General features: G+C 50.6%; 35 protein-coding genes. 26 read left to right on the top strand and 9 right to left on the bottom strand.

Annotated elements, in window-relative coordinates; all coding sequences use genetic code 11:
- On the top strand, positions 1 to 5,961 hold a 5,961-nt coding region (locus tag ACT53C_RS10605; RefSeq protein WP_476145998.1), incomplete at its 5' end, for a type I secretion C-terminal target domain-containing protein.
- Positions 5,962 to 6,093: 132 nt separating this feature from the next.
- On the opposite strand, the gene ACT53C_RS10600 is transcribed toward ACT53C_RS10605, so the two are convergent.
- From ACT53C_RS10600 to ACT53C_RS10575, 6 genes are all read right to left on the bottom strand, one after another.
- Positions 6,094 to 7,554: a bifunctional 2-methylcitrate dehydratase/aconitate hydratase gene (locus tag ACT53C_RS10600; protein WP_275354839.1), complete on the bottom strand. Its 1,461-nt coding sequence runs from the start codon at positions 7,552 to 7,554 to the stop codon at positions 6,094 to 6,096.
- Between the two features lie 95 nt (positions 7,555 to 7,649).
- The gene (gene prpC / locus ACT53C_RS10595; RefSeq protein WP_476145995.1) at positions 7,650 to 8,819 is read right to left on the bottom strand and encodes a bifunctional 2-methylcitrate synthase/citrate synthase; all 1,170 of its coding nucleotides are present in this window, start codon (positions 8,817 to 8,819) and stop codon (positions 7,650 to 7,652) included.
- Positions 8,820 to 8,857: 38 nt separating this feature from the next.
- Positions 8,858 to 9,736 (bottom strand): methylisocitrate lyase, encoded by an 879-nt coding sequence (prpB, locus tag ACT53C_RS10590; RefSeq protein ID WP_476145993.1) that lies wholly within the window; start codon positions 9,734 to 9,736, stop codon positions 8,858 to 8,860.
- 135 nt (positions 9,737 to 9,871) lie between these two features.
- Positions 9,872 to 10,870: an HpcH/HpaI aldolase/citrate lyase family protein gene (locus ACT53C_RS10585; protein WP_313988713.1), complete on the bottom strand. Its 999-nt coding sequence runs from the start codon at positions 10,868 to 10,870 to the stop codon at positions 9,872 to 9,874.
- A gap of 2 nt (positions 10,871 to 10,872) precedes the next feature.
- Positions 10,873 to 11,931 (bottom strand): MaoC family dehydratase, encoded by a 1,059-nt coding sequence (locus ACT53C_RS10580; RefSeq protein WP_194746979.1) that lies wholly within the window; start codon positions 11,929 to 11,931, stop codon positions 10,873 to 10,875.
- Between the two features lie 9 nt (positions 11,932 to 11,940).
- Positions 11,941 to 12,822, bottom strand: a complete 882-nt coding sequence (locus ACT53C_RS10575; RefSeq protein WP_194746978.1) for an HpcH/HpaI aldolase/citrate lyase family protein — start codon at positions 12,820 to 12,822, stop codon at positions 11,941 to 11,943.
- Between the two features lie 181 nt (positions 12,823 to 13,003).
- Between ACT53C_RS10575 and ACT53C_RS10570 the strand changes: the two genes are divergently transcribed.
- The 8 genes from ACT53C_RS10570 (at position 13,004) to ACT53C_RS10535 (ending at position 19,864) form a co-directional block, all read left to right on the top strand.
- Positions 13,004 to 13,738: a GntR family transcriptional regulator gene (locus ACT53C_RS10570; protein ID WP_476145991.1), complete on the top strand. Its 735-nt coding sequence runs from the start codon at positions 13,004 to 13,006 to the stop codon at positions 13,736 to 13,738.
- 193 nt (positions 13,739 to 13,931) lie between these two features.
- On the top strand, positions 13,932 to 15,134 hold the full coding sequence (locus ACT53C_RS10565) for a malic enzyme-like NAD(P)-binding protein (RefSeq protein ID WP_476145989.1): 1,203 nt from the start codon (positions 13,932 to 13,934) through the stop codon (positions 15,132 to 15,134).
- 4 nt (positions 15,135 to 15,138) lie between these two features.
- Positions 15,139 to 15,531 carry a succinate dehydrogenase, cytochrome b556 subunit gene (sdhC, locus tag ACT53C_RS10560; protein WP_194746975.1) on the top strand — a complete coding sequence of 131 codons (393 nt, stop codon included), beginning with the start codon at positions 15,139 to 15,141 and terminating at the stop codon, positions 15,529 to 15,531.
- A gap of 6 nt (positions 15,532 to 15,537) precedes the next feature.
- Positions 15,538 to 15,891 (top strand): succinate dehydrogenase, hydrophobic membrane anchor protein, encoded by a 354-nt coding sequence (sdhD, locus tag ACT53C_RS10555; RefSeq protein WP_194746974.1) that lies wholly within the window; start codon positions 15,538 to 15,540, stop codon positions 15,889 to 15,891.
- Between the two features lie 10 nt (positions 15,892 to 15,901).
- On the top strand, positions 15,902 to 17,689 hold the full coding sequence (gene sdhA, locus ACT53C_RS10550; RefSeq protein WP_338657417.1) for a succinate dehydrogenase flavoprotein subunit: 1,788 nt from the start codon (positions 15,902 to 15,904) through the stop codon (positions 17,687 to 17,689).
- Between the two features lies 1 nt (position 17,690).
- A complete protein-coding gene (locus ACT53C_RS10545) occupies positions 17,691 to 18,437 on the top strand; it encodes a succinate dehydrogenase iron-sulfur subunit (RefSeq protein WP_228518643.1) in 747 nt (248 codons plus the stop codon).
- A 9-nt stretch (positions 18,438 to 18,446) separates the two neighbouring features.
- Positions 18,447 to 18,737 carry an FAD assembly factor SdhE gene (locus ACT53C_RS10540; RefSeq protein WP_476145986.1) on the top strand — a complete coding sequence of 97 codons (291 nt, stop codon included), beginning with the start codon at positions 18,447 to 18,449 and terminating at the stop codon, positions 18,735 to 18,737.
- Positions 18,734 to 19,864 carry an HpcH/HpaI aldolase/citrate lyase family protein gene (locus ACT53C_RS10535; protein ID WP_194746971.1) on the top strand — a complete coding sequence of 377 codons (1,131 nt, stop codon included), beginning with the start codon at positions 18,734 to 18,736 and terminating at the stop codon, positions 19,862 to 19,864. The genes ACT53C_RS10540 and ACT53C_RS10535 overlap by 4 nt, the downstream gene beginning before the upstream one ends.
- A 21-nt stretch (positions 19,865 to 19,885) precedes the next feature.
- On the opposite strand, the gene ACT53C_RS10530 is transcribed toward ACT53C_RS10535, so the two are convergent.
- Positions 19,886 to 20,092 carry a hypothetical protein gene (locus ACT53C_RS10530; protein ID WP_476145983.1) on the bottom strand — a complete coding sequence of 69 codons (207 nt, stop codon included), beginning with the start codon at positions 20,090 to 20,092 and terminating at the stop codon, positions 19,886 to 19,888.
- Here ACT53C_RS10530 and ACT53C_RS10525 point away from each other — a divergent pair.
- The 5 genes from ACT53C_RS10525 to ACT53C_RS10505 all read left to right on the top strand — a co-directional run bounded on the left by ACT53C_RS10525 (position 20,091) and on the right by ACT53C_RS10505 (position 27,692).
- A complete protein-coding gene (locus ACT53C_RS10525; protein WP_476145981.1) occupies positions 20,091 to 21,740 on the top strand; it encodes an acetate--CoA ligase in 1,650 nt (549 codons plus the stop codon). The genes ACT53C_RS10530 and ACT53C_RS10525 overlap by 2 nt on opposite strands.
- A 25-nt stretch (positions 21,741 to 21,765) precedes the next feature.
- Positions 21,766 to 23,271: a fumarate hydratase gene (locus ACT53C_RS10520; RefSeq protein WP_476145979.1), complete on the top strand. Its 1,506-nt coding sequence runs from the start codon at positions 21,766 to 21,768 to the stop codon at positions 23,269 to 23,271.
- Positions 23,272 to 23,349: 78 nt separating this feature from the next.
- On the top strand, positions 23,350 to 23,682 hold the full coding sequence (locus tag ACT53C_RS10515; RefSeq protein WP_476145978.1) for a hypothetical protein: 333 nt from the start codon (positions 23,350 to 23,352) through the stop codon (positions 23,680 to 23,682).
- Positions 23,683 to 23,887: 205 nt separating this feature from the next.
- Positions 23,888 to 26,467, top strand: a complete 2,580-nt coding sequence (acnB, locus tag ACT53C_RS10510; RefSeq protein ID WP_476145976.1) for a bifunctional aconitate hydratase 2/2-methylisocitrate dehydratase — start codon at positions 23,888 to 23,890, stop codon at positions 26,465 to 26,467.
- A 241-nt stretch (positions 26,468 to 26,708) separates the two neighbouring features.
- Positions 26,709 to 27,692, top strand: coding sequence for a crotonase/enoyl-CoA hydratase family protein (locus ACT53C_RS10505; protein WP_476145974.1), 984 nt, complete (start codon positions 26,709 to 26,711; stop codon positions 27,690 to 27,692).
- Between the two features lie 41 nt (positions 27,693 to 27,733).
- On the opposite strand, the gene ACT53C_RS10500 is transcribed toward ACT53C_RS10505, so the two are convergent.
- Positions 27,734 to 29,926: an ATP-binding protein gene (locus ACT53C_RS10500; RefSeq protein WP_476145972.1), complete on the bottom strand. Its 2,193-nt coding sequence runs from the start codon at positions 29,924 to 29,926 to the stop codon at positions 27,734 to 27,736.
- A gap of 233 nt (positions 29,927 to 30,159) precedes the next feature.
- On the opposite strand from ACT53C_RS10500, the gene ACT53C_RS10495 reads away from it, so the two are divergent.
- Positions 30,160 to 31,275: a DUF2914 domain-containing protein gene (locus ACT53C_RS10495; RefSeq protein ID WP_476145970.1), complete on the top strand. Its 1,116-nt coding sequence runs from the start codon at positions 30,160 to 30,162 to the stop codon at positions 31,273 to 31,275.
- A 60-nt stretch (positions 31,276 to 31,335) separates the two neighbouring features.
- Here the strand turns inward: ACT53C_RS10495 and ACT53C_RS10490 are convergent, their stop codons facing one another.
- A complete protein-coding gene (locus tag ACT53C_RS10490; RefSeq protein WP_476145968.1) occupies positions 31,336 to 32,172 on the bottom strand; it encodes a 23S rRNA (adenine(2030)-N(6))-methyltransferase RlmJ in 837 nt (278 codons plus the stop codon).
- Positions 32,173 to 32,278: 106 nt separating this feature from the next.
- Between ACT53C_RS10490 and ACT53C_RS10485 the strand changes: the two genes are divergently transcribed.
- The 11 genes from ACT53C_RS10485 to pgsA all read left to right on the top strand — a co-directional run bounded on the left by ACT53C_RS10485 (position 32,279) and on the right by pgsA (position 41,314).
- On the top strand, positions 32,279 to 33,070 hold the full coding sequence (locus ACT53C_RS10485) for a cation diffusion facilitator family transporter (protein WP_476145966.1): 792 nt from the start codon (positions 32,279 to 32,281) through the stop codon (positions 33,068 to 33,070).
- 39 nt (positions 33,071 to 33,109) lie between these two features.
- Positions 33,110 to 33,289 (top strand): tautomerase family protein, encoded by a 180-nt coding sequence (locus ACT53C_RS10480; protein WP_018985002.1) that lies wholly within the window; start codon positions 33,110 to 33,112, stop codon positions 33,287 to 33,289.
- Between the two features lie 1,162 nt (positions 33,290 to 34,451).
- Positions 34,452 to 34,850: a DUF2750 domain-containing protein gene (locus ACT53C_RS10475; RefSeq protein WP_476145964.1), complete on the top strand. Its 399-nt coding sequence runs from the start codon at positions 34,452 to 34,454 to the stop codon at positions 34,848 to 34,850.
- A 20-nt stretch (positions 34,851 to 34,870) separates the two neighbouring features.
- Positions 34,871 to 35,125, top strand: a complete 255-nt coding sequence (locus ACT53C_RS10470) for a hypothetical protein (protein ID WP_476145962.1) — start codon at positions 34,871 to 34,873, stop codon at positions 35,123 to 35,125.
- 136 nt (positions 35,126 to 35,261) lie between these two features.
- Positions 35,262 to 35,882 (top strand): hypothetical protein, encoded by a 621-nt coding sequence (locus ACT53C_RS10465; RefSeq protein ID WP_476145960.1) that lies wholly within the window; start codon positions 35,262 to 35,264, stop codon positions 35,880 to 35,882.
- A 110-nt stretch (positions 35,883 to 35,992) separates the two neighbouring features.
- Entirely contained in the window at positions 35,993 to 36,598 is a 606-nt protein-coding gene (locus tag ACT53C_RS10460; RefSeq protein ID WP_476145958.1) for an immunity protein Imm33 domain-containing protein, read from the top strand.
- Between the two features lie 71 nt (positions 36,599 to 36,669).
- Positions 36,670 to 37,176, top strand: coding sequence for a T6SS immunity protein Tdi1 domain-containing protein (locus ACT53C_RS10455; protein WP_476145956.1), 507 nt, complete (start codon positions 36,670 to 36,672; stop codon positions 37,174 to 37,176).
- 129 nt (positions 37,177 to 37,305) lie between these two features.
- Positions 37,306 to 37,665, top strand: coding sequence for a hypothetical protein (locus ACT53C_RS10450; RefSeq protein ID WP_379076822.1), 360 nt, complete (start codon positions 37,306 to 37,308; stop codon positions 37,663 to 37,665).
- Positions 37,666 to 37,695: 30 nt separating this feature from the next.
- Positions 37,696 to 38,820 carry an SEL1-like repeat protein gene (locus tag ACT53C_RS10445; protein ID WP_379076819.1) on the top strand — a complete coding sequence of 375 codons (1,125 nt, stop codon included), beginning with the start codon at positions 37,696 to 37,698 and terminating at the stop codon, positions 38,818 to 38,820.
- 82 nt (positions 38,821 to 38,902) lie between these two features.
- On the top strand, positions 38,903 to 40,702 hold the full coding sequence (gene uvrC, locus ACT53C_RS10440; protein ID WP_476145953.1) for an excinuclease ABC subunit UvrC: 1,800 nt from the start codon (positions 38,903 to 38,905) through the stop codon (positions 40,700 to 40,702).
- Between the two features lie 30 nt (positions 40,703 to 40,732).
- Positions 40,733 to 41,314, top strand: coding sequence for a CDP-diacylglycerol--glycerol-3-phosphate 3-phosphatidyltransferase (gene pgsA, locus ACT53C_RS10435; protein WP_275354884.1), 582 nt, complete (start codon positions 40,733 to 40,735; stop codon positions 41,312 to 41,314).
- Positions 41,315 to 41,423 lie beyond the last annotated feature (109 nt).

Raw genomic sequence — 41,423 nt, 5'->3', positions numbered from 1 at the left:
GGTCCTGTACAAGATGAGGCCAAGCTGCAACTGGTAGCCCCTGGTGCACCGATTGTGACGATTGATACCGATGCGAACAACGATGGTTACATCAACAAAGCGGAATTAGGCAGCGACACGACAGCAAAAGTATCGATTACTTTGCCAGCGACAGCGATGCCAAATGACCAACTGCTGGTCAGTGTCAACGGAGGTGCGCCGATCGCGATCACCCTGACGCAGGCGGATGTGACCAAAGGCAGCATCAGCGTGCCAGGCATTGCAGTGCCGGCCAGTGGCCAGACCTTGACGGTGACTGCGCAAGTAAAAGACGTTGCGGGCAACCTGGGAGATACAGGCTCAGACTCTGCCAAGATTGATACAGCGATCCCTAACGACGGCGTTGCGCCGACGGTAGAGATCACGACGGATGCGAACAACGACGGCTTTATCAACCGAGCAGAGCAAGGTAACTCAGCGACCGATGACGTCAAGATCTCATTTAACGCGGCCAAAGTAGAGATTGGTGACGTGATCACGGTGACAGACGGCACGGTGACGAAGAACATCACGATAGACGCGACAGCCAAAGCGAATGGTTATGTGACCACCACGTTTGCCAAGCCAGTAGAAGGTGGCTTCCTGAAGGTAGACGCCTACATCAGCGATACAGCGGGTAACAAGAGTGATACCGGCACGGATTCGGCGAAACTGGACACCAGTGCGCTGACTGGTCTGACCATCACATTGACGACAGACGCGAACAACGACAACTACATCAACAAAGCGGAATTGACCGCTGCAGGTAATACGGTATCAGCCGAAATCAAGTTGCCACTGGATGCAGCAGCAGGAGACTCGCTGGTAGTGACCGGTACAGGGAATGCCCCGCAGAGCATCACGTTGACCCAAGCGCAGATTGACGCAGGCAAGGTGGTTGTGACCTTCAGCCCACCTGCCAACGGTGTAGATCTGCAAGTGACCGCACAAGTGACCGACCCTGCGGGTAACAAATCCAACGTTGCCACAGACAACGCAGTGATTGTGACAGACGGCCCAGGCGCGCCGACAGTGACGCTGACCACAGACGTCAACAACGATGGATACATCAACCAGAGTGAATTGAATGGCAGCAGCACAGTAGGTGTATCGATTGGCCTGCCATCGACCGCCAAGGCAGGTGATACCCTGACCATCAATGATGGGATTAATCCGCCACAAACACACGTGCTGACAGCCACTGACATCACAGCTGGCAGCTACACGACTACGGTTCCGGCGCCAGCGTCTGGCACGAAACTGATTGTGACTGCAGTGGTGACCGATGTTGCGGGTAACCCAAGCAACCCAGGCAGCGACTCAGCGACAATTGATACCACCGTATACAAAGGTCTGGCGATTCAGATTACTACAGATGCCAACGACGATGGCTACATCAACAAGTCAGAGCTGACCAACAACAGCATTGATGTACGAGTGACAGTGCCACAAGGTGCTGCGATTGGCGATACCTTAACAGTGACTGGTTCTGGCAATGTGCCACAAACCATCATTCTGACTGCAGCCCAGATTCAAGCAGGCTATGTCAACGTTTCGTTCAATCCGACGCTGAATGGTACAGACTTTGTATCGACAGCCTCGATCAAGGATGCCGCGGGTAATGCAGCCGGTCCTGTACAAGATGAGGCCAAGCTGCAACTGGTAGCCCCTGGTGCACCGATTGTGACGATTGATACCGATGCGAACAACGATGGTTACATCAACAAAGCGGAACTGGGCAGTGACACGACAGCTAAAGTGTCGATCACCTTGCCGGCGACAGCGATGCCAGATGACCAGTTGTTAGTGAGTGTCAACGGAGGTACGCCGATTGCCATCACCTTGACGCAAGCGGACGTGACTAAAGGTAGTATCAGCGTGCCAGGCATTGCGGTGCCAGCACATGGCCAGACCTTGACAGTGACTGCGCAAGTGAAAGACGTTGCGGGTAACCTGGGTGATACAGGCTCTGACTCTGCAGTGATTGATAGCACACCTGTAGCTGTTGCAGATACGGCGACTATTGATGTCCCTGTACCAGCCTCAAACTTTTACTATTGTGACAGTAAAGGAAATATTGGATTCCTTGATGTTAAAACTGGCTTCAATACTATTCTCACCAAAACTGCACAAGTCTTTACTGATATTGCAGTAAATGCTTCTGGTAGCTTGGTTGGCATTACGGGTACTGGAGATCTTTACTCCGTCAATCCAAGTAGTGGTGCTACTACTTTGATTGGAAATGCACATGCGAATAACTGGTTTACTTCATTGGTTTATGGGCCCAATGGTGATCTATACGCCGCTGGCCAGGATGGTAAGCTTTATTCGATAGCGGCTAATGGTTCTGGTACAGTCATCGGTGACTTTGGTGCATCTGCTGCAGGAGACTTACTGTTCGTGAATAATGCGGTATACGCCACCACAACAGATGGTCGTTTAATGAAATATGACCTGGTGACTCATCAGACTTCAGTTGCTATCGGAACGATGCCAAATGATATCTATACCTTAGGCTTCGATGGTAATGGTAATCTCTACGCAGTAGAAGCAGATGGTAAAGTTTGGAATCTGAGTGTCGAGAATGGGACTGCAACCTTTAATGGGGTCACCGTTTCAATTACAGGTGCCCAGTTCAATGGTGGGGCTTCAACCTTAATTGATGGGGTGACTGCTACGATTGCCGGTGATGTAACTCCTGGTACGCCTGGTCAAGATTATGATCCGGATGGCGATAGCTTTACAGTGACAGGTGTTGCAAGCGGTACAGTGACTACCACCAATGGTAGCCTGGATCAGGTTGTACATGGCATCTATGGTGATTTGATCATGCATGCAGATGGCACTTATACCTATAAGGTGGATGGCACACTAGCAAGCACTAAAGATTTAGTTAGCAAGCAGCAATCAGCAACAGATGTGTTCTCCTATACTATCAGTGATAGTTATGGTGCAACGAGTACCACAACGCTGACTATTAACGTGAATGGTAATACTTTAAATATCCTGAGTCCGGATGCAGGTAAAGCGCTTGTTTCTGAAGAAGGCTTGGCTGGCGGTATTCCAGATAGCGTAGGCAATCCAAGCGATTCCACGAATGCAACGACTTTCACTAATAGTTTAAATGTGGTCGGCGCGACAACTGTAGCACTTACGGCACCAACAGCGACTTATACCTCCGATGGGGTTAAGTTGTCGTGGTCTGGCAGCGGTACAAGTGAGTTAATTGCGACGGCGAATGGTAAAGAAATTCTCCGTGTGACCATGAACGATTTGACGGGTAAATACACTGTTAAACTTTCTGGGCCATTGGATCATCCAGGACAGGGCGAAGATATTCTGTCTATTCCTGTCGGGGTTAAGGTATCAAATGCGGTGATCTCTAAAGATGCGACTATTCTGGTCAGCATAGAGGATGATGCGCCCGTGGCAACTAGCCAGGTGATGAACGCTTCTGTTTCTGCAGGTACCAATATTATGTTTACGATTGATGTGTCTGGCAGTATGGGGACACTCGATGGTGTAAATGGTACCTCGCGCCTGGCTAGTGAAGTGAAGTCTATTAATACCTTGCTGGATCAATATGGTGCCCTTGGCAATGATGTACGTGTCATGATTGTGACCTTCTCTGATGGTTATTATCAGAAAACACCGACTTGGGTAACGATTGCTGAAGCTAAACAAGTCCTGGCATCATTACAAGTAATTTCTGGTACCAATTACGATGCAGCACTGGATGGCACTAAAGCGGCATTCAACTCAGCTGGCAAAATTGCAGGTGGCCAGAATGTGGGTTATTTCTTCTCAGATGGTGAACCTAACACGGGTCGCGAAGTTGGCGATACCGATAGACAAGCATGGGAAGCATTCCTGAAAGCCAACAATATCAATGAATATGCAATTGGTGTGGGTAGCAGCGTGTCTGCCACTCAAGTGGCTAATAGCATGAACCAGGTCGCTTATAACGGTTTAACAGCAACAGATACTAATGCTGTTCAGGTGTCCAATTTCGCTCAACTAGATGGTGTATTGAGCCAGACTGTACCAACGGCTGTTTCAGGTTCATTGACGACAGGTGGCGGTTTCGGGGCCGACGGTGGTTACGTTAAATCAGTCGCAATTGAAGGAACCACTTATACCTTTGATGTTAAAACAGGTGCAATCGCAGTTAATGGCACTAATAACAGCTCATACAACGGCACGACACATGAGTTGACTGTGAATACGGCTGCAGGTCGCTTTGTGGTGGATATGGATGATGGTAAATACACCTTTACACCTGGCCAAACAAAAGTGACGCTGATTAATACTACTTTTGATGCAAACGGTAGTAGTCAGCAAACGCCAGTACCTTTGGGTTGGTTTACTGATAACAAGAGCGGTACGATTGAAATCATGCCTGCTACAGTTTATGGCTTGTCTGCAAGCTATGGTAATGTCCTTGAAGTCGAGAACTATGCTGGCGATGGAAACTTGTATACTTACATCAATCCTGCAAAGAATGCCATTGTTACCTTGAGTTTCGACTATGCAGCACGTGCTGGTCACACCTCAGGCACGGACTCTGCGATTCAAGTGATCGTTGATGGTAAAGTGATTGATACGGTCAATACCGGTAGCCTGAACATGAGTACATTCTCATATAGCTTGACGGGTACTGGTAACCAGATGCGCGTTGAGTTTAAATCTGTGGATACTAATAGCACCGGTGGTTTGCTCGATAACATCAAAATTACGTCCTCTACAACAACTCAGCCGGCTGACAGTACCAAAGTCACTTACACATTAAGTGATAATGATGGTGATACCAGCACTGCTGATTTGACTTTGAATGTTGTGAAAGCCTGGGCTCCAGTGCCACAGACCGCCCCTGATGTTTCAGTGGCTACGACCGCTGAGGGGTTGATCACCTTGCCTGGATTATTGAATGTCGATTTGTTTGACTTCTCCAGTCGTCAAAGCTTCTCTGCCAGTGATGTGAATAACAACATCACGAATGTGACAGTGGCTTATAGCACTGGCTTAGGCGTGACATTAGGCTCTAACCTGATGACATTCTCCCAAGCGGCAGCAGACGAGCTAGGGTTGAAAGTCAGCTATACTCAAGATAATGGAGTGTTAGGTCTTATTGGTGGTAAGGGATCAATGGTGATTACCTCTGCGGATGGTAGCACTATTGATAATCTGGCCTTGAACGAGTTTTTATCTACCGTGAAGGTCAATGACCAAGTTCTCTCATTGAACCTGTTGGATAAATTCACCATCACTGCCACCGACAGTACAAACCTGCAAGACACTGCTTCTATTACTAACTTGGTCAATATTGATTTGTTGAGTAGTAGCAAAGCAACACCAATTATCGGTGGTGATGCAGGCGACAACGTGATTAACGGTACCTCCGGCAATGACATTATCTACGGCTATGCTGGCAACGATACCTTGAATGGTGGCGATGGTAATGACATTCTGCGTGGAGGTGCTGGTAATGACACCTTGAACGGCGGTAATGGCAATGACATCCTGATCGGTGGTAAAGGTAACGATACCTTGACCGGCGGCGCGGGTGTGGATGTGTTCAAGTGGGATCAAGGCGATGATGGTGCTGCTGGATCCCCTGCACGTGACACAATCACAGACTTTAATAAAGCCGCGGTCAACCAAGGCGGCGATGTATTGGATATCCGTGATTTGTTGCAAGGTGAAAATCCAAACAACTTGGTCAACTACATGCACTTCGAGAAATCAGGCAGCGATACCATTATTCATATCAGTTCGAATGGTGGCTTTGCTAATGATGCACACAATGTTTCAGGTGCATTCAATAGTGGTCAAGAAACGCAGACCATTGTGGTGGCTGGTGTCGATTTAACCAACGGCCAAACCAGCGATGCAGCCGTGATCGCAAACTTGCTGACACAGCAAAATATTGTTGTGGATCACTAATCGCAGCAGTATTGCTAATAGCAGTTCAAGAGCGACCCTTGTGGTCGCTCTTTTTTTATTCAGCGTTTGTTTGATACAGGCAATAAAAAGAGCGCTGTTTGAGCGCTCTTTTTAGAGACTGAGTTTGCGTTGTTAGAGCGCCAGCATATCCACAAACGCATTCACAGCAGTGGCTTCCAGCTTGGCCTGATCCTGACATAAGGCCAAAATGTCGGCTTGTCTGGTTGTGTCAAAGCGACGTGCCAGATTGGTTTTGAATTTCTTCACCAGTTCCGGGATGCCTTCGCCACGGCGGCGGCGATGGCCAATCGGGTATTCCACCGCAATATTGCTGGATTGCGTGCCATCCTTAAAGAAAATCTGAATGGCATTGGCAATGGAACGTTTTTCCGGATCCAGATAGTCACGCGTATATTCTGCTTTTTCGACGCAAGTCATCTTGTCGCGCAGTGCATCTATGCGCGGATCAGCGGCTGCGGCATCTTCGTAATCCTGTGCAGTTAAACTTCCTTTGAGCAAACCAACGGCTGCCATATATTGAATACAATGGTCGCGGTCAGCAGGGTTATCCAACGGGCCGGTTTTATCGATGATGCGAATGGCGGACTCGTGTGTGGTGATAATAATCTTGTCGATGTTGGCAATGTCTTCCAGGGTTTGCAGACGGCTGCCCACTTCCTTGTTGAGCTGGAAAGCACACTCCACCGCTGTTTGCGCGTGAAATTCGGCCGGGAACGAGATTTTGAACAATACCTGTTCCATCACATAGCTGCCGTAAGGGCGCTGGAACTTGAAGGCATTGCCCTTAAACAAGACATCATAAAAGCCCCAGGTTTTCGCCGTGAGTGCACTTGGGTAGCCCATTTCGCCTTGCAAGGTCATCCAGGCCAGGCGCACCGCCCGCGAGGTGGCATCACCTGCTGCCCAGGATTTACGTGAACCGGTGTTTGGACTATGACGGTAGGTACGCAAGCTTTGACCATCAACAAAGGCGTTAGACACAGCATTGATAATATCCTGCTTGTTGCCCCCCAGTAATTTGGTCACGACAGCGGTAGAGGCAATTTTAACCAGAATGACGTGGTCCAGACCCACTCTGTTAAAGCTGTTTTCCAGCGCCAGTACGCCCTGAATTTCATGTGCCTTGATCATGGCGGTAAGTACGTCTTTCATGGTCAATGGCGCTTTGCCTTCGGCCACATTTTTGCGCGACATGTAATCCGCTGAAGCCAGAATCCCGCCCAGGTTGTCAGATGGATGTCCCCATTCTGCGGCCAGCCAGGTGTCATTAAAATCCAGCCAGCGGATCATGGCGCCAATATTAAAAGCGGCCAGGATAGGGTCCAGCTGATAAGGGGTGCCGGGAACTTTGGCGCCATTCGGCACAACCGTACCGGCAATCACGGGGCCTAGTAATTTGGTACAGGCGGGATAATCCAGTGCCTCGAAACCACAGCCCAGCGTATCCATCAGGCAGTTGCGGGCGGTATCGTAAGCTTCATGAGAGTTGATTTCAAAATCTGCCACGTAGTTGGCGATATCTACAATGACTTGATCGGGATCGGGACGTACATTAGAAATATGGGCGGACATAAGAGATTCTTTCAAGTAAAAATTTACGCAACAGAGGCTACAGCAGAGTTTTCTCTGTGCTCTCTGAGTCCTCTGTGGCTAAAAAATGGGTAAGACTAACGTTTGTCTAAAGGCACAAACGCTCTGTTATCTGGGCCGTTATACTCTGCATTCGGCCGAATAATCTTGTTATCGATACGCTGCTCAATCGCATGCGCGACCCAGCCGGTGGTGCGCGAAATCACAAAAATTGGCGTGAACATGCCAGTTGGAATCCCCATCATGTGGTAGCTGGATGCGCTATACCAGTCCAGGTTGGGGAACATCTTTTTCTCGTTCCACATGATTTCTTCAATGCGGGCCGAGATATCAAACAATTTCATATTGCCTGCATCTTCACAAAGGGATTTGCTTACGCGCTTGATGGATTCATTACGTGGATCGGCAATGGTATACACGGGATGGCCAAAGCCAATAATGATTTCTTTGCGCGCCATACGAGCCTTGATATCTGCTTCAGCTTCATCTGGTGTTTGGTAACGCTCAATAATCTCCATGGCGGCTTCATTGGCGCCGCCATGTTTGGGCCCCCGTAGTGCGCCAATCGCACCGGTGACGCAAGAATACAAGTCGGAGAGGGTGCCAGCGATCACGCGTGAAGTGAAGGTTGAGGCATTGAACTCATGTTCGGCATAGAGCACCAGTGAGGTGTTCATGGCTTTGATATGCAGCTCGGACGGTTTTTTGCCATGCAGGAGATGCAGGAAGTGCGCCGCGATAGAGTCGTCATCAGTTTCTACCTCAATACGTACACCGCGATGGCTAAAGTGGTACCAGTAAATGAGGATAGAGCCGAAACAGGCAATCAAGCGGTCCCCCAGAGCTTGTGCGCCAGCAGTATTGCGGTCGGTAGCTTCTGGTTCCAGTGTCCCCAGCATCGAGCAGCCTGTGCGCATCACATCCATTGGATGCGCATTGGCTGGAATCTGTTCCAGTACGGCTTTAAGTGCACTGGGCAGGCCGCGTAGCTTTTTGAGCTTTTGATGATAAGCGGTGAGTTGTGGTTGGGTGGGCAGCTCACCGTGAATCAGCAAATAAGCGACTTCTTCAAACGTGGCATGTTTAGCCAGTTCGATGATATCGTAACCGCGGTAATGCAGGTCATTACCGCTATGGCCCACGGTACAAATGGCCGTAGTGCCAGCAGCCACGCCAGCCAGCGCTACGCCTTTTTTGCGTTTGGGGGCGTCGGTGGCAGGCGTTGTGGGATCAGTGGTGGTGTTCATAAAAACCTCCTTAAATAACTCAATCTTGTCATACGAATCTATTTTTTATACAGCGCGTCTAGTTTCTGTTCAAAAGCGTGATAGCCCAGGTGCTCATATAAATCAGCACGCGTTTGCATCAGGTCCAGCACATTTTTCTGTGTGCCATCTTTACGTACACCTTGATAGACCTTGAGCGCTGCCTGGTTCATGGCACGGAAAGCGGACAGTGGATACAACACCATGCCCACGCCAGCGGTGGCCAGTTCGTCTACCGTAAAAAGCGGTGTGGAGCCGAACTCGGTAATATTCGCCAGAACAGGGACTTTGACCGCATCAACAAACTGGCGGTACATGCCCAGCTCTGTCATCGCTTCAGGGAAAATCATATCGGCGCCGGCTTCAACGCAAGCACAGGCGCGGTCAATGGCGGACTGCAACCCCTCTACGGCCAGCGCGTCGGTACGTGCCATGACGACAAAATCATCGTAAGGTTTGGCATCCACGGCGGCTTTGACGCGGTCTACCATTTCATCCAAACTCACAATTGCCTTGTTAGGCCGGTGGCCGCAGCGTTTGGCAATGACCTGGTCTTCAATATGCACGGCGGCTGCGCCTGCCTTGGCGACACTTTTAATCGTGCGCGCAATGTTGAAAGCGCCGCCAAACCCGGTATCAATATCAACCAGTAATGGCGTATCCACGGCATCGGTAATGCGGCGGACATCTACTAGCACGTCTTCCAGTCCAGAAATGCCGAGATCGGGCAGGCCTAAAGAACCCGCCGCCACGCCGCCACCAGACAGGTAGATGGCTTTAAACCCGGATTGGGTGGCCAGCATGGCGTGGTAGGCATTAATCGCACCGATAATTTGTAATGGTTTTTCGGCTGCCAGTGTGGCGCGGAAGCGTCCGCCAGGGGTATTGGATTGCTGCATGATGAACCTTTGTAAAATTAAACTCTATTTAACCGCCGATAAACGCAGATGCACGCCGATAAGCTTTAAAAGTGAATTGGCTAACAATCTTTAGTATCGGCGTTAATCTGCGTTTATCGGCGGTCGTCAAACATCTCAAAAGAATGCGTGCTCTGCATCTTCCGGCATGGCCACCCCGGTTTGCTTGGCTTTTTGCAACACTTCCCAGAAATAACGGTAGGTGGCGCGGTCATGCAATTCACCTGCGTATTGAATCGGCCCCCAGTCAGCGGCCTGTGCTGCCAGCAAAATGTTGGCTGCATCCGTCACTTCGTCATAATTCGGTTTCATGGCATCAACGATGGCCTGAATTTGTGTCGGGTAGATACTCCACATGCGCATAAAGCCAAACTCATTGCGCGCGCGTGCGGCGTCGCTAAAGGTCACTTCCACATTCTTGAGATCCAGCGTTACGTTATGGGCAGGCACGACACCATTTGCCAGTGCTGCGGAGACCACTTCCGTTTTGGCACGCGCCAGCAGGCGGTGATCAAACTGGCCAGGGCTGCGCATCGCGGTTGCAGGGATGGCGCCATGGTGGGCGCTGACAAAGTCCATCAGGCCAAAGTCCAGCACTTGCAACCAAGGCAGTTGTGCAATCTCGTGCACTTGGCGCAGGGCGCCATGGGTTTCAATCAGGATATGCACCGGGATTTCGCGGCGTATGCCATGTTGTTTGGCAACTTCTTGAATATAGCCGATCATTTCACGGGCTTGCGCGATGTCGGTACATTTAGGGATCGTCAGGTAACTCAAGACTTCACCCGCCCCCCCCACCAAAATATCGATATCTTTTTTCCAGTGCGGATGCGTATAGTCGTGAATGCGTGCCCCTGCCATCTTGTATTGGTTGGCAGCAGAATTCAGCACGCGCACGATCATTTCCGCATGCGCCTGCTCCTGGCCGCTGGCAGCGCCGTCTTCACAGTCGCAGGTGATGTCAAACACAGGACCGACCGCATTGGGATTGGCCGAGTCTTGCAAGGACAAGGCTTTCAAAATCAGCTTTTCGCTGCCTGCAAAATGCTCACAAGCCGGGATCACCGGAAAGGGTTTTTCGCCACCAAAGAGCGCCTGGTTAGGATGAACGGCCATGGTTAGTTTCCTTTTCGTGGAATTAAAACGGTGTAATCAAGGTCGAGTACCACATTGGGGTGGTAGCCCTGTGAGGTCTTGATGTTCTCAACATGATCTGGCGGAATATTCTTGAGGCCGATCATGCGCAGTCTGAGGGCGCCGAGCTGCGGGTGGGGCAGGGTCCATTGATCCAGCACTTCCGTCATGCAGTAAATCGTGTCACCTGCGTAGCTGGGATTGGCATGTGTGCCGCCATTAATCGCCGCAATCGACAGCGCGTTCTCCAGGCCTTCAAAGCTCAATGCACGGCAGGCGGAAATCACTACGCCGCCATAGACCAGACGCAGGCCTTGTGGCGTGGATTGCATCAGATGAGCATCAAAATGCAGTCTGGCATTGTTTTGGTATAAATGGGTGGCCAGCGTATGATCGCTATCGTTAATGGTGAGGCCAGCGGGATGGCGCAAACGTTCGCCTACGGTGTAGTCTTCCCAGAAGTAACGGCCACCGGTAGCCACCGCGATTTCCTGATGCACATTAAACGGGGCGGGCAGGCGCAGATCCTTGGCAGCGACAAAGGCAGGCAAGTCAGGGATCACCGTGTCCGGCGCTGGGGCAGCCAGATTTTTCTTGTGCACCATCACCCAGCGCACCCAGCTTAAAACCGGTTGCTGGTCTTGATTGACCGAGGTCGAGCGTACCCAGACCACGCCATTTTTGCCACTTGAGTTTTGCTTGAGGCCGATCACTTCGCTGGAGGTGGTCAAGGTGTCACCGACATATACCGGCTGGATAAACCGTACATCGGCATATCCCAGGTTCGCCACTGCATTGACTGAAATATCTGGTACCGTTTTGCCAAACGCGATATGAAAAGCCAGCAAATCATCAATGGGCATCTGCGCATAGCCCAACGACAAGGCAAACGGCGCGCTGCAATGCAATGGATTGCGTGCGCCTGTCAGCGCGATATATAGCGCTGTGTCGCCGCTGGTGATGGTGCGAGGCGTCGCATGCGGGATGACTTCGCCCAGCTTGAAGTCTTCAAAAAAACGCCCGGCGTTGATTTTGCCTGTCATGTTGATTCCTTAAATGAATTCTTCTTCTAGCTCTGCAATCGCTTCTGATAATTTGATGAGTCGTTGCGCAGCTTTAATATGGTGGTGTTCCACCAGTTTGTCGTTGACCACGACCGTCCCTTTACCACCTTCGTTTGCCTCTTTCAGGGCTTTAATGATCAACCTTGCATGTTCGACCTCAGACCTTTGCGGGGTATACGCATCATTGCAATAAGCAATTTGCGCCGGATGCACCAGTGACTTGCCATCCATGCCTATGTCGCGCCCTAGGCGGCAGGCATATTCAAACGAATGCATGTTCTTAAAATCAGACGTAATGCCGTCGATCACGCCTTTGCCATACGCACGCGCCGCCAGAATCACCAGCGATAAGGAGGTGAGGATGGCAGAGCGTTCATGCGTCACACGTGCATGCAGTTGCGAAATGAGGTCAGAGGTGGCCATCACCATGCAGATCACGCGCTCAGAGGCGGCTGCAATTTCCTTGGCGTTTAATACTGCCAGCGGACTCTCTATCATCACCATCATCGGCACATCCTTGCCACCGGCATCATCCAGCAGCTGTTGTGCCTGCAATACGTCTTCGCGAGACTCGATATTGGGGAACAGAATGGCATCTGCGCCAATATTGGCCACTGCCTTGATATCGTCATGGCCCCAAATCGAGTGCAGATCATTGACGCGCACCACCACTTCACGTTTGCCATAGCCACCTTGCTTGACGGCATTAACAACGTTCTCCCGTGATTGCACTTTGACATCCACCAGAATCGGGTCGCCCAGATCCAGAATGACGGAATCGGCCGCTAATGTGCGAGCACGCTCCAAATAGTGCTGATTACAGCCAGGGACATATAGCATCGAGCGTCGTGGTCTGAGTGCATATGACATGGGTTTTCCTTTGTTGCAGCGAGAATTGAATTCATTATTCATGAATAAAAAAACTCTGTCAACAAATATCTTATGTCTTATATAAGATATAAAATAGTAGACAACAAAAAAGCGCTGTGATATAAATTGAATAACTAATTTTTTGGCGTCTTGTGATGCCTGCAAGTGTGGAGTCAAGGATATGGATAAACAAGTCGGATCGGCCAGCTACAGGCCGTTATATGACCAGATTAAGGTGTTGATCACCCAGAGCCTGATTGGTGGGGAGTGGCGCCCGGGTGACATGATCCCGAGTGAGATTGATCTGGCTCAGCGTTACAAGGTCAGTCAGGGCACGGTGCGCAAGGCAATAGATAGTCTGGCTACTGAAAATATTCTGATTCGTCGTCAGGGCAAGGGTACGTTTGTCGCGACCCATAATCAGGATGATGTGAAATTACGCTTTTTGCGTTTGACTGCTGAAACCGGCCAAAAAGAATTGTTACAGAATGAGTTTATCTCCTGTGTCAAAAGCAAAGCCAGTGTGCATATCGGTAAGGTGCTGGAAATGAAGGCAGGCGCGACCACCATAGAGGTCAAGCGCTTGCTGACTTTTTCCGGCCGACCTCTGATTTATGACCACATTATTGTGCCCGCTGCGCCATTCAAAGGCTTGAATCGCGCCAAGGTGGAAGAAAGCAATGGCTCTATGTACGGCATGTATGAGTCGCAGTTTGGCATACGCATGATCCGTGCTGAAGAGCGGATCAAAGCGGTGGCCGCAGATGCTGAAGTGGCGAAAGCCCTGGGGCTGAAAGAGGGATATCCGCTGCTGAGCATAGAGCGCGTGTCGTTCACCTATGGCGACAAGCCAATGGAGTGGCGGTTAGGTTTGTGTCTGACCGATGACCATCACTACATGAGTGAATTGGAGTGATTGAAAAATCTTCATCAGCGGCGTTGAGCTGCGCTTGTCCGTCTGGCTGCTGAAGTTTTTGAATTGTTCGGGATAAAAGAAATGACTTTTGAAAACACATTTTCGCGTTGTTGGGCTTTGCTTGCCTAGCCAACATGTATTTTTGAAAAGTCTTGGTCGACGCAAAGACTGGTGAATAGAAAGAGGTTAATGAATGGATGACTTGAAAAAACGCGCGCTGGACTACCACCAGTTTCCCAAGCCGGGCAAGCTGAGCGTGGAGTCGTCCAAGCCCTGCGCAACGCAACAGGATTTATCCCTGGCCTACACGCCAGGGGTGGCCGCGCCAGTGCTCGAAATAGAGGCGGATCCTGCCAATGCCTACAAATATACCAACAAGGGAAATTTGGTTGCGGTGATCACCGATGGCACAGCCGTGCTCGGCCTGGGCAATGTTGGTGCGTTGGCCGGCAAGCCGGTGATGGAAGGCAAGGGCGTGCTGTTTAAACGCTTTGCAGATATTGATGTGTTTGATATCGAAGTCAATGCTGCCACGCCTGACGAGTTTATCCAGACCGTCGTCAATATTGCGCCGACTTTTGGCGGGATCAATCTGGAAGATATCGCTGCCCCGCACTGTTTTTATATTGAATCAGAACTGAAAAAACGCCTGGATATTCCGGTGTTTCATGATGACCAGCATGGCACGGCCGTGATTGTGGCGGCGGCGTTGCTCAATGCGCTTGAGCTCCAAGGCAAAACCATGCCCCGCGCCAAAATTGTGTTTTTAGGTGCGGGTGCGGCGGGTTGCTCTTGTGCCAAGTTGCTTAAGCTGATGGGCGCCACCGATATCACCATGGTGGATCGCAAAGGCGTGCTCGATTTGGCGCGGGATGACTTGCATGACAATAACCGTGCGTTGGCGATTGCGTCTGGCAAGGTGAGCTCCCTGGCAGAGGCCATGCAGGGCGCAGATGTATTTATCGGGGTGTCGGCCAAGAATGGCTTGCCAGCAGAGCTGGTGGCCAGCATGGCGGCCAAACCGGTGATTTTTGCACTGGCCAATCCAGATCCTGAAATTTTACCCAGCCAGGTTTTCGCAGTGCGTGATGACGTGATTATGGCCACTGGCCGCAGTGATTTCCCGAATCAGGTCAACAACGCCTTGTGTTTCCCTTATTTGTTCCGTGGTGCGCTGGATGCCAAGGCCAAACAGATTACCGAGCAGATGAAAGTGGCGGCAGCAAAAGCGCTCAGTCAACTGGCGCGCGAGCCTGTGCCGCAGCAAGTACTGGAGGCTTATCAGTTAACGTCTTTGTCGTTTGGCAAGGAATACATTATTCCCAAGCCGTTTGATCCACGCTTGATGGAATACGTGGCTGGTGCAGTGGCACGTGCAGCGCAGGCAGACGAGTAGCAGCATGATTGTTAAAAAGCAGAAAAAACAGCGGCCCAAGAATCTGGATTTATTCACGATCCGGCTGCCGGTCAATGCCGTGGTGTCTATCATGCATCGGGCCAGTGGCGTCGCACTGTTTTTGATTCAGCCCTTGCTTTTATGGACCTTGTATCTGTCATTGTCTAGCGCTGCGGGTTATCAAAGCGTGGCCGGCCAATTGCAAACATGGCCAGTCAAGTGTCTGGTCACGGCCTTGGCCTGGGCGTTTTTTCATCATTTTTATGCAGGTATTCGTCATCTGGCGATGGATGTGCATTGGATGACCACCCTGCAAAAGGCAAGGTTCTCCAGCCGCGTTGTGCTGGGATTGGTGGCATTCACCATGTTGTGGATGTTATGGGCGATTTGGGGCTGAGTCAGCATGCTATTTGAACTGCTTACGGCGAAATACCCTGGCATGCGTCGCTGGCTCACGCAGCGGCTGTGTGCCTTGTCCATGGCCTTGGGACTGTTGTTATTCTGCATGCGGCTGCTGTGGTTGTCGCCAGCAAGTTATCACGACTGGGTGGCCTTGTTTGCGCCCTGGTGGTGGCGCCTGCTGACACTGTGGTTTTTTATCTGCATGTTATTGCATGCGTGGCTGGGTGTGCGTGATGTGCTGCGGGATTATGTGCCGCATCTGGGCGTACGGTCGGTGCTGCAACGATTGGTAGATATTGCGGTGTGGGGAAATGCACTCGCAGTATTGTGGATTTTATTTGGAATGAAGATTTAAGGTGAATGGCATGACCAAGACAGCGCAGGGGACAGGTGCAAGCAAACTACAGCATCATCAGGTAGATGCCGTCATCGTCGGCGGTGGTGGGGCTGGCTTGCGTGCGGCTTTGCAGCTGGCGGAATCCGGCGCCGATGTCGCTGTGCTGTCCAAAGTGTTCCCCACCCGTTCACATACCGTGGCGGCACAAGGCGGCATTGCCGCCGCGCTCGGTAATGTGTCTGATGACAACTGGTTGTGGCATATGTATGACACCATCAAGGGCTCGGATTATCTGGGCGACCAGGATGCGATTGAGTTTATGTGCCGCAATGCGGCCAAGGCCATTATTGAACTGGAGCACTTTGGCATGCCGTTCGACCGCCTCGAAAATGGCCGTATCTTTCAGCGTCCGTTTGGCGGCATGACCCGCAATTTTGGCGAGCAAGCCATTTCGCGGACCTGTGCTGTGGCGGACCGCACCGGCCATGCCATGCTGCATACGCTGTATCAGCGCAACGTCAAGGCCAACACTCAATTCCTGATTGAGTGGTTTGCCCTGGACCTGATTCGAGATGCCGATGGGGATATCTTGGGCGTGATTGCGCTCGAAATCGAAACCGGCGACATTCATGTGATTCATGCCAAAGCCACCATGCTGGCCACGGGTGGAGGTGGCCGCATCTTCCAGGCCAGTACCAATGCCTATATCAATACGGGGGATGGCTTGGGCATGGCCGCGCGTGCAGGGCTGCCGTTGCAGGATATGGAGTTCTGGCAGTTTCACCCCACCGGGGTATTGAATGCCGGCGTATTGATTACCGAAGGCGTGCGTGGCGAGGGCGGTTATCTGGTGAATAGCGAGGGCGAGCGTTTCATGGAGCGCTATGCGCCCAATGCCAAAGACCTGGCCAGCCGCGATGTGGTGTCACGCGCCATGGCGACCGAGATTAAAGAAGGCCGCGGCGTTGGCAAGCATAAAGACGCGGTGTACCTCAAACTAGATCATTTAGGGGAAGACATCATCAGCAAACGCTTGCCTGGCATCCGCGAAATTGCCAAAACCTTTGCCGGTGTAGACCCAACCCAGGCGCCTATCCCGGTGGTGCCGACCGCGCATTACATGATGGGTGGCGTGCCCACCAATCTGGATGGTCAGGTTGTGGTACATGACGGCCAGTCTGAGCGTGTCGTTAATGGTTTGTATGCGGTGGGCGAATGTGCCTGCGTCTCTGTGCATGGCGCCAATCGTCTGGGCTCTAACTCTTTACTGGATCTGGTGGTGTTTGGTAAAGCGGCAGGCGACAAAATGGCGGCGGAGATTGCTGCCAACCGTGCGCACAAGCCGCTGCCAGCGAATGTCGCGGATGCAACGCTGGCGCGTGTTAACCGCCTTGAAAATGGCGGGGGCGAGAAAGTGGCTGAGGTGGGCTTGGCGATGCGCCAGACCATGCAAAAACATTGCGGGGTATTCCGTTTTCCTGATTTGCTGGCCGATGGCGTAGACGCCATCAAGCAAGTGGCCCAGCGTGCCGGGCAGTTAAGAATTGCTGATACGAGCAAGGTGTTTAACACGGCCAGGGTCGAAGCACTGGAGTTGGATAACCTGATGGAGGTGGCGCTGGCAACCATGCAAGCGGCCCATGCGCGTCAGGAAAGCCGCGGCGCCCATGCCCGTGAGGATTATCCCGAGCGTGACGATACGCATTGGCTCAGTCATTCGCTGTATTTTGCCCGCGAGCAAAAGCTGGTGTACAAGCCGGTGCGCCTCAAACCATTGACCGTAGAACCATTCGAGTTGAAGAAAAGGGTGTATTGATATGCGTTTCTCTATTTACCGGTTTAATCCCGACGTAGACAAAAAACCCTATATGCAGGACTACGAGGTCACGCTGGAAGACAGTGACCAGATGTTATTGGACGCGCTGATGCGGATTAAAGAACTGGACGAAACGCTCAGTATGCGCAAGTCATGCCGTGAAGGTGTGTGTGGCAGTGATGCCATGAATATCAACGGCAAAAATGGCCTGGCCTGCATTACCAAACTCAGTGATCTGCAAGAACCTGTGGTATTGCGTCCCATGCCTGGCTTGCCTGTGATTCGCGATCTGGTCGTGGATATGACGCAATTCTTTGATAACTATCATTCGGTGATGCCTTATTTGCAAAACCATGACACGCCGCCGGAAACCGAGCGCCTGCAAAGCCCGGAAGACCGTGCCAAGCTGGATGGCTTGTATGAGTGCATTTTGTGTGGGGCTTGTACGACCTCTTGCCCAAGCTTCTGGTGGAACCCCGACAAATTTGTCGGTCCGGCAGGGCTGATGCAGGCTTATCGCTTTATTGCCGATAGCCGTGACCAGGAACAGGATGCGCGGTTGGAGAATCTGGAAGACCCTTACCGTTTGTATCGTTGCCACAACATCATGAACTGTACCGATGTCTGTCCGAAAAAGCTGAATCCAAACGCGGCTATTGCAGCGATTAAAGACCTTAAGATCGAAAAAGCCAAGGCCCATCAAGACAGCAAGCCGGGTAAGAAGATCTTTGGTATCAAAGTGTTATAGGGGGAAGCCATGCTGAATGCTGAAATTTTACGTGACGCCGAGCAGCGGCGACTGACCTGGCGCTGCCGACGCGGCATGCTGGAACTTGATATCGTGTTGCAACGCTTTGTCAGTGAGCAATTTGGCAGCCTGACACTGGCAGAAATGGAGCAACTGGATGCCTTGCTCGAACTGCCAGATAACGTGTTTTGGGACTTGATTCAGGGCGTAAAAGCCCCGAGCGGAGATCTCAAACCTATGGCAGCCCTTCTTCAAAAATTGAGTGCGAGCCGGCCGACGGCAGAACAGGAAACCAGATGATTCAGCATATGGGAGAAGAGCCGATTGCACTGGATGCCAGTGCCTTGGGGGATTACTGGCCAGGCATACAGTTGTATTACCCGCCAGTGAAGTATGCGCCCAGCCTGGGCATTTATGAAGACATGGAGCAGGCGGCCAACCGCATGGTCAAGCATGCGCACTTTACCAATGCGCATACGCTGATTTTTGACCTGGAAGATGGTTGTCGGCAGAAAGAAATGAGCCGCACCTTGCTGCGGCAGGAGCTGCCCAAACTGCGCAAGGTCAATGAGCGCGTCACCATTGCCATCCGCGCCAACTCCTTCCGTACCGATGAGTACGAAGAAGACATGAAGCTGGTACGCGACATGGGCGAATTTATTGATGTCGTCATGCTGGCCAAGGCGGGTGAATCCTACGGTGCCGCCGAGGTGCGCGATCTGTCTAGCTTTTTGTTGAGTATCAATCCGCAAATCACCATACAGCCGATTATCGAACACCCGAAATCGCTCAAGATTGCGCCTGAACTGATGCAATACGACACTGTAAAACATGTGGTGTTTGGTATTCATGACTTCTCCAAAGCATTGGGGATTCATATCACGCCCGAGCATTGGATAGAAGAGCTGTTCTATTTTATCAACCAGCTGATTTTTGAAGCCAGGATCGCCGGTAAAGGTGTGATTGGCGGTGTGGAAACGCTGATTGGCAGCAACATCATGCCGGACAAATTTGTGGAACCGCACGACGTGCGTCGCTGGCTGGATTTGCATGGCGATAACGAGTCGCGCGTGGTGTACAAACACGCTTGCCAGGAAGCGGCCATGGGCCTGACCGGCAAGCAGGTGATCCATCCCGGGCATATTCATTTGTGTAAAACCGCTTACACGCCATCGCCTACCGAGATCAACCAGAAGGTGGCGATTTTGAAAGCGGCGATTGAAGCCGATGCCTTGTTGGGGGGGGCGATCAAGTTTGAAGGCGAGATGTTGGACCCGCCCATGTTTGGTAAGGCCTTGCAAACGTTGCTGAGAGCGCATGCTTTGCGCGCGCTCAAGGTCAGCGATATGGAGTTTGCCTTGCATGTGCTGCAGTTGATGCCGGCGCAGGTAGTACGCCAAAACTGGCCCTACGGCATTCTGCTTTAAATCAATGGCTGCGCGGGCGAATCACGGCGTTGCGCGGTACTCGAAATCCTCATGTACTTTTAGTACATTCCGGTTTCTGTGTTCCGTGCGCCTTGCTGCTTCATCCCGCTCGCTCATTGATGAGCGTTTAAGCATCATTGAAGATTTAAAAAGCATTTTCAAAAGAAATGCATATAACAGCATCGCATCAACCATGCGTGCATAGAGTGATTGGAAAGGTTTGAACATGACACAGTTAGCCCCTTATCCACAATGGCAATGGGACATCCCTGAGTTTTTCAATATCGGGGTGGCTTGTAGTGACCGCCATTTAGGCACCGCCAAGGCGGATGAAATTGCCATGATTGTGGAGGATGACAGTTTTGGTACCAGCATCATCACCTTTGCCGAGTTGGCGGCCAGGACAGACCGTTTTGCGCAGGTGTTGCGTGGATTGGCTGTCAAGCCAGGGGACAGGGTACTGATTCGCCTGCCGAACAGCCTGGATTACCCGACGGCCTTTCTCGGCACCATGAAAACCGGGGCGATTTCCGTGCCGACCTCTACATTGTTGACGGCCGAGGAAGTGGCGTATCTGGCTAAGGATTCCGGCGCGGTCGTGCTGGTGACCGACGCGGCTGCCTGGCAGGCGATGTCTGCCAAAATGCAGCAGAATATCGCGCAAACACCCCATCTGAAACATGTGCTGCTGACACAGTTATCCGGGGAGGTCTCGCTCGTGGATGGGTTTAATGTCGTGTCACTGGAGGCAGCCCTGGCGAATGTGACTGACGCAGCGCCCGCCTATGCCACGCGGGCAGAAGATCCGGCTTATTTGGTCTATACCTCAGGTACGACTGGTTATCCTAAAGGTGTGCTGCATGCGCATCGTGCCTTGTTGGGGCGCCAGCCAGCCGCCAAATACTGGTTTAACTACAGCGACACGGTGCAAGACCGCATCATGCACTCCGGTAAGTTTAACTGGACCTATGTGCTGGGCACTGGGCTGATGGACCCGTTATACCTGGGTAAAACCGTGATTGTGCATGAAGGCAAAAATGATGCGCAAAAGTGGCTGGATTTGATTGCCAAACACAAAGCCACCATCTTTATTGGTGTCCCGACCATTTACCGCCAGTTATTGCAAAAAACCACCGCTATACAGATAGATATCCCCAGTGTGCGTCACTATATGAGTGCGGGCGAGCATTTGTCGGACGAAGTGTTAACGCAATGGCGTGAGCGTTTTGGGTTGGATATTTATGAAGCGGTAGGCATGAGTGAGTTTTCCTACTATCTGTCGCAAAGTGTGTATCGGCCGATTCGCGCGGGCTCTGCCGGTTTTCCGCAACCTGGGCACCAGATTGTATTGCTCAATCCCGACACCCGTGAGCCGGTGGCCGAAGGCGAGGAGGGCATGATCAGCGTGCCGGATAATGATCCTGGGTTGTTCCTGAATTACTGGAACCTGCCGGAAGAGACCACCAAATACAAGCATGACGGCTATTTCTTTACCGGCGACTACGCCAAATATGATGCCGATGGCTATCTCTGGTTTTTGGGCCGTAAGGATGACATTATCAAAAGCTTTGGCTACCGCGTTTCGCCGTATGAAATCGAGCGCGTCTATAAAGGCCATCCGGCCGTGGCCGATTGCGCAGCCGTTGGCGAAGAGATTGAAAAAGACAAACTGCTGGTGGTGATTTATGTGATCCCCAAACCGGATGCCGAGATTGCGCCAGAAGACCTGATGGTGTTTGGCAAGCAGCATCTGGCGGCGTATAAAGCACCGAAAACAGTCTACCTGGCCAAGGAGTTTCCACGCACCAAAAATGGTAAAATCTTGCGTAAAGATGTGAGTCCTGCCATTGCTTATCAGAAAAGCAATGCGCGCTAAAACGCCCGCCTGAAAGACCTAGAACATGGCCCTGATTAAAACCCAAGACTTTATCGAGAGTATTGCCGACGCCTTGCAATATATCTCGTACTATCATCCGGAAGACTACATCCGGGCACTGGCGGCGGCTTATGAACGCGAGGAATCGGTGGCAGCCAAGGATGCGATTGCCCAGATTTTGACCAATTCACGCATGTGCGCCGAAGGCAAGCGTCCGTTATGCCAGGATACCGGCATCGTGGTGGCCTTTATCAAGGTTGGCATGCATGCCAGGTTTGAAGGCGACATGACGCTGGAAGCCATGGTTAATGAAGGCGTACGCCGCGCCTATCTGCATCCTGACAATACGCTGCGCGCTTCCATCGTCAACGATCCGGCCGGGACACGCAAAAACACCAAAGACAATACGCCAGCGATTACTCACGTGGAAATGGTCGCAGGGGATAAGGTCGAAGTGCAAGTGGCAGCCAAGGGTGGTGGCTCCGAGAACAAGTCCAAACTGGCGATGCTGAACCCGAATGAAAGCATTGTCGATTGGGTGCTCGAAGTGGTGCCGGAAATGGGCGCAGGTTGGTGTCCGCCAGGCATGCTGGGCATAGGCATAGGCGGCAGCGCCGAAAAAGCCATGTTGTTGGCCAAAGAGTCATTGATGGCGCCGATTGATATTCAGGCGTTGCAGGCAAAGGGTGCGCAAAACCGTATTGAAGAACTGCGTTTGGAGCTCTACGAGAAGGTCAATCGCTTAGGCATAGGCGCACAGGGTCTGGGTGGCTTAACCACGGTACTCGATGTGAAAATTCTCGATTACCCCACCCATGCAGCCAGTTTGCCGGTGGCGATTATCCCCAACTGTGCCGCCACCAGACATGTGCACTTCACGCTGGATGGCTCAGGGGTGGCGGTGCTGGCTCCGCCCAGCCCTGAGGTTTACCCGGATGTGCATTGGGCACCTAGTCCGCAAGCCAAGCGCGTGAATCTGGAGACGGTGACGCGCGAAGAAACCCAGCGCTGGAAAACCGGCGACACGCTGTTGCTGACCGGCAAGATTCTGACCGGTCGTGATGCCGCGCATAAACGGATTCAAACCATGCTGGCCAAGGGCGAGCCCTTGCCGGTGGATTTCACCAACAAGTTTATCTATTACGTCGGCCCGGTCGATGCCGTGCGCGATGAGGCGGTAGGCCCCGCTGGCCCGACCACCGCCACTCGGATGGATAGCTATACCGACATGATGCTGAACACCGGCTTGCTTGGCTCCATCGGTAAAGCTGAACGCGGTGACGAAGCGCTGACTGAGATTGCCAGACACAAGTCGGTCTACCTGATGGCGGTTGGTGGTGCGGCTTACCTGGTCAGCAAGGCCATCAAACATGCGCGCGTGTTGGCATTTGAAGATTTAGGCATGGAGGCCATCTATGAGTTTGAAGTGGAAAACATGCCGGTGACGGTGGCAGTGAGTGCCGATGGTGATTCTGCGCACAAGAGCGGCCCAGCCCTCTGGCGCAAGAAGATTGCGCTCAAAGCGGTTTAATGTGCTTTCCATCACAGAACATGCGCACGATTTGCTAAACACTACGTCATACTACTAAGCGTCAGAATGGGGGTAAGTATGATAAAAGGATTAAAAGCAAATACAGGTGTCAGCATGTGTTGCGCCGTTGCGCTGATGATGTTGACTGAGCAAGCGCACGCAGAGTCTGCCCTGGAGTATTTTACGGATAGCACTGGCAAATATGCCGGACCGAGTCTGGAAGACCAGGTGGCGTTAATGGACACCGACCATAATGGTTTTGCCGATGTGTTTGAGGTACGTGCCTACCTGGAAAAGCAACATGGCAAGGGCTATCAGAAAGAGCTGCTCGATAAATGGGAGTCCTCTGCTGCTGGCAAAAGCTGCAGTACCCCGTTTGCCAAGCAACTTTACGGAGACAGTACACGCTGACAGCGTTCGCAGTGTTGTTTTGATGCTGACAACGGCTGTCATTTTGATCAATTGCCAGAATGTTACAAGCAGTTAACATTCTGGCGGAGGGAGTGCATTATAATCAAATCAAAAGAATGCCTCGCGGCCAGTGGTTAATACCGGCCCATTCCCCGATTTTCGTTTTATTGCCCAAGTTTGATTTATTAAATAGAGCCTACACATCATGTTAGAAGCATACGACACCCACGTAAAAGAGCGCGCTGCGCAAAACCTTCCTCCCTTACCCCTGAACGCTGAGCAAGTGGCCGCCCTGGTTGAGTTACTCAAGTCTCCTCCAGCCGGGCAGGAAGCCTTGCTGGTGCATCTGCTTGAAAACCGCATTCCGGCAGGTGTAGACCAGGCGGCGTACGTTAAAGCGGCCTTTTTGGCCGATATTGCCAATGGCAAGGCCAGCTCACCCTTGGTCAGCGCTGAAAAAGCCGTTGAACTGCTGGGAACCATGCTGGGTGGCTATAACGTGCAGGCGCTGGTGGCTTTACTGGATACGCCAATGGCGGCGCATGCCGTGAACGCCTTGTCCACGACCATCCTCATGTTTGATGCCTTCCATGATGTGGATGCCAAAATGAAGGCCGGTAACACGCATGCCAAAACATTGATGCAAGCCTGGGCAGAGGCACAATGGTTTACCAGCAAACCAGCGCTCAAAGATGAGATCAAAGTGGTGGTGTTCAAGCTGGATGGTGAAACCAACACCGATGACCTGAGCCCGGCGCAAGATGCCTGGAGCCGTCCCGATATCCCGTTACACGCCAAGGCGATGCTGGTCAACCGTATGTCTGATGGCCTCAAAGTGATTGAGGAACTGAAGCAAAAAGGCCTGCCATTGGCTTATGTAGGCGATGTGGTCGGGACAGGTTCTTCACGCAAATCTGCCATCAACTCAGTGCAATGGTGGATGGGCGACGATATTCCATTTATCCCGAACAAGCGCACGGGCGGCGTGGTGATTGGCAGCAAGATTGCGCCTATCTTCTTTAACACGGCTGAAGACTCTGGTGCCTTGCCGATTCAATGTGATGTCTCCAAACTGAATACGGGTGATGTGATTGTGATTAAGCCGTTTGAAGGCAAAGTGTTGTCTGAAGCGGGCGAGGTTCTGGCCACATTTGAAATGAACCCGGTTACCCTGGCGGATGAAGTGCGCGCCGGTGGCCGCATTCCGCTGATTATTGGCCGCGGCCTGACTTCAAATGCCCGCAAAGCGCTGGGCTTGGGTGAGACCGATCTCTTTATTAAAGCGGTGCCTGCCAAAGATACTGGCAAAGGCTATACGCTGGCGCAAAAAATGGTGGGCCGTGCGTGTGGCCTGCCTGAAGGCATGGGTGTGCGACCAGGTACCTATTGCGAACCTAAAGCCACCACCGTCGGCTCTCAGGATACCACAGGCGGCATGACGCGTGACGAGCTCAAAGAGCTGGCCTGTCTAGGCTTTAGCGCCGATCTGGTGATGCAGAGCTTCTGCCATACCGCGGCCTATCCAAAGCCGGTTGATATCAAGTTGCAGCACGAGCTACCAGAGTTTATGTCCAGCCGTGGCGGTGTCAGTCTGCGCGCTGGCGATGGCGTGATCCACTCCTGGCTCAACCGCATGATTCTGCCGGATACCGTGGGTACGGGCGGTGATTCGCATACCCGTTTCCCAATAGGGATTAGCTTCCCGGCCGGGTCTGGTCTGGTGGCGTTTGCCGCAGCAACCGGGGCGATGCCACTGGATATGCCTGAGTCGGTCTTGGTGCGCTTTAAAGGTGAAATGCAACCAGGCATCACCTTGCGTGACCTGGTGAACGCGATTCCTTATGCGGCCATTCAGGAAGGAACCTTGACCGTCGGCAAGCAGGGCAAGAAAAACGTGTTTAACGGCCGCGTGCTTGAAATTGAAGGCTTGCCTGACCTCAAGGTCGAGCAAGCGTTTGAATTGGCGGATGCCTCGGCAGAGCGTTCCGCCAACGGTTGCACGGTGCTGCTGAACAAAGAGCCGGTGATCGAATTCCTCAATTCCAATATCGTGCTGATGCAGAACATGATCGAAAACGGGTATGCCGACGCACGCACGCTGGAGCGCCGGATTGCCAGCATGAAGGCCTGGCTGGAAAAACCGGAGCTGTTGCAGCCTGACAGTGATGCCGAGTACGCCCATGTGATTGAGATTGATCTTAACGAAATCAAAGAGCCATTAGTGGCCTGCCCGAATGACCCGGATGACATCAAACCGTTGTCAGCCGTGGTGGGAGACAAGATTGATGAAGTGTTTATCGGTAGCTGCATGACCAATATCGGCCATTACCGTGCTGCGGGCAAGGTGCTTGAAGGCGCAGGTGGCATCCCAACCCGCTTGTGGATTGCCCCACCGACCCGCATGGACGAAGCACAACTGCGTGCCGAGGGGGTTTATTCCACCTTTGGGGTGGCAGGGGCCCGTACCGAAGTGCCAGGCTGCTCGCTTTGCATGGGTAACCAGGCACGCGTGGCGGACAAGGCCACCGTGTTCTCGACCTCTACCCGTAACTTTGATAACCGTATGGGCAAGGATGCTCGCGTGTATCTGGGCTCTGCCGAGCTGGCGGCGGTGTGCGCCAAGCTGGGCCGCATGCCGACCATGCAGGAGTATATGGAGACCTTGGGCAGCAAACTGACCAATACTGCCGAGATATACAAATATCTTAACTTCAACCAGATGACGCAGTATGCAACCTCACTGGAAAACAGTAAAAAGATTATTCCGATCAAAGAAACGGCATAAGGGCTTAATCTTCAAGTACAACAAGGGGGCGCAAGCCCCCTTTGTTTTTTATCAGCGTCGTTCTTTTGTTTTCTGCTGTTGTTTTTCAAGCCGCACATTTGCTTGCAACTGTAAAAGCGGTAACGGCGATATTCGCAGGTGATCTGTTTTGATTATGATGTATTGGCTGTAAGCAATGATGGCTGCGGCTAGCACAGCCATTCATTGGTTTAACAGGTTGCCAATATCCAAGGAGAAACCCATGAAATCGTGCGAACAAACACTGCCTTACCTCCCTCAACAACGCTTGCTTGCTCATGATTACGGCCAGGTGTACTGCCGTTATGATGAAAAATCGCAGGCATTGTGGACTTATCTTTCTCAGCCGCAACGGATTCCGTGCATCAATCACGCCTTGTTGCTGGACTTGCATGCGCACCACCATGATATCGAACGCAGTGGCGGTTATGTTGAAGCCGCGAACGGGGCGTCATTGCCAATCCGCTATTCGGTATTTGCCTCTGCCACGCCCGGCTATTTTAATATGGGTGGCGATCTGCAAAAGATGGCTGCTGCCATCCGCCAACAGGACAGGGCGCAACTGGAGGCCTATGCCAGACTCAGTATAGATGTGGTGGCACAACGCGCTTTCCGCTTTCAACTGGCCAATGTCACCAAAATTTCACTGCTGCAAGGTGAGGTGTTGGGGGCAGGCATAGAAGCGGCTTTAACCAGCGACGTGTTGATCGCAGAGCGACAGGCTGTGTTTTGCTTTCCCGAGCTATTCTTCAATATGATTCCAGGCATGGGCGCTTACAGCCTGATTGCACGCAAAGCAGGCATGGCAGTGGCTGACAAGATGATTTTGGGGTGCGAGCGCTATAGCGCGGAAGAGTGCCTGCAAATGGGGTTGATCGATATGGTGGTTGAGCAAGGGGAAGGCGAGCAGGCCGTACGCACCTTTATCGATAAAAACAATAAACATGCCGCAGGGTTTTTATCCGCACAAAAAGCCAAGGAAAAAATTCATCCGCTAAGCTATGATGAATTGACGGCGATTGTGCAGCTTTGGGTTGAAAATGCCTTGCAACTCAGTGAGCGCGACTTGAAAGTGATGGACCGTTTTTATCGTGCGCAGTCACGCTTGTTTCAGCCAGTGCCTGCAGATCAGCAGAGAGAAGCTGTGCTGACACCGTCTACTGAAAGTGAGGCGTTCTTCGTGCATGACCGCGTTGTGAACCAGTAAGCGTGTGCTTGATATTTGGGGATGCCTGGCGCTTGCACTAGCTATTTTTTTGACCGCTTGGATGAAAGCTTGTCTCGCTGTTGCATAAGCTGGCCACGGGTTTCTTCGTAGCAGTCTGCAACTGCCTGATATAGCAGGGAAATGGTCGAGGCATCCTTCATGTTTAAGCCCAGCAGGCGACGACTGTGCTTGCTCAATGGAATCAGACCCATGTTGGCGGATTCCCCAGCCAGGCTGTGCGCCAGTGTATGAACTTGTGCAAAGTTCAGGTCCATGCATTGCTTGCCTAAGTCGCGGACCAGGTCATCTGTTGTCTCGATAAATTCGCGGATAAGTTTGTTTAAAAACGCCTCGCTGCCACCGAGCTTGAGCAAGTGCGCCATACGGTCCTGATCCAGCAGCGGCTCGGTCATCGGTGCAATGGTCGGGATACTTTCTGCGGTTGCCGAGGGATGCGCATCTGCTGGTGATTGCGCTTTGCCACGTTTTTTCGAAGCGGCTGTGGTGACGGCAAGCGCCTCTGCGCCTGCTTGCGTGTCCAGCGTGCTTGTAATGGCTTCCACCAGGGTTTGAATCTGGCGCGACACCACTGGCTTGGTCAATACCTGATAGACCCCGGCGCGCAAACAGCGATCCTGTGTGGCTTTGGTGGCATCGGCGGTGAGGATCACGGTACGGATAGGCTGACTGCCCGGCAAGGCATGATAGATCCTGAACACCTCCAGGCCATTCATTTCCGGCATGTTGTAATCCAGGATCATCAGGTCAAAATGATGCTGCTCCAGCATATCAAGCGCGGCATCACCGTTGTCCACGGATTTCACCACACAGTGCATTCTTTGCAGGGTCTCATTCAGGATCATCCGGTTGACCACATTATCATCTGCAATCAGCACACGGATTTTTTTGCGGAATCGGGTGTGGCTACTTAATGGCACCACATTGGAGGCGTTATCCAGGTTGATTTCGGTGCTCCGGTCAACACTGGGCGCGATTGCGTGGGTCAGTGGCAAGCTGACCTCAAACACTGTGCCTACATTTTCCTTGCTGCTCACGCTAATGCTGCCACCCATGACTTCAACCAGTTGCTTGGCAATGGTCGTGCCCAAACCCGTGCCGCCATAACGCCGGGTGATGCTGCTATCTGCCTGGGTGAAACTGTCAAAAATAAAAGGCAAGGCCTCTGCCTTGATGCCAATGCCGCTATCCTGGATGCGGAAACATAACAGGCTGCGGTTGGCATACTGTTCCTGGACACTGACCGTGATCTCGACGCCACCGTGCTGCGTGAATTTAATCGCGTTGGCGATCAAATTGGTCAATATCTGCTCCAGATGGTGCATGCTGCCAGAAAAGTGCCGTTCCGCTTCATTGGCGAGATTGAACTTCAACCAGAGTTGCTTGCGTTCCACTTCAAGTTGAAACACGAGGTGCAAGCGGTTGATCAAGTCTGGCAGGTAAAAAGCAATCTCTTCGAGATCGACTTTACCTTTTTCAATCTTGCTGATATCGAGTACGTCATTGATGAGCTTTTTCAGGCTGCTGGCTGAGGCGCCAACCATATTCAAGAATTCGGCTTGTTTGCGGTCAAGCTTGGTCTGGGCCAGCAGTTCACTGGCGCCAATAATGCCATTGAGCGGTGTGCGCATCTCATGGCTGATATTCGACAGAAAGTTTGTCTTTGCCTCGCTGGCTTGGTCAGCCTCTTTGGTGGCTTTTTCCAGGCTCACCAGCAACCGTAGGGCATGCGGTGGAATCAGTAACAGCGTCAGCAAAAAGCCATAAGCCAGATGCTGGTGTTCTATCCAATAAGGGTTTAAATACAAGGTTAGACTAAAGCCCACCAGGCTTAGCATATAGCAGCCTTTGAAAAACTTGGTGCCATAACGCAAGCCATAGCCAATAATCAGCCACAGATAAATGCCGATAAATACGCCGGCCATCGCCCCCGAGATCATTTGCTCTAGCGAGGTGGCGGTGATATCCATCACCATGGCGGTCCATTGCCGTTTTTCGTTTTTGGCCGGGTTGCGCAAGATGTTATACAACATCAGAAAACCAAAGCCCAGATAAATCAGACACAACAATACGGGTTCATAGCTGCTGCGGTTAATCAGCAAGTAAAGCGTAATCATGCTGACAAAAAGCACGCGGATCAGTGCCTGCTCAGTTTCATAACTGACAGATTTGATCTCGCTTACTTTGTACACCAACTGCTTTACTAGGGTTCGCATGTTTGATGGGATATCAGGGTATTAGCCAATGATTAGTGAGAGAAAAACTTAACTTTATTGATAGTTAACGGCTTTTTCTTAAGATAACTTAAAGTTTAACAGGCAAGGTTTGATTATCAAAGTAAGTTTACTTTTCAAACGCGCAAAATAAGATTGTGTTTCGTGCAGCGCATGCGCAAAATACCGCCCTGATACAAAACGCTGCCTGATGACAGATGTGGAAAGTGTAATGAATGATGACTGATCAAGCGCCAGCCCTTTCAAGATGGTCACGTTGGCTCGCCCGTAGCCGCATGGCGCTGCCGATCGTGTTTTTTATCGGCGGCTTTGTCTGGGACGCGATTACCATAGGCAAAAAAGTCGCCATGTCCGACATGATCATTTTTGCCTTGTATTTGCTGGTGGCCGCTATTCTCATGTACCAGTTGGCCGAACCTTCTTCTTCCATCCGGCGGCTGGGCGAGCGGCTGTTGAGCTTCCAATGGGTACAGCACAAAGTCACGCGCTGGCCAGTGCACGATTGGCCATACTGGGTATTACAATTTTTGTTTGGCAGCCTGTTAAGCGCTTTGTTTATTCTGTACTTCAAAAGCTCCAGCGAGGGCGTGGCCTGGATTATTACCCTGGTGTTGGGCGCGTTGCTGGTCGCCAACGAGTTTCTTGAGAGTGAATACCGGCGCCTGAGCTTGTGCTGGAGCATGTTCGGCCTCTGCTCCATCCTCTGGTGTAACTTTGCCTTTCCCTTTTTGTTTGGCAGCGTGCATGCGGCTTGGTTTTACCTGAGTACCTTGCTCGGGGCGACCATCACTTATGTGCTTTACCAGCGCGCGCCGCATCACAGAGGCCGAATCTGGCCAGTGTGGGCAATTGCCGGGTTGCTCATGCTGGCTTACCGGCAAGACATGATTCCGCCTGTGCCTTTGGTCAAGCAAGCCGTGGTGGTAGCCTACGATCTGGAAAAGTCCCCACAAGGCTATTGGATGACGGTGGAAAAGTCGCCCTGGTGGCAGTTTTGGCGGGTGGATACCGACCATTTTTACTTGCAGCCCGGTCAACGGCTGGTATGCTTTTCTGCCATTTTTGCGCCACAAGGCCTCAAAACCCATCTGCTGCATGATTGGCAGAAAAAACAGGGTGACCAGTGGGTGAGTGTCTCTACCCCAGGGTTTTCATTGACAGGCGGACGTGACAGCGGGTATCGCGGCTATACCTATAAAACCAATCTCACGCCAGGCGAGTGGCGGGTGCGTATCCAGACTGGTAACCGGCAAACCATCGCCAGCCATCAATTTACCGTCACGCTTGGGCAGGGCAGGGATACGCATAAACGCATCCGTATCCGCTATTAGGGGCATGAGTGCTTGCCCATTCCAGCTCGCCTAATCAAGACTAGTTGAATCAAACCCAGTCTAGCGCTGTTTGCCTTCGCAACTGGCATGCGCGCCTGCATCTTGCGCTAACACTTGTGCCAGCCACGGCAGGTGTGGCTCTACCGATTGCCGCAAGGTCCACGGCGGGTTAATCACCCACATGCCACTGCCATACATGCCAAAGCCATCGGCTGAAGGTTGTTCTACATCCAGCGTCACATGCAAAAAGTCGGTGTCCAGACGGCGCAGCTTGTCTATCATTTGCTGCGGTTCTGGGCGTTGCAAGCGCGGGTACCAGATTAAATAAGTGCCTGTGGCAAAGCGCTTCAGGCTGTCTTTAATGCAATCCACCACGCGCGCATAATCGTCTTTAACTTCATAAGGCGGGTCAATCAGCACGATGCCGCGTTTGGTCGGTGGCGGCAGGCAAGCCTTGATGCTCTCAAAGCCGTCTTTTTGCTGAATCGCGATTTGCCGTTTTTGTGATGCAAATTGCTGTTCCAGCAAAGCCGCATCGGCCGGGTGTAGCTCAAACAAGCGTAATTTATCCACCGGGTTGATTAGGTGGCTGGCCAGCCAAGGTGAGCCCGGGTAAAGCATCTGCTGATCTTTATTTGCTGCAGCAATAGCCTCCAGATAGATTTGAAACGGCTCAGGCGCCTGGCTTTGCTGCAAACGCAAAATGCCATCCACGTATTCCGCTGTTTTATTCGCTACGCTACTGTCCAGGCGATACAGTCCGGCCCCGGCATGGGTATCAACCACCCAATAAGGCTTATCCTTCTGTTTAAAATAATCCAGCACCAGGCTGAAAATCCAGTGTTTTAAAACGTCGGCATGGTTGCCAGCATGAAAGGCGTGTCTGTAACTTAACATGATGATTTTCTCTACAAGCCAGCATTATCCCAGATTTTTCATTAGAGACTGTTTTATGTCAGTCAGGCTATTGTGAAAAGCAGCTAATTTGCATTAGCATGCCATCATGAAACCTAGCCATACACCTCACGAACATTCTCACTCTTCTGGTCGCTGCCCGTATGGGCACGATCACGCATATGCGAACAGCCACGATCATGACCATGAACACGGCCATGAACACGGCCATGAACACGGCCATGAACACGGCCATGAACACGGCCATGAACACGCGCATCGCCATGATGATCACGAACACGGTAACCCGTTTTGGCTGCCATTTCTCGCCATTTCCGTCTTTACCGTGGTTGAGTTTGTCGGCGGCTGGTGGACCCAATCCCTCGCCTTGCTCAGCGACGCCTGGCACATGCTGTTTGATGTGCTGGCACTCGGCCTTGCGATGTGGGCAGCACAGCAGGCGCGCAGTGGGCATCCTGCCTCAAAACACACCGAGCGTCGGGTCTCCATGATCAACGCCGTCTCCATGCTGCTAGTCACCGGCTGGATTGTCTACGAAGCCATCGAGCGCTTGCAAAATCCGCGGGCAGTCGCAGGCGGTTATGTCAGCATCATTGCCCTGGTCGGATTACTGGTTAACGTCGTTGTTGCCAAACACATGCATCATCAACAACACCATCACGGCGGTGATGAAAGCTTAAACCACCGTGCCGCATTCCTGCATGTGCTAGGCGACTTGCTCGGTTCAGTCACCGCCGTGGTCGCAGGCGTAGTCATCTACTTTACAGGCTGGATGAGCATAGACCCAATCCTCTCTATCCTGATTTCAGTACTGCTGCTGGTGGTCACGCTCAACCTCATCCGCGATATTCTCCGCGGTGGTGCAGGCCATCATCACTAGTTTAAAGATCATTTAACCAACCACAGAAGGAGCGTCAATATGCCTTATGTCAATGTGAAACTAGCAGGCTCAGTCACCAAAGAGCAGAAAAAACAAATCGCCAAAGAGATTACCGAAACATTGCAAAAGCACGCGCATAAACCAGCGAATTACACCTATATCGTGTTTGAAGAGGTCGAGTATGAGGATTGGGCGATAGGTGGGGAGCTTTTAGGGTAATTAGTGTTAGTGTTCAGGTGTGTTTTGTTATTGATTTAATAAAAATTTTTTACTTATGATTATTAAGTTTATTAATATAAACAACGGGTTATTGAAAATGATGATTGATGGTAGGAATAGCTCTGCCTCAGTATATACACCGATTTCGGTGTCTACATTACGTTATGCCTCAAATGCGTAGATCTATCCCCATCCTTTCGGCATTGATTTGGAGCGCCGGTGCCGCGGCGGGCCCTACTGTTCAGCCGTTTGTTGAGTCTGAAGTTCAGTCCGGCTGTGGCTGCAATTTTCAATTTGTTGGCCCAGCCGCGACCGGCAAGACATTTCTTTGGTGGCTTGAGGGTGAGGACGCATTCATGCGCGTCGATGGAAGGCTTGAAAAACTCTCCGTTGAGCAAACCGGAGGTAGAAGCAAGAAGCGCGGTGTGATTTCTGTCGGAGACGCAACCTCCTACGTATTGCGCAACAAGTCCCTCCAGGTGAAGGTATCAACCACGGTTGTTCAAGCGTGCTCTCCCGAGAGCGTTGAATGCGAGTCAGTCGGCGTTAAGGCGAGCGCCGTAGCTACATCTCCCAGCGGTACGACCACTGTAAAAGGACTGGGTGCATGTGGGTGTTGAAGAGGCATAACCCTGCGCTCCACCGGACGCTGCGCGATAGAGCCGCTCAGCGCCAGTGACCTCCACGTTAGCACTTAATAAACCATGAACACTTTATATCTTGAAGCAGGAATCGTTTTTACCCTACCACTGATGATTGCATCCATATCATCTGCAATCATGTGGCGTAGCCTCGGAAAACCTTGGTTATTTTTTGCAATATTATTGGTAGTGTTTTATACGCTCTACATAAGTATTATTTATATTATTTACTTAATTCCCGACACCACGAAAACATTTCTTAGCGCTACAAGCAATGAAAAAAGTGTGCCTGCACCGCAATTTTATTTTTTAAGTCAATACATCAAACAAATGGTTATTTTTACTCTTTTATCAGTACCATTCGCTGGGGTCTTTCACAGTTTTTCCGCAATAACGCTTAAAACCTGCTAACCCATCAGTCAAGCGGGACTGGCGAAAATGCGCTTTGAATCAACAATTATTAATAACGAGGGTTGAGCCACCATTATCGCCAGCCCCTTACTTCACACGTTAGGGCTTACATGGGTAACTCAGGTAAACAGGCACATGACTTCTATTCCGACGTGATAAGCCACAACAAAATGTGGACAGTCAGAGACATCAAAGGAGAGGTCATTTTCGAGTCAAACAGAGGTACAAAAATCAAGCCACTGTGGTCGAAAATAACCAGAGTAGAGAAAATTATTAAAACCATCCCTGGATTCTCTGATCTTGAACCTGTTGAGATTTCGTGGAGCGAGTTCGAAAAAGAATTAGCACCAAAGCTAAAAGAAAAGAATATATTCGTCGGCGTTAATTGGAGCGGCAAAAAACTAACTGGCTACGATATGTCAGCATTTCAGCTCATTGAAATAGTTAGTCTTAATAAAGCTGCTGCCCTAACCCATCATTCAAGCGGTACGCCTAACGGCGCCCCTTAATTCAAACGTTAGGTTTAAAATTGCTTGAGCCAGAGCTTGTCGAGAAGTTAAGAGAAATTTCTCTTCGTTCACCTAAAAGCGAGGCGGAAATGAAAAACCTAGAATCTGAATGTATCGAACTCATGAGAAAAATTGGAAACTTTGGTTTCGCCAAAAACTGTCCTGATATCGTGATGCACTATCTAACTGACGTTGATATTCGGTATAAAGATCCAGAATATGCTAATTATCAAAACCCGCTTTTTACTGCTGCACTTGATGAATGGGCAAAATAAAATGCAACCTAACCCATCCATCAAGCGGGACTGGCGAGAACTCTCTTCGATGAATACAATTTTAATAACAATGGCTGTGTCACCATCGTCGCCAGCCCCTTATCTCAAACGTTGGGCATATCAAAAGGAGAATTAAGTGGGCTTTCATATATCTTGGGTAGCTGTACATGGAAAATCACCTGCACAGGTTTGCTCGGAATTAAATTTACAAGACACCGATGAGCAAAGCCCTTACCCAGAAACTGATGTAGATGCGCTCAAGCTCGAGTCTGGATGGTACCTTTTACATTTCAACGACCCATTACCGCCAGAGCTAGAGCTTGCGATTCTAGGCCCATTATCGATGAGAGCTGAAGTTGTAAAGTGTGTTATTGAAGAAGCCTCTATGGTCTCGATGGCAAGCTATCTCTCCAACGGTAAAGAGAAATGGTCTATCGTCCATGACTCAGAACAGGGACTTACGCATCTAGATGTAAGTGGAGATCTTCCTGATTGCTACGAGGAAATTAAAAATCGATTGCTAGCTCAACTGAATGCGGATGAAGACCCATGTGATTACTTATTTGATGTGCCCGCCGAGGTCTGTAAAAGCATCACTGGGTTTCGTCATGACGATGTTAGAGAAGATGAGGATAGTAATCCATTTGCGGTCATGGAGCGGTCAAGCCAAGCCAAAGCGTCTGGTGCTTCAACAAACAATATCGAAAGTGATATTACAAATTCACAATCTACCAAACCTTGGTGGCGGTTTTGGTAATGCCCAACCCATCCATCAAGCGGTGCTGGCGAAAATGCGCTTTAATAACGGGTGTCGAGCCACCATTGTCGCCAGCCCCTTACCTCAAACGTTAAGTACAAAGAGTAACGATGATAAAAATTAAAAGACCTTTGTTCTCACTTCATTGTGACGAGTCACTCACTGAGCAGGGTGAATGGGCAGCTGATATTGTTACAAACTTTAAAAACCAACCACCTGGTATTGAAGATGGAGTGACTATTCAACTTGGATGGACACTTCTAAAATTCATAAAAATTGATGGTGAATTAATACTTTGTGAGCCTGACTACTTTGGCAATCCATTTAAAGACTTCAAACCCGATATTAGTACATCTCTCTGGGCATTAGCCTCTCAAATAGAGTTTGTTAAAGGTTTAGACTGTAATCCCTATGGATTTAGATTCGATGACAAAATCGTTGTAAAAAAAGGGTGCCTTTCTGAAGATAAACTATATGCTCATCGTCAAGAACCATCTGAAAATGATTCAGGATGGTACATCGGTCCAGCAAATAAAATAAATAATTCACAACCCCTTGATGCAAGTGAACTTGAAGCTATTTATGCATTTGAGTTACTCAAAACTAAGCCTCATATATTAGACGCTTTAGTTTTGCCTATTAATTGGATTGTTGTTTGGGATGATAATCAAGTGACCCATATATTAAATGAGAGTGATGAAGTCGTTGGCCCATAAATACCTAACCCATCAGTCAAGCGGGACGCCTAACTGCGCCCCTTACTTCAAACGTTAGACTTTAAAACCCTATGACACTGAATGACCTTACAGTTAATTTCGGCCACCTTAACCAAGAGACTTTACTCGCTGATTGGGAATGGTTAGTTGGTAAAAACAAATTACCAATTTTAATTACAGCTTCTGGTGACGCATTTGTACAAGATAGAACCGATAAAAAAGTTTATTTTCTTGATGTTGGTGCAACACAAATAAGTGCCATAGCTGAATCTGGGGCGGAGTTTGAAACTTTATTATCTGATAAAGAGTTTGTAGTAAGTTATTTTGGTGTTCAGTTGGTGGGTGACTTGAGACTTTCTGGTCTCGTTCTAGAATCTGGTCAAATTTACAGCTTTGTAAAACCACCTAATCTTGGAGGCCAATACGAGCTTGCTAATTTTGAGAAGGTAGATATTAGTGTTCACTTCTCTATGTTTGGGCAAATTAGTCAGCAAGTCAAAAGTCTTCCCGAAGGTGCAAAGATTAAAGAATTCAAAATCATTGACTCTAAACCAAAGTCACGATGGAAGTTTTGGTAATGAAAAAATCGCCTAGCCCATTAGTCAAGCGGGATTGGCGAAAATGCGCTTTGAATCAAGAATTATTAATAACGAGGGTTGAGCCACCGATGTCACCAACCACCTACTTCACACGTTGGGAGTAAAAATATGCCAATTGGTATTAGACAAGCCGTTATCGCAATATGGGCAACACTTGCTATTGACGCACTACTAGCCTTATATGAAAAAATGACTGGTCATGCTACAGACGGCGAATTTGCATCTACGATCATTTTTTATTCCTTGCTTTGTATATTGCCTTACAAAATCAGTAATGCAAGCAATGCTGCTCGCTATGTATATTTAATTATTACAATCGGATCAGTTCTTATCATGCTTGGTGGGGTCGGTTACGAAAAAATGAAGCTTGAGTATTTTGTTTCTATTTTTCTCATTCCAGTTGAAGCTTTTATCCTTTATCGGCTATTCCAAAAAGGTACATCTGATTGGTTTAAGAAAGTGCAATAACTGCGATATTTAGTATCAGAGTAAAAATCCATGAATAAGAAAATTGCCATTTTTTTGATATTGCCATGTTTATGGGGAAGTTTTGTTTGGGCTGACACAAGTCAATTTAGCTCTTTGATTAATAGTCAGATACTTGATAGTCAGCTGGAGGCCATTCAAAAATCAGCTGCGAATGGAAATTTAGAGGATCAATATCGCTTAGGTGCGATGTATTACGCAGGTAAGCTGGTTGAGCAAAATAAAACCTTAGCTTTTGAGTGGTTTTTAAAAGCGGCCGAGCAAGGGAATGCAAGTGCACAAAATGACCTTGGTGCGATGTACGAAAACGGAGAGGGTTGTGAGAAAAACATAGACAAAGCCATAGAGTGGTATACCAAAGCTGCAGCGCAGGGGATGATCCTAGCCAAAAATAACTTAGGGTCGTTGTACTATGTAGGTGTCCTTGTCCCAAAAAATCTACAAAAGGCTTTTGAATGGTTCTCGAAAGCAGCTGAGCAAGGGGATGCGAGAGCACTCAATAATCTTGCCGGGATGTATGGCACTGGAACGGGCGTTGAAAAAAACACAGAAAAAGCATTTGATTTGCTTACTCAAGCGTCCGAAAAAGGTGATGCTAACGCTCAAAATAATCTCGGTGCAATGTACTACAACGGCGTGGGTGCCTCTAAGGATTTACAACGAGCCCACGAGTTGTTTTTTAGAGCAGCAGAACAAGGTAATGCAGTGTCAGCACGCAATCTGGGTTTGATGTATTACAAAGGCTATGGCGTTGAGCAGGATAAGCAAAGCGCCTTAGCGTGGCTTAAAGTTTCAGCTGAAAAAGGGGATGCCATTGCGCAGTTTAATGTCGCCATGCTCTACGATATGGGCGATGGCGTGACTCAAAATAAGGCAAAAGCCGCTGAGTGGTACTTGAAAGCAGCTCGACAAGGAGAGGTTAAGTCACAATATAATTTAGGGGTCATGTACTACAATGGTGTAGGCGTTCCACAAAATAAATCTAGAGCATTTGAATGGTTTAGCAGATCGGCAGACCAAGGTTTTGCGATGGCGCTACATAATCTTGCAGTCATGTATGACGTTGGTGATGGTGTTCTGCAAGATAAAGTAAAAGCAAAAGAGTTGTATTCAAAAGCGGCGCAACTTAGGAATTAGAGTGTTTTAAATTTATCTGCTCAGATATTTTCAGGATGATTTGCTTATCATCCACATGTCTATCAAGTGCTAAAATGCCGCCATGTTTGACCCCAAACCCATCCTGAAAAACCTTCCAAACCTGCCAGGCGTTTACCGCATGCTCAATGCGGAAGATACCGTGATCTATGTGGGTAAAGCCAAAGATTTAAAAAAGCGGGTTTCGAGTTACTTTAATAAAAACCTCGCCAGTCCACGCACCAAAATGATGGTGTCGCAGATTACCAATATCGAGACCACGGTGACCCGCTCTGAGGCGGAGGCTTTGTTGCTTGAGAATAACCTGATCAAGAGCATCATGCCGCGTTATAACGTGTTGTTTCGCGACGATAAGTCTTATCCCTATATTAGCCTGACTGGCGATGCGTTTCCGCGGCTGGCGTTCCATCGTGGCACCCAGCGTAAAGGACATCAGTATTTTGGGCCTTTCCCAAGCTCGCCTGCGGTGCGTGAGAGCATACAATTGCTGCAAAAGGTGTTTAAGCTGCGCACCTGTGAAAACACGGTGTTTGCTAACCGGTCACGGCCTTGTCTGCAATATCAGATTGCACGGTGTACTGCACCGTGTGTGAATCTGATTTCCCAAGAAGACTATGCGAGTGATGTGCGCCACGCGGCGCTATTTTTGCTCGGCAAAACCAGTGAAGTGATGGATTCTTTGGCGGATGGGATGAATGCTGCAGCCGAGGCGATGGAATACGAGCAGGCGGCGGTGTTGCGAGACCGGATTCAGGCCTTGCGCCAGGTGCAGGCCAAGCAGTTTGTCAGTGACTTTAGCGTGAGTGATGCGGATGTGATTGCCTGTGCCGAGATTGAAGGCCAACACTGCATTAACCTGGTGATGATCCGTGGTGGGCGTCATTTAGGCGACAAGAGCTTTTTCCCCAAGAACGCGCAGGATGCCGAGCTGGTAGAAACGGTAGAGGCGTTTATTACCCAGTATTATGTGGCGCAAAACACGCCGCCGTTGCTGGTGTGTGGGGCGGAGATCGACAAGACCGAGTTTGAAACCATGCTCAGCGAGCAGGCCGAACGTAAAATCCGCGTGCTGACTAATGCGATTGGCGATAAAAAAGTCTGGCTCAAGATGGCGCAGACCAATGCAGAACTGGCGTTGCAACAACGGCAGGCGACTTCGGCCAACCAACAGGCACGCTTGCTCTCGTTGCGTGAGGCGCTTAACCTTGCCGAGAACACCGAGCGCATTGAGTGCTTTGATATCAGCCATACCATGGGTGAAGCCACTGTGGGCAGTTGCGTGGTGTTTGACCGTGGCGATATGCAAAACAGTGAATACCGCCGCTATAACGTCACCGGCATCACGCCAGGCGATGATTATGCGGCGATGCGGGATGTGCTGACCCGGCGCTATAAAAAAGTCGCTGCGGGCGAGGGCAAGCGCCCTGACCTGATTTTTATTGATGGTGGCAAGGGCCAGTTGGGCGTGGCGATGGAGGTCATGCAAGAGGTCGGTCTAGACGATATACTGCTGATTGGTATTGCCAAGGGAGAAGAGCGCAAACCGGGTCTCGAAACCATGATTTTCTCCGACACTGGCGAAATGCTGAATTTACCCGTGGATAATCCCGGCTTGCACCTGCTGCAACAAATCCGCGATGAAGCACATCGGTTTGCGATTACCGGCCACCGGGCCAAGCGCGCCAAAGCGCGCATTACCTCTAGCCTGGAAGAGATTGAAGGGGTAGGGGCAAAGCGCCGCAAAGCCTTGTTGACGCGATTTGGTGGCCTGGATGCGATAAAAAGTGCTAGCATAGACGAGATTGCACAAGTCGAAGGCATTAGCCTGGCACTGGCGCAAACCATATACGAACGATTGCATTAAGCCATTGCAACAGCCCTGAGCAAAATAACCATGTGGAATGTCCCCAATATACTCACCCTGCTACGCATCGCGATGATCCCGGTGTTTGTTGGTATCTTCTTTTTGCCCGCGAATGCCATCGCCAGCGACGGGCTGCCAGCACACTGGGTAAACCTCACCGCTGCCAGTGTGTTTATTCTGGCCTCATTCACCGACTGGCTAGATGGCTACTGGGCCCGCAAATATCACCAAATGTCCAAGTTTGGCGCGTTTCTTGACCCAGTGGCTGACAAGCTGATGGTGGCCGCCGCCTTGATTGTGCTGGTGGAGTTGCACCGGGTCGGGGCGGTGGTCGCGCTCATCATCATCGGCCGCGAAATTGCCATCAGTGCCTTGCGCGAGTGGATGGCCAGCATAGGCAAAAGCGCCAATGTTGCGGTCGCCATGGTTGGGAAAATCAAAACGGCGGCACAAATGGTCGCCATCATCCTGCTACTTTGGTTTGATCCGCTGTTTGGCATCAACATCCAGTGGCTGGGTGAATGGCTCATTGTGATCGCCGCATTGCTGACCCTGATCTCCATGGGTTACTACCTGCGCGCGGCGTGGCCGGCGATACGCGAAACCATCTAAAAAAGCAAGGCGAAAAAAGACATATTATTTTCAAAATCTTCCTTGACACCGGTCTCAAAATCATTAAAATGCCAGCTTCTTTACGACACATGACGTAAGGAAATACGCG

Source organism: Methylophilus sp. DMC14, from assembly GCF_056314085.1.
The sequence above is the reverse complement of the archived record's forward strand: the minus strand, read 5'-3'. Positions and strand labels throughout refer to the sequence as shown.

What these genes read in the sequence shown, in the direction of transcription:
- ACT53C_RS10565 (WP_476145989.1), top strand. Translation starts at nt 13,932, where the DNA reads ATGGATGACTTGAAAAAACGCGCGCTGGACTACCACCAGTTTCCCAAG.
- ACT53C_RS10475 (WP_476145964.1), top strand. Translation starts at nt 34,452, where the DNA reads ATGGGTAACTCAGGTAAACAGGCACATGACTTCTATTCCGACGTGATA.
- ACT53C_RS10490 (WP_476145968.1), bottom strand. Translation starts at nt 32,172, where the DNA reads ATGTTAAGTTACAGACACGCCTTTCATGCTGGCAACCATGCCGACGTT.
- sdhD (WP_194746974.1), top strand. Translation starts at nt 15,538, where the DNA reads ATGCTATTTGAACTGCTTACGGCGAAATACCCTGGCATGCGTCGCTGG.
- ACT53C_RS10525 (WP_476145981.1), top strand. Translation starts at nt 20,091, where the DNA reads ATGACACAGTTAGCCCCTTATCCACAATGGCAATGGGACATCCCTGAG.
- prpC (WP_476145995.1), bottom strand. Translation starts at nt 8,819, where the DNA reads ATGAACACCACCACTGATCCCACAACGCCTGCCACCGACGCCCCCAAA.
- ACT53C_RS10505 (WP_476145974.1), top strand. Translation starts at nt 26,709, where the DNA reads ATGAAATCGTGCGAACAAACACTGCCTTACCTCCCTCAACAACGCTTG.
- ACT53C_RS10495 (WP_476145970.1), top strand. Translation starts at nt 30,160, where the DNA reads ATGATGACTGATCAAGCGCCAGCCCTTTCAAGATGGTCACGTTGGCTC.
- ACT53C_RS10580 (WP_194746979.1), bottom strand. Translation starts at nt 11,931, where the DNA reads ATGACAGGCAAAATCAACGCCGGGCGTTTTTTTGAAGACTTCAAGCTG.
- ACT53C_RS10585 (WP_313988713.1), bottom strand. Translation starts at nt 10,870, where the DNA reads ATGGCCGTTCATCCTAACCAGGCGCTCTTTGGTGGCGAAAAACCCTTT.
- ACT53C_RS10485 (WP_476145966.1), top strand. Translation starts at nt 32,279, where the DNA reads ATGAAACCTAGCCATACACCTCACGAACATTCTCACTCTTCTGGTCGC.
- ACT53C_RS10450 (WP_379076822.1), top strand. Translation starts at nt 37,306, where the DNA reads ATGCCAATTGGTATTAGACAAGCCGTTATCGCAATATGGGCAACACTT.
- ACT53C_RS10520 (WP_476145979.1), top strand. Translation starts at nt 21,766, where the DNA reads ATGGCCCTGATTAAAACCCAAGACTTTATCGAGAGTATTGCCGACGCC.
- ACT53C_RS10600 (WP_275354839.1), bottom strand. Translation starts at nt 7,554, where the DNA reads ATGTCCGCCCATATTTCTAATGTACGTCCCGATCCCGATCAAGTCATT.
- ACT53C_RS10500 (WP_476145972.1), bottom strand. Translation starts at nt 29,926, where the DNA reads ATGCGAACCCTAGTAAAGCAGTTGGTGTACAAAGTAAGCGAGATCAAA.
- ACT53C_RS10540 (WP_476145986.1), top strand. Translation starts at nt 18,447, where the DNA reads ATGCTGAATGCTGAAATTTTACGTGACGCCGAGCAGCGGCGACTGACC.
- sdhC (WP_194746975.1), top strand. Translation starts at nt 15,139, where the DNA reads ATGATTGTTAAAAAGCAGAAAAAACAGCGGCCCAAGAATCTGGATTTA.
- pgsA (WP_275354884.1), top strand. Translation starts at nt 40,733, where the DNA reads ATGTGGAATGTCCCCAATATACTCACCCTGCTACGCATCGCGATGATC.
- acnB (WP_476145976.1), top strand. Translation starts at nt 23,888, where the DNA reads ATGTTAGAAGCATACGACACCCACGTAAAAGAGCGCGCTGCGCAAAAC.
- ACT53C_RS10515 (WP_476145978.1), top strand. Translation starts at nt 23,350, where the DNA reads ATGATAAAAGGATTAAAAGCAAATACAGGTGTCAGCATGTGTTGCGCC.
- ACT53C_RS10535 (WP_194746971.1), top strand. Translation starts at nt 18,734, where the DNA reads ATGATTCAGCATATGGGAGAAGAGCCGATTGCACTGGATGCCAGTGCC.
- uvrC (WP_476145953.1), top strand. Translation starts at nt 38,903, where the DNA reads ATGTTTGACCCCAAACCCATCCTGAAAAACCTTCCAAACCTGCCAGGC.
- ACT53C_RS10570 (WP_476145991.1), top strand. Translation starts at nt 13,004, where the DNA reads ATGGATAAACAAGTCGGATCGGCCAGCTACAGGCCGTTATATGACCAG.
- ACT53C_RS10575 (WP_194746978.1), bottom strand. Translation starts at nt 12,822, where the DNA reads ATGTCATATGCACTCAGACCACGACGCTCGATGCTATATGTCCCTGGC.
- sdhA (WP_338657417.1), top strand. Translation starts at nt 15,902, where the DNA reads ATGACCAAGACAGCGCAGGGGACAGGTGCAAGCAAACTACAGCATCAT.
- ACT53C_RS10530 (WP_476145983.1), bottom strand. Translation starts at nt 20,092, where the DNA reads ATGTTCAAACCTTTCCAATCACTCTATGCACGCATGGTTGATGCGATG.
- ACT53C_RS10460 (WP_476145958.1), top strand. Translation starts at nt 35,993, where the DNA reads ATGATAAAAATTAAAAGACCTTTGTTCTCACTTCATTGTGACGAGTCA.
- ACT53C_RS10445 (WP_379076819.1), top strand. Translation starts at nt 37,696, where the DNA reads ATGAATAAGAAAATTGCCATTTTTTTGATATTGCCATGTTTATGGGGA.
- ACT53C_RS10455 (WP_476145956.1), top strand. Translation starts at nt 36,670, where the DNA reads ATGACACTGAATGACCTTACAGTTAATTTCGGCCACCTTAACCAAGAG.
- ACT53C_RS10545 (WP_228518643.1), top strand. Translation starts at nt 17,691, where the DNA reads ATGCGTTTCTCTATTTACCGGTTTAATCCCGACGTAGACAAAAAACCC.
- ACT53C_RS10480 (WP_018985002.1), top strand. Translation starts at nt 33,110, where the DNA reads ATGCCTTATGTCAATGTGAAACTAGCAGGCTCAGTCACCAAAGAGCAG.
- prpB (WP_476145993.1), bottom strand. Translation starts at nt 9,736, where the DNA reads ATGCAGCAATCCAATACCCCTGGCGGACGCTTCCGCGCCACACTGGCA.